Genomic DNA, 50101 nt, shown 5'->3' on the forward strand with positions numbered 1-50101 from the left:
ATCTCCCTCGGAGACAGCCATCGCGGATTTCGCGTCATGGGTACAACGCCCAAATATTTTGACCGCTACAAGTTTGGCCGCAATCAGGACCTGGTGATCGCGCAGGGCGAACCGTTTGACGATCTGTTCGATGCGGTCATCGGCGCCGATGTGGCTCGCGAACTGGGGTATTCGATCAATAGCCCCATGGTCCTGTCGCATGGGCTGGGCCAAGCCGACTTTGGCTCAAGTCATGAAAACCGCCCGTTCCGGGTTGTTGGCATTCTTGCCCCGACTGGTACGCCGGTGGACCAGACGGTACATGTCTCACTGGAAGCCATCACCGCCATCCATGTCGGCTGGGAAACCGGCGCAAAGAATCCTCTCGCCGACAGTATTTCCGAAGAGACCGTGCGGTCCTTCGATCTCACACCCAAGACTGTCACGGCGATCTATCTCGGCCTGAAACGTAAAGGCACCATCTTGACCACACGCCGCGAGATCAACATCAACAAGGGCGAGCCATTGATGGCGATCATTCCATCACAGGCGCTCGCGGAACTATGGAGTGTGACCGCAATTGCCGAACGGGCATTGCTGGCCGTCTCGATATTCGTCATCGCGGTGGGCGTGGTTTCGATTTTGACCTCCATCCTCACCAGCCTCAACGAGCGGCGACGCGAAATGTCGATCCTTCGTGCGGTCGGTGCTCGACCCGGTCACATCTTCACGCTGTTGGTGCTTGAAGCAGGGTTGGTGGGCCTCCTCGGCGCGTTGCTAGGCATTCTTCTCATCCATGGGCTGCTGGCAGTGGTCGGTCCGCTTGTTTCAGCGCATTACGGCATATCCCTAATTGGCACCGGGCCCAGCCTGATCGACCTGTATACACTGCTGGCGGTCACGGGCGCCGCCCTGGTCGCCGGGGCGATACCCGCCTGGATGGCGTTCCGCAGGTCGCTGGCCGATGGATTATCCCTTCGGCTCTAACCGCTCACATCCACTGGCGGGGCCACCCCGCGCATCCTAGATTGGCATCATGAAAAAACTCTCTCCCCTCCTGACCGCCGCCCTCATGACGGGCTTACTGGCAGCCTGCAGTGAAGCAGATACGCCAGCCGAACCCGCACCTGCTGAAGCCAGACCAGATGCCACGGCCCCACAAGTTGGCGACAAGATTGGCGAAAGCGAAGCTGAGCGCAAAGCCAAACGCGAAGCAACGATTGCCGCGCGCGCCGCAGATCAGGCCCGCAAAAAATCCGAGGCCGAAGCGCGCGGCGTGACCGAGATCGGCTGGGAAGACTTGATGCCGGAAGGCGAAGAAGAACGTCTCGCCCAGATGTACCAGAGTCAGATGTCGATGCTCTATGGTGGCGGAGGCGTAGCAGAAGGGTCGGCTGCGGACGCCATGGTGCAGATCGGCACGTTCAACACCGTCAAGGAACTCAACGGCAAATCGATCAGGTTGCCGGGCTATACCGTGCCGTTTGAATATGGCTCAAAAGCCGAAGTGACCGAATTCCTTATGGTCCCCTATTTCGGCGCCTGTATCCACGCCCCACCCCCGCCACCAAATCAAACCGTATTCGTAACGACGGACGAGCCCATCCTGTTGAAAGATCTGGCGCAGGCCGTCTGGGTTGAAGGCATCCTAACCGCCGAGACGCAGGAGAGCGAACTGGCGGACGCCGCCTATACGCTCAAGCTGACTCACATCGAGAAATACGAGTACTAGGACTTACTATTCAACGCGTTCACGAAATATAGGTGGTTTCACGGTTTCTGGGGATGAAACCCTCTCAACAGGCACAAATGGATGTTCTGGAACAAACGCGTCGCAGTCCTGATTTCTGCCCTGATAATTGCGGCGATCACCATAAGCATCCTCACATATGTGCGGCGCCCATCGCTTGAGGGACTTGCAGGTCTGAATGGTCCCACCGCAGATAGCATCATTGCGGATGGTCAATCGTCCAGTTGGTCAGTTCACGCCGATGGATCGGAATCGCGACTCGCCATCCTGCTGACCGATGAAGATTCCTCCTGGCTCGGACTGGCTGAAGGGTTGAAAAGCATCGGTGTCCCCTTCTTGATCACGCGAAACACCAAAGCGGCTGTCCAACACAAGGTCGTGCTCGCGTATCCAGCAATTTCAGGTCGTCTGCTGGATGCCGAAGACTTGGAGACCCTCGCCCAGCACGTGGAATCCGGCGGCACATTGATCGCGACGCAAATCCTTGGCGGAGGATTGCAAGGCGTGTTTGGCTTCGACCGCATCGAAGAATCCCGTGACCATTCGGAGATTCGCTTTTCCGGATCTCACCCCACCTTGTCCTTTATCGACCGGCCAGAAGAAAGGACCGTCAGGATTGGAAACCCTGATAAGGACCTACACCGCATCGGCACCCAAGCGTTCGTTGGCGCGACAAATATTCTGGCCACCTACGATGATGGATCCGCAGCTATGGTGGCGCACGCCTCCAAACAGGGTGGACAAGCTTATGCTATCGGCTTTGATCTCGGCTTCTTCATCCTGAAGTCCGCAAACGGGCGCAATGGTGGCGTGTCGAGAAATTACGCGAACGCCTATGAGCCATCTGTCGACACATGGTTGCGATGGATAAAATCCGTCTACACTCAAAGTGAACCGGCCGCGATCACGCTTCACTCCGCGCCGGAAGGGCGAGATCTCGCCGTCGTCATATCCTTCGACATCGATTATTCGAACTCCATGACCAATACGAGGGCATTCAGCGACCTCCTGTCAGAGCTCGGAATTCCGGGAACCTTCTTCATTCAGACAAAGTATTTCGACGACTACAACGACAAGGCGTTCTTCAATGATTTTACGCTGCCCATTGTACAGCATCTAAACGAGTCCGGAATGGAGGTCGCCAGCCATTCGGTGACGCATGCAAAGACTTTTTCGGACATGCCGCTTGGCGAGGGATCCGAGCGTTTTCCTGACTACCAGCCCCGCGTATTGAATGAAGGCAGAACCTGGAATGCTTCAATTCTGGGCGAACTGCGCGTGAGCAAGTATCTGCTGGAACAGGTCACGGAAACAGAAGTGGTATCGTTTCGTCCAGGCTACCTCGCCACACCGGCGCGCCTTCCTGAAGCCTTGGACGCGAGCGGGTACAAATACGCCTCCAGTGCCACATCGGGAAATGTTCTGACGCATTTGCCCTACCGCATGACTTTCAGCAGGGGCTACGACAGTGCAACAGGCGTTTTCCAGTTCCCCATCGCCATCGAAGACGAAATTCCACCGCACATGAACTTGCGGGAGGAACCGGCCGTGGACCTCGCCAAGCGGCTCGCCGAATATGGGGGCTGCTATGTCGTGCTGATCCATCCCAACGTCACGAAAGAAAAAATCGAATTCCTCAACGCCGTGGTTCCTGAACTGAAGCGTTTCGCCTGGTTCGGGACACTGCAGCAATTTGGCGATTGGTGGACCATGCGCGATGGCGTATCGGTCGACGCCCGCATCTTTGAAGACGAGATGGTTATCACGGTGGACAGCGAATTGCCCATACAGGGTCTTCGCCTGGATCTGGATACGGACTGGATACCCCAATCCCCGCTCCCCGATGGCGTCAGCTTTTCACCGGGGTCCGTCTACATTGCTGCAGCTGGCACAGAACTCTCAATTACAATGAACATGCCTTCAATGGACCGGTAAGCGTTCGCTCGGGACGGTTCGTCGGACCTACGCGAAGCGTTCGGTCGGAACTTCCTGCTGGAGATCAGACACGTCCAAACGGGCGCGCTCGTCCTTGATACGCTTGCGGATACGCAGAACCAGTTCGTCCGGAATGAAAGGCTTGGTCAGGTACTCAGCGGCACCCCGCTCCAGTGCATCCAGAACATCATGCTCGCCGCGACGAGCTGTTAGCATCACCACCGGCAAGCTGGCCGTATCGGGATCATTCTTCAGTCGACGCAGGACTTCAAACCCGTCCATCACGGGCATCATCGCATCAAGCACCATCAGGTCATACTTCATGGTGCGCGCGAGTTCGAGGGCTGCACCGCCGTCTTCCGCGATATCGACTTCAAATCCGGCAACCGCGAGCTTGTGCTCGAGCAGTCCGCGCAACAAGCGATCATCGTCTGCGACTAGAATTTTATTGGACATTTGCAAGAGTCCTTCTGCAAGCGAGGTTTTTACTCAGCTCACTGTGCCAAATTACGATAAACATCCGTCAAACGAACTATATTTAATTTGATCTATCTCGGGTCATTTTGCAGCTCTTGCAGGTGCGACCTCCCCCAAGCGATCAACTTGCCGTGAACCCCTTCCGGGTCATCACGCCCCAAGAGCCGCTTCTCTTGAGATACTGAACCCACCCCTGAACGCGCCACAAGCTGTTCAGCTGGCGGTATCCAAGATTTTCCAACACACAAATTGCCGTCAAGAGCGCTAGGTCAGATGCCTTGGGCACACGGCGCAGCTGCGCTTCTTCCAATGCAAGAGAACCCACAGAAATGGCCAATCCAAAGCCTGACGTCACTGCGATATAGGCGAGGAAGTAGTCGAGTGGAAGCGAGCCCGTAAATGCCAATATCGGAAACAGGATGAACCCGATAGCATCCACGACTGGTCCAATTACGTCTGTGATCAGCACATTTCCGAAACCCAGGACACCCACCAATCCGTAGCGTGGATTGAGCGCCATCATGCCGTGACGCTCGAATGTTTCCAGCGTGCCGCGTTGCCAACGGGCCCGTTGATTGCGGAGCACGCTCAGCGTCTCGGGCGCTTCGGTCCAGCAGACCGGCTCCGGGATGAACCGGATACGATAATCCTGTTTTTGCTCTATGAGGGTTCTGTGCAGTTTGACCACCAACTCCATGTCTTCACCGACCGTCCCGAGACTATAACCGCCAACCTTCAGGACGGCGTCGCGCCGGAACAAGCCAAAGGCCCCTGAAATGATGAGCACGGTATTCAGTCGGCTCCAAGCGATTCGGGTCATCAGAAAGGCGCGCAGGTATTCGACCGTCTGCAGGAGCGGGAGCATCTTCTTGGGCAACTGCACCTTCAGTATCTGACCGTTCCGGATGACACTGCCATTGGCGATCCGGACAGTCCCCCCCACCGCAATCGTCCGCTCTGGGTCTTCCATGAACGGCTTCACAGTGCGCAACAACGCATCCGGCTCCAAAACGGAATCTGCATCAACGCAGCAAAACAAAGGTGCCCGGGACACGTTGATACCTGCGTTCAGCGCATCGGCTTTTCCACCATTTGCCTTGTCGATCACGACAAGACGCTTTTGATGTTGCGACCGGTAAATCGTCTTGATGGGTTGGTGCGGCGCCAAAGGGGAGTAAAGGCGCGAAGTTTCTACAAGATTGAACGCATCTTTCAGCACCTCCAGCGTGGCATCCGAACTTCCGTCATTGATGATGATGACCTCATAATTCGGATACTGAATAGCCATCAGCGATGAAAGGCTTTCGACAATAGTTTTCTCTTCGTTATAAGCTGGCACGAGAATCGCGATGGGCGGCGCCGAATCCGAGTAGCGGCGCCAAAGGGCGTCAACCTTCGCGGCACGCCCCGATTTGGCCAGCTGGAACGCCGCTAACAGCAATTGGATGAAATAATTTGTGTACTGGACGAGACCGGCAAAGATAACCACCAGCCCCACATACTTCGCTACGATGAAAACGGATTCCATCATTGGACGGCCTCCATCGCACTCAGCTCCGCAAGCGCCAGGGCTGCGGTACGGTTCGCACTTTCATTGCCCTTTGATATTGCCGACACTTCCAGTAGCTCTCGACCCGACGCCCCCATGTCGGCCAGAGCTTGCGCCGCTTCAAACTGGACCAGCCACACGGGATCGGAAAGCAAGTCTGCGACCTGGGCCGCGTAGGTATCGTGGGATATCTCACAAAGCGCCTTCACCGCGCCTGCGCGCACACTCCAGTCGGTATCCTTCAGGCAACTGGCAATGGCCGGAGCAGCGTCCGGGTGTTCCAGACTTGCAAGTCCGTCGAGTGCCGCGACACGGATCAGGGGCACATCGCTGGAGAGCGCTGCTTCGAGAATACCAAGTACTGAATAATCCGCACTCCCGCCCAGGGCGGACAGCAAGGCCGCGCGTTCGAGGTCCGGAACTCCGGGCCGTCCGAGGTATTCCAGGATGTCCCTTGAACGGTGCAGCGCCAGTTTCGACAGAACCGATTGCAGGCTACGCGTGCTACCGTTCAGTTTCGAGAATTCACGCATGACATCCGGCACTGTTGGATAGGCACCAACGGCGACCAGCGTTCGTATTCCAGCGATGCGAAGGTCACGGTTTGCTGACCGCTCCACCAGCGAATCAACGGCTTTGGCCGTTGGCAGGCCGGGAAAATAGGCCAGTGCCTCAACGGCAGCGTGCCGGACAAATCTGAACCGATGTCGCAAGAGGCGGCGGAATTCATCGTCCACCCGGTACCTGACCATCCGCGCGACGAGACGGTCGCGCTCTTCGCCTCTAACCAGCGCAACGAATTCAAGAAAGACTTCCGGCACCATGGGGGATTTCCAGAGGGTCTCGTCGGGAATCGCGGCCTCACCCTTTTCATCCCACAGGATTTGCGCCGTTGCCTCCAGAATTTGTTGGCGTTGCTTTGTGTAGAGTGACTGCCTGTGCGTACGGATAATCCGAAGAAGTATCAGCGTGATCATCCACAGTAGGGACGCAAGCACCAATACGCATGCAATCTGCCATATCAGGATGAGATAATTCACCCTCAAAAACTCCGCGCAAGCGAAAGGGAGATATCTGTGCGATCGTAGGTAGTACGAAGTTCCTTGCCGGCCGTCAGGCGTAGCGCGGTGGTTCGACCGAAGCGCATTTCCAGTCCCGCCGCATAGGACTGCACTTCCACTGTTGCGCCATCAGAACTTTCCGGTGCGTCGGCGTAATAGAGATGCACCGCCCAAGGTCCTGTCGGCCTGAAAGTCGAGCGCATACGATAGCCTGAGCGATGCTGGTCGTTCTCGTCTCGCACGTTGATGTACCGCACTTCAATCTCCGCAGCCTCGCCAGCGAAAGTGTACTGGGCGCCCGGAAGAAAGGACGTCACCCGGCCGCTCTGGTATTCTGAAGTTCTGATGTCCGACAGGAGTTCCAAGCCCGGATAGTGCGTGGCAACACCTGCGCCAACGAGAACTGTGGTGTTGGGCAGGAAGGTCGTGTTGGTCCCTCCCCCGATTTCCATTCGGACATGCCCGAACCCCGTACGCTTTGCGGCGCCGATGTGCACATTCGTGTTCGAGCGGTCGAAGCGCTCGGCGTATAGCGCGGAGGCACTGAGTGTAAGCGTATCTGATACTCGGACTGCCACTGCCGGGGACAGGCTGGTCCAGTCCGGCAAGTCCTTCGTCAAACTGCTGCGGCTTGCTGTCAAATTCGTCGTAATACGATTGCGATCCTGCCGGGATGCCTGTTCGCGCATGGCAGCGTAGTCGGCATGATCGGACGACAAGGTTTCTGCAGCGTCGATAAACTCATGGGAACCTTGTGCGTCTCCCTTGATTCTGCGCACGCGCGCCAGCGCGGTATAGGCATCCACATAGTCGGGAGCTTGATCAATGACGTGTTCGAGTTCGCTTTCGGCCTCATCAAGGCGTTCCAGTGCGATCAGGCAGAGTGCCGCGTTCAAACGGGAGTCTACGTCTTCAGGATTTGTGGCGAGCAACGCTTCGAACATTCCAAGAGCCTCGTCGAAACGTCCGGCGAACCTCGCTTCCACGCCCTGCGCATACAGGCTGCGAAGGTCCGTCTGAACAGGCGACGGCATGGCAGGAATCGTTTGGTCGAGAAGCACCAGTTCGATCATGAAAGTATCACAACTCTCAGGCCGGCTTGCTCGCACGTGGCGGCGCACGCGCGACGCTCCAGTGTGAGCCGCAAGAATAGCGTTCCAAGTTTCATGATCGCATGTCCTCCACGCTGGATTCAGGTTTAATCCAGCGTCTGCAATTGATTGCAAAAACAGATGATCGTCAGGTTAATCAGGCGGTCTGGCGAGAGATCGGTATTCGCGCGGGACGAGGTTGCTCATGTTTTGATTGCCCCAGAATCCGATCGTTTCAGCAAAGCGCCGAACACCGGATCAGGACCGCATGCTGTAGAATTTACTACGGTTTGCGATGGACCGCCCTCAGTCGAGTAAGCACCCGTCATCTTGCGTTGGAACCAAGCGAATTTCGTTCACAGAGAAATTTTAGGGTCGCTGTCAAAATGTGATGTTCGCAAGCCAGACCAGTTACCCATGAAAGGATCAGCGCGCGTCCTATGCAATTGGTACCTCTGGCCGGACTCGAACCGGCACTCTGTCACCAGAAACGGATTTTGAATCCGTCGCGTCTACCAGTTCCGCCACAGAGGCCCTTTGCAGGGAGCGCTTCTCCTGCCGCATAGCTGGGCCTCCTGTCAATCTACTCGACGTAGCGATCAAAGACATCTAACAGCTTAGGCATGTCTTCCACCGAGATTCCGACCGAAAAAACCCTGTTGCAGACCATCGAAGCGCTTGCCGCAGGTGCGCCCGAGAACGGGTTCTCGCTGCGGGAAATCTTTGATCAGCTGGATGAAAGTGCATTTGGCGCTGGCCTGTTCCTGCTTGCCCTTCCTTGTTGCATTCCGTTTCTTTATGGGGTGCCGCAGGTCGTATCTTTGCCCATGATGGCCCTGGCGGCCCAAATGGCGATGGGCCGCGAGCAGCCTTGGATGCCGGACAAGCTCGCCAATCGCCACATTGATCGCAAGGGCCTTACCCAGATGGCGTCCGGCGGCCGCAAATGGCTCGGCTGGATCGAGCACATTGTACGCCCGCGCCTGACCGTCATTACCGGCAAGCGGTCGGAACGCGTCATTGGCCTGTTTCTATGCATATTCTGCGCGTCAATCCTCGTGCCGTTGCCGATGACCAACACGGTGCCGGGCTTTGCCGTGGCCATAGCGTCTTTTGGTCTCATGCAGAAAGACGGCTTGATGGTGATTGGCGGCCTGATCATAGGAACAGCCTGGGTCAGCGGTCTGATAGGCGCCGTGATGCTCGGTGCGGTCAGCCTGTTTGGATGATAAATAACGGCAAAGTGACCTTGCGCCGCATTGTGGTCATGACGCAGTCCGGTTTTAGCTGAAGCATGGATTTCATGCGATCTCTCCTGAAAGACTGGAAGTGGCCCGCGGTGGCCGTGGCGGTGTCCGCCTTCATGTTGGCAGCCGCCCACGCGTTTGAGACTTTTGGCGGCCTGCCTCCCTGCCCACTCTGCCTGCGGCAGCGGGAAGTCTATTGGGCGCTGATCGCGATGACGCTGACGGGCCTTGTGCTCTGGCGATGGATCCCGAAACGCCGGTTCCTGGTCGCACTCAACATGATGATCGGACTCGTCTTTGTCGTCGGTGTTGTGGTTGCCTTCTACCATTCCGGTGTCGAGTGGGGCCTGCTGCCGCCACCAGATGGTTGTTCCGGTGAAGGGGTGATCGATCCAATGGCGATTCAGGACTTCAGCAAGCCGATGCATGTGCCGTCCTGCACGGATGCGCCTTTCTACATTCTCGGCCTTTCCATGGCGGGCTGGAATGGCGTGGTCTCTGCCATCATGGCGCTGTTCAGCTTCATCGCGGCAGGCGCGACGTTCCGCGGCGCCGTTCATTCACCCGAAGCCGCCTGACCTAGAGCGGCGGCGCGGACAGCCGGCGCAGGCGCTGTTCCCGGATTGTGATGTACAGGGTGGCTCCAATGATGATTGCAGTGCCCACCCAGGTCCAGAAACCCGGCAGCATGTGGAACAGACCCCAATCGACCAGTGCTGCCATCGGCAGACGCATATAGTCGATCGGCGACAGGAAAGATGCATCGCCAACGCTCATGCCGCGAATGTAGAAGTACTGGCCGGTCACACCGCATACGCCCATCAGGCCGATCCAGGACCAGTCGATGACAGAGGGCGCCACGTCCGGCCACGTCAGGATGGCGAGCGGCAATAACAGGATCGACGACAGAAGGTTTGCCCAGATTAACAGGGTCACCGGCCTGTGCAGGCGCGTCAAAGATTTCACGAGTGTGATCGCCCCAGCCAGGCAGAACGCCGCCGATACGGCGAGGACCATGCCCAGACTAATACCGAGTTGGGGCTGCATCATGATCATGACCCCGACACATCCGGCGATTGTGGCGCCCCAACGATGCACACCGACCCGTTCCTTCAGGATGAAGGCCGCGAGAAAGGTGACGAACATGGCCCGGGAAAAACTGATCGCATTGAATTCGGAGAGCGGCAGGCCAACCGCGTCCGACACGGCATAGAAGCCGAGGGCAAAGCCAAGCGTCCCGAACAGGCTGCGCAGCAAGATAAGACCCGGCTGGTGAATTTTCATCACACTCCAGCCCTGTTGCAGGATAACCGGAATGACGACGATCAACGCAACGCCAGAGCGCCAGAAGGCAAGGAAGCCTGGATCGAAGGTTGCAGACTGGACCTTGGAAAGCGTGAGGAACACGGTGAAGGTGGCCCCGGAGGCCAGCATCCAGAGCGCGCCTTCAATATTGCGCGGTGCGGGCCCCACCTCTAGGTCTGTCTGCTGAGACTGATCGGGGCGAGAATCCATGGGCTGTTTTACGCCTTCCGAAATTGACGAGATCGACCGTCTTTGGCGGGAATTGCCAGCCGATCACATGTGGACCGGCTGGGCCGCTTCAGGGAGCGAACCTGACCAAGTCTGGATATTCAGGACTCGCGCACATTGGCGCCGGTTCCCGCTCACTAAGTCAAAAACCGGCTTTGTCATAGCCGACGAGCGAGGTCGTCCGGTCGCTCGTGCAAAAACACTCCCCGCCCTACTGAAAAAAGTGGAGCTGATTCCAGGCCTTGAGGCGCTGACGGAAGACCCGTAGCGCCTCACCAACGACCTAGCTGTTCATCTGTTCCCGCATCTGTTCGGCTTGTTCCGGCGTGATGCCAAGCGCATCCAGGAGTGGACCGCCGGCGGTCTCGTCCCAAGAATGACGTGGACCGACCGTCATGCCGCCATCCACGAGGAATTCGCCGCCCGTAATGAAGCTCGCTGCGTCGGAGGCGAGGAAGGCTGCCATTTCGGCAATGTCTTCACCTTTGCCAACCCGGCCAGCTGGCTGCATGCTGCCACCTGCTTCGATCAGCATGGCCGCCATCTGGTCTGCCTGCTCGCGCGGCAAGCCGAGCGACGCGCCGAAGATCGAGGTCGCGATAAAGCCCGGCAGGACCGCATTCACGCGAATGCCATACTTGGAGAGCTCTGCAGCCGCCAATTTGGAGAAATGTGCCACCCCCTTCTTGGCAACAGAGTAGGTGATTGGCGCATATCCGGCGCATACGGCGCTGATTGAAGACGTGTTGATAATAGCGCCGCCATTTTCCTTCATGTGTGGAACAGCAAACTTGGTTCCGGCAAAGACCTGTTTCAGAAGGAGAGACATGGTTTGGTCATAGGCATCAAGATCCAGTTCCTCCACCGAATCCGGCGTGCCACCATGCCCCGCATTATTCCAGAGAATGTCCAACCGTCCGAAATGGTCGACGGCCTTGCCCATGATACCTTCCAGTTCGGCCATGTCCGTCACGTCGCAATGGACAAACAGGACCTTGTCGTCGCCAAAGCGCGTCTGAAGCGCCATGCCCTTTTCGTCCTGAATGTCTCCAGCAACAACTTTCGCGCCAGCCGCAACAAACGTCTCGACTCCCGCAAGACCGATGCCGCTCGCCCCTCCCGTGATGATGGCGACTTTGCCGTCAAGATTGGCCATGTGCGTATTCCTCCCGTTTTCGTTTTTCAGGAGAATGCGCGCCCCTTCCCCGCGGTTCGTCAATGCCCGCAGGAAAATTTACTTGCCGGGCTTCGTCATGCCGAATCGCTTGCGGAAGACCCCATCCAGAACACGCTTGGGCAGCAGCGTCGGAATGTACCAATTCGTCAGCTTGTTCGGCACAGGGGAATAGCGCGCCCTGGGAGTGGCGTCCTCCAACGCAATTTCGATGACTTTCGCAATTTGTTCAGGCGGCAAGCCGTCGCGCCCCCCCTTCAGCATCACCTGCTCAAATTGCTTCAACGCGTCCGACCAGGCACTTCCAGAATAGGGGCCATCTGAATTGGCTTCCTCTGCCTTATCCCATATCGGCGTTTTCACTGATCCTGGCCCTACGGCAATGGCATCAATGCCGAAGATCACCAGTTCCCGGCGCAACGTGTCTGTCATCGCTTCAACGGCATGCTTAGTGGCCGTGTAGGCCCCAAGGAAGGGTGCCGAAATGCGACCACCCACGCTGGTGATGTTGACAATCCGACCGGGAGCACCGGTGCGAGTCTTGTCCATCCCAAGAAGTGGCGCGAAGGCTTGAGATGCGCGCAACAGGCCGAAAACATTGACCTCGAAATGGGCCTTGAAATCATCAAGCGGTTGAATCGCGAGCGGCCCCATATTTGCGATACCCGCATTGTTGACCAAACCCGTGAGCGTCTCGCCCTTCAGGGTTTCGGACACAGTCCGCACAGCGGTCTCCAAATGCTCCTGCCTCGTCACATCCAGAATAAGCGGGCGAATATCCCCTTCGGAGCTCGCGGATAGCGCATCGGCATCGGACTGCTTTCTGACCCCGGCATAGACGCGCCACCCATGCTTTGCGAGGTAGAGCGCGGTCGCTTCGCCAATACCGGTCGATGCACCTGTGATTACAACAGTCTTCATGCGGGTCGTCCTTCCAATTCGGGGAATATGGAAACTATACGCATCAAACTCGTGTTCGGGTTTACTCGGTCTGCTTTCCACCTTCAATGACCCGGAAGGCGGGACGTTTCTTCGGCGGTTCATCTTCGGGAGATCCCGGGACAGGAGAGGTGGGCTCCACAGGCGTCAACTCCGACGCACGGACCAATTTCGGCAAGCTCCGGGTGGGCGGCTCAGAATGTCGAGCGGCCGGGTCTTCCATCAGATCATCATCCAACTGGCGCACTCGCGGCGTCGGCCGCTTGTTGAAGCCACCGGGCTTCTTCTTTGCGCCGAAGCCAGTCTTGGCCTTTCCACGAGCTTTCTTGTCAATTTCCTTCAGCTTCATCTGCTGCAGGCTGGAAAGGGCTTCGCCGTCGCTCCCTTTCAAAGGATCTGCAAACGCAGACCCATAGGTCTCGATGCGCTCCTCGACCTCTTCAAGGAATTGCTTTTCCCAGTCAGACAGGGGCGGACCAAGCCCCTGCTCAGCCAATGCCGCTGCCTTCCGTAGTTTACGGAGCGCGGCGCGTTTCTTGCGTTCGTCAACATCTCGGCCCATTGGCAGAGAATATGGTGATTATTGTGCCGGAGGCAAACCGGGTCAGGCTTCGCCAAGTGCCAGCAGGTAGGTGTCGAGCACCATTTCCTGCTCTTCGCGCTCGGCCCGGTCGACCTTGCGCAGCTTGATCACCTGACGCAGTGCCTTGGTATCAAAACCGAAAGCCTTCGCCTCAGCGTAGATTTCCTTGATCTGCTCGGCAACTTCCTTCTTCTCCTCTTCCAGACGCTCGATCTTGGCGACGGTCTGGCGGAGTTTCTCGCGGGTCGCTTCGGTGAGATGGGTGATCGAGGCTTCGTCGTCCATGAGAGGCTCCTTGGGAATCGGGATCGGAAAAGAAGGCGCGTCTTAGCGGGAGTTTCACTCGCTGGCCAGACGGCGAATGGCATCAGCAACAGCTGCACCTTCGCCATGGTGTGGCATGTGCCCCTCATGCGGCAGGATCACGAGATCCACTGGCACCTGTTTCTTCAATTCACCTACATGAAGTCTTGGGGAAATCACGGTATCGCCGCTGCCAGAGAACACCGTGATTGGCACTTCCAGTTCACCATAGCGTCTGGACTGCGCGGCCAGCTGATCTTCCAGCGCCTTCACATCACGGGCATTGGCCCGGAAGTTTGGCGGGCGAAACAGAAGTCCGATGGCAGAATTTTCAGAGTAATTGTCCGGCACAGGTGCTGGCTCGAAGACGCCGTCAATCCCACGGGCAAGTTGGCCAGGGCCAACCAATGGCAAGAGCTGGCTGAACACAGGACCAACGACTGGCCGAGCAGCGAACGAGTTGTACCATGCCTGCCCGCCTCCGCCCCAATCATGGGTCACCGGCGCGAGCAGGACGAGCCCTTTTACAAGATCAGGCCGGTCCAGCGCCACGCGCAGGGCAACGGCTCCACCAAAGGAATGGCCGACCAAAATGGCTTTTTCGTCCGGTGCGAGTTGGTCCAACACGCCCGCCATTTGTGTCGCTTGCACGCCAAGATCCTGCGCGTCTTCCGGGCGGCTGGAATAACCGTGCCCGGGCCGATCTGCCATCAGAACGCGGTAAGCGCCCTCCAGCCGAGGCGCGAGCGTCCATGTGAACTCACGAGCATTGGCACTGGCACCATGAATCATCAGGACAGGTGGACCTGCCTCTCCACGCTGAATGACATGCACAGTCTCAGTTCCTACCGATACGGGCCGGCCAATTGGTGGGTGGGTGGCTTCCACCTTGTTCTTGTAGGCTGCACTGGTCACGCAAGCCCCCGTACCGAGCACGCATATGCCGAGGGCTGTTGCCGTAATCACGCCCCTCAAAGACCCTGGCCCTCAGCAAGCTTGGACAACCGCTTTTCTGCGGCCAGTGCCTGCTGCATGCGCGGATAGATTTCAATGGCCTCGCGATAGGCTTCGAGCGCATGCTTGGGAGATCCCATGCTTTCGAACATCATGCCCAACCCGGACCACGCGCCGAAATGGCGCGGCTCGAGTTGCAAGGTCTCGTTCAGGTCGCGCAATGCCTCGGTGTAATTTTCATCCATCAGGAACAGGGCAGCTCGCCGGTTCCACGCCTCGGGATAGTCTGGCTTGATCAGGATGGCCCGATCAAAGAAGGCGCGCGCCGTCTCGAAATCTCCTGCGGTCTGCGCATCGACGCCCCGCTCCATGATGACATCCACCGTCGGTGAGCCGGATTCCATCCAGGAGGCCCAGATATCCATGGCCACGTCATTGGCTTCGCTGTCACTGGGCGCAGTCCGCAGCTTCTCGAACATCTCATCGGATGGTTCCGCATGCGCCGCGCCCACGAGGAACAGGACGGCCAGAAGGAGCGCTCTTATCATCAGTCCGATATTATGCCGCGCGCCGGGCGGGGCAACCACAACTTGCTGTCACAGCAGGCCTTCACACAACAAAGCGGTCTCCAGGCCCTCTGCATGCTTGAAATGATGTGTCCGGAAGCCAAGCGCGTCAGCCGCTTCAACATTGGGCAGGCTGTTGTCAATAAACAGCACGTTTGCTGGCTCCGGATGGTCCATGACCTCCAGGGCGACATGATAGATTTCGGTGCCGGGCTTGATCAGGCCGATCCGGCCAGACACGATCACATCGCGGAACCGTCGCAGGATCTCGAACTCCTGGAGCATTTCGTCCCAAGGATCGGCTGGCATGTTCGTCAGGGCATAGAGCGGCACCTGGCGGGCATCCAGGCGCCGGATCAGTTCGGCGGTACCTTCCACATAGCCGTCGAACATTTCCATCCATCGCCGACCCCAGGCAAGGATTTCAGTTTCGTACTGAGGATATTGCCGGATCAGATCAACGGCATTCTCGGCAAAGCTTGCACCAGCATCATGCCGTGTATGCCACGCCATGTTACAGATATCCGCCAGGAACATTTGACGTTCCTGCGGCGTATCGATGATCTTCGCGTAAAGTCGTGCAGGGTCCCAGTCGAGGACCACATGCCCAAGGTCGAACAGGGCAATTTCAGCAGCCATAGTGCCGCCTTATTGCCTGTTCATGTTCACGTCAGCCCTGCTTTGCTTTGAAGCGGGGGTCAGTTTTATTGATGACGTAAACGCGGCCCTTGCGGCGCACGATCTTACAGTCGCGGTGGCGCGACTTGAGCGATTTGAGAGACGAGCGGACTTTCATGGGCCTAGCCTGTGGATCATAAGGAATTGGAAAGCGGAGCGGGTAATGAATCCGGTAAGAAGAGTCAAGGTTGCACGCTGTCATGAACGTGCGGTTTCAGGAGCTGGAAGAATGGCACAGATTGCGCTGCGGCGCTCACATATCATCGCGGCTGCGGCGATGACCGCGCTGGTTGCCTCCTGTGCCCATAGTCCGGGCCAGGCTGCGCCTCCACCGATCGCCGCGCCAGTACCCGCTCCCGAGACAGGCGCGATCACCTACGCCTCCTCCGGCCATGCCGGAATGGACATTTGGCGCGTAGCGTTCTCTGAAAAAGCACTCGCCGCTGGTCATGATCGCGAGGTCGTCAAATCTGTCCTTACCGGCATATCTCCGCTAGAACTCTGGATTGGATCGTCTTTCCAACCCGCTAAGACAGGGATCGAAGACCAAGCCGAATTCGCCAAGCCGATCTGGGATTATCTGCGCGTGCCGATGAGCAATAGCCGCATAAGCACAGGTGCTTCGCGCCTTGCTGAAAACCCGGCACTTTTCGACTCTCTTGAAGCCGCCTATGGCGTAGACCGCGAAGCCATCGTCGCGATCTGGGGCATGGAAACGAGCTTTGGTGCCGTGAAAGGCAGTTTCGACGCGCCAAACGTCCTGGCCAACATGGCTGTGGAAGGTCGACGCAAGAGCCTCGCTGAGCGTGAACTGCTCTCCCTGATCAAAATTCTCGAACAAGGCGATGCAGAGCGCGACGACCTGATCGCCGGGTGGGCCGGCGCGATGGGCCATACCCAATTCATGCCATCGACCTTCATCGCCTATGCCGAAGATTTTGACGGCGACGGCAAGAAGGATGTCTGGGAGAGTGAGGCTGATGCCCTCGCCTCGACCGCCAATTATCTGGCAAATTCCGGCTACACACTGAATCAGCCTTGGGGCATTGAAGTGCTGGCCCGCACCGGGTTCGATTTCGGACTGGCAGATGGCAATGAACGCCGGATCGAAACATGGGCAACTGAAGGCCTGGTACCTGCACGCGGCGGCACCTTCGAAACAGGCGGAGCCAATTATGCTGAACTCTGGCTGCCAGCCGGTGCGGAAGGCCCGAAATACTTGCTGTTCAACAATTTCAAGGCGTTCAAGACCTACAACAATGCCGATTCCTACGCGTTCGCCGTGGGCCTGTCCGGCGATGCGATGGGAGGCCAGAATGGGCCCATCGCGTCTTGGCCAACACATCTGTCACCTCTCACCGTTAGCGAGATCAAGATCCTTCAGGCCGCCCTCAACGCCCAGGGCTTTGACGCAGGCGGCGTGGACGGCATTCCCGGTCGCAAGACCAAGGGCGCGTTGCAAGCATTCCAAAAATCCAGGGGCCTCGTTGCGGACGGCTACCCGACAAAGCAGGCCCTGGCATTGGTCACTGGCGAAGCGAATGTTGGTGTCGCATCCAGCCCGTCCGGCACAAATTGATCAAACTGCGTCGGCTTCCTCATCCGGTTCGCCGACGCCATCCTTCAACCCGAACCGGGCATACAGGATCATGAAACTCAGCAGGCCCGCGCAGAATATGAACGGAAGATGCGGGTTCACATACTCATAGATGAACAAGCCGAAGAAGGGCGTGATGATGAAACCCATTCCATTCGCCGAGATTACGAGACCTGCGACGTTGCCTTGAAGCTGAGGTGAGACGGCCAGTGATGCCCCGCTTGAAAATCCCGGCCGCGCGAGCCCCTGCCCGAGGCCAATGCAGAACTGCGCCAGGATCAAATTTGCATAGTCATTTGCGAAGACCATCAGCAACGCCCCAGCCAGCAAAGGCAGGCAGCCTCCCCACATGAGTGTCTTGTTCTTGAGCTTGAGGCGAGGGATCAACACAAGCTGGGCCAGCAGTACGGCGAGTGCGCCAACGGTAAAGGCCGGCCCGGTAAATTGCGCCGCTTCCTTTCCGGAAACGCCCAGTTTGTCCATTACTGAAAAGACAAAAACCTGCGTCAATACACCGGTCGTCAGCGACAGGCACACGGCGAACACAAGGAAGGGCAATACCGGCCCGGATCGCCAAAGACCCCGCGCACCGGGAATTTCTTCAAACTGGGTCGCATCCGTTACCGGCTCGCGCTCTTCCGGGAGGCGGAACCAGATCAAGGCCGACATGGTAAAGGCAATAACCGCCGTCAGTAGCAAGGGGCTCAGCAGGCCAAGCGTTGCCACCAGCGCCGCGGCAAAAGCGGGGCCAATCACCGTGCCAACGCTGAAACCCGATGTGATGAACGCGATTTCGGACTGTCGCTCGGCCTGACTGGTGCGATCAGCAACATAAGCTTGCGCAGCCGGGTTCGTGCCAGAGCCCAGCAACCCAAAAATCGAACGCGACATGGCAAGGCAGGCAAACATCATGAACGTGCCGGTCAGTACGCCAGTCATGGTAAGCCAGCCGGTCAGGAACAGCAGGAGCATGGAGATGCCATATCCCACAAGTCCCAAGGCGGCGACAGGCCGCCTTCCCCAGCGGTTGGACCGACCACCCCAAAACGGCGACATCAACGACCAGCACAGCGCCGACAATCCAAAGATAGCCCCGGCCATCCAGTCCGGAAGACCAATCTCTCGCGTCAGTGGCGGCAATACGGCGGCAATCAGCATCGTATTGCCAGCCCCGATCGCCATCAATGAGAAGAACAACAGGAAGAAAGCGTTGCGCCGGTCCGGTCTGGACACGTCTGGTGGAATCGTCTGCCCCTCGCTCATTCTCATGTCATCGGCCGGTCTTCTGGAAATGTCCAGCAACAAGAAAATGGTGCCGTAAGGAAAGCCGGGCTTCCGATTTCACGTCAACAAGTGTCAGGTTGAAAAGCGTTTGCATTGGACAATGCCCCACCCTCGTCATAATCTTGCTAAAGGGTTAATCTAAGGAGCTGGGAGTATCTTGGGAAACACACGGGGATATCTCACATGCTGCGGAAACTGATATCGACGCCGGGCCGCCTCGCGCTCGGAACTGCTTTGGCCAGCCTGCTCGTGCTGTCCTCATGCGACCAGCAAGACACAAGGCTCGAACGCGCTCGTGATCTCGCCGAGGCGACTATGGACCAGTTGAGCGGTCGGACCATTGTTGAACCGGACGCTCCCAAACCGCTGGAAGCAGCTGACGTCATGGACCGAGCCATTGCCGGTACGCTGCGCAATGACATGAATTTCGAAACGGCAAGCGCGAGCCCGATGTTTGCGGTCGGATCGATCATTGCCAAGCCACGGGACATCCCCCCTGCTGAAGCCATGGCGGTCGTGGAAGACGATGAAGTCTTCCTGGAAGATCCGGAAGCCTTTGACGAATTTTCCGACGATCCGGTCGAGGCTGAAAGCGCCCCTGCTGCAGAGTCCGATGCCACCGCACCGATCACTTCTGCGCCTGCCCCGTCACGCAGCCTGTCGGTTCAGCCTGCACGCGTCATGCCCAAGGTGAAGCTCGACCCAAAAGCACGAGAAAAAACTCTGCAGGAAATTGACAAGGCATCCAGGCAACTGGAACAGACCGCCGCGAAAGAACCATCGCCAACGGCGCGCACCCGGTCCCTCAATCCCCGTTCCCTGGAATCTGCACCGGTTCAGGAAAAAGTCGCAGCGCGCAAGCTTGCGCGTCGTTCTGTTATCAGTCGTGATGCCATTACAGCGCAACGCGATGCCAATTCCGTAATGCTGGACACATTGTCGAAGTATGGAATGGGCGGCGAAGTGGCCCTGTCTCGCGAGGGGCAGATGGTCATACAGATCGGCGAGGATGGTGGCAGCCCCACTCGGTTCACGCCAGCCGGATCCCCTCGCAACACGATGCAGAATTTCCTCGCCGTCGATGCGAAACTCGAATGCCCAGACAATCCTGATATGGTCACCGTTCAGTCGAGCCCGGTGCTCGCGACAGAATGTATCGTGAAAGACCTGAAAGCGTCTGGTCAGTTCGAATATGTCGAGAAAGACTATATTTTCGAAAACCAGTTCGCTCGTAAACCACGCCCCGACACACCGGCCACCGGAACCGATGTGACCCCGGACGTCATCACCGACACAACCATCACCCCGAATGACCCGCTTTGGGAACTTCAATGGCATTTCCAGAACAATGGTACAGGCGAAGGCGAGTCCGTAGGGGGCTCAAGCTTCCAGGAATTCTGGACCCGTCAGGGCACAGATGGATCAGCAGATGTTGTCGTGGCTGTTGTAGACACCGGCCTGCAACTGGAACACCCCGACATCAAGGATTCCCCCAACATCGCACCGGGTTGGGATATGGTCTCCGATCCACGTATGGGAAATGATGGTGACGGCCGTGACGGCGATCCGAACGATCCGGGCGATCTCTGTGATCCGTCAGTCCCATTTGCAGAAGACACATTTCACGGCACACATGTGGCGGGAACGATTGGCGCAGCCGCGACCAACAATGCCTCAGGTGTCGCGGGCGGGGCGTGGAACGTCAAAATCGTTCCAGTGCGCGCGCTCGGCAAATGTGGTGGGCGTCTCTCCGACATCAATGATGCCATCCGGTGGGCAGGCGGCCTGATCCCGGCCGAGGATGAGGAAGGCAACGAGATCTGGAACGACAATCCGGCTGACGTAATCAACCTCTCCATCGGGCTGTTCGAATACTGTCCTGCATCGCTGCAGGATGCGATTGATTCGGTCACTGAGCGTGGTGTGCTGGTCGTCTCGGCAGCCGGCAATGCCCGCGTTGCGACGCAGTATTATGCGCCGGGTGGCTGCGCGAATGTGATCACAGTCGCCGCCGGCGATGCCCGGGGACATATAGCCCCCTATTCCAATTTCGGACCGGAAGTAGATCTCCTCGCCCCTGGTGGAGACCTGACACGGGACGACAATGGGGACGGTCGTCCAGATGGCGTCCTGTCCACCAAGGCTGCAACGAATTGCTATGACCCGGTCACGGGTGAAGCCGTCGAAGACTGCTTCTACGCTTTTGAACAGGGCACATCGATGGCAGCGCCGCATGTCTCAGCAGCACTTGCCCTCCTCAAGGCACGCGATCCTGACGCCACGCCGGAAGAGCTGAAAGCCACCCTGCTCGCTGCATCCAGCCCGCGATCTGCGATGCAATGCTCTGGCTCATGTGCACTCTACCCGGGCACCACTCCGATTGAGGGAAGCTCCGACATGTGCACACGTCCATGCGGTCAAGGCTTGCTCGACCTCGCCATGGTACCGGAACGGCCGACCGGCGGTGGCGGAGACTGATGCCAAAACGGCGCCCTTCTCCCGTCCATCTCGGCGGGCCGCTTGGCCTTGCAGGGGTCACCCTGCTGGCCAGCGCGGTGGGGTTGGTTATCGTGGGGAGTGATGACCGCAATAGCTCCCACTCACGGCCTGAACAGGACAGCCCCGCCACACAGGCGGCGACCGACCCACGTCCGCCAATCGGCACCGTGGGTGTAGAACAGGTCAAGCCTGCTGCCGTCAGTGGCAGCAGCTCGTCCAGTTCGAGCGGTGCGGAAGTCACCTTTATCGTCCGCCTCAAGGGGCGGTCTGAAGTTGATACGATTGCGCGCAATTTCAAACGCGATCGCGAGACCGCTGATGCCGCATATTCGGATCTCGTAGAAGACATCCCCATCCTGAAGGATTTCCGTCTCGTGGGCGCCAGCTATTCCGGCGAAATCAATCTGGTGTACCAACTGCCCGCCGGTGTCGAGGCGACACGCGGGCGAATTGAAGAAATCCGCCAACAGATATTGTCAATTGATGGCGTCGCCTATGCAGACCCTGACTTCGTAGCTCATCCCGGAGAGGACAAACGCAAATGACATCTATCCGTACCATCCTGATTGTCGGTGGGTGCGCGCTCTCGCTTACCGCATGCGACTTCTTGATTGCGAGAGACCGCGACGAACCAGCACCGATTGAAACCCAAGAGCCGGAAATTGCTCCTGTAGAAGAAGCTACGCTCGTTCCAGATCAACCTGACGGTCCGGTGATGGTCGCCAGCACTGCAACAATCGACTGGGACGCTGCACGAGCAGATCTTGCTGCCACACCCAGCGAGCAGCGCGAGACGAGTTTCCAGGTGGAATCCGGCGGCACCGCGCCGCCCGTACCGGTCTTGCTTCCAACCGGCATCGTCGTGCCACAGGGCGCCGAGAGTGGCATCCGCTTTCAACCCATGTCGGACGGCTATTTCGCTGCCTATCCCGGCATAGACTATGACATTGTCGTCAATGGCACGAATGAAGTCATTGGAGTTGATACCACCAATGCCCAAGACGATACGCCCGTCCTGACCTACACGCCAACGATGAGTGGTGCACAAGTCTCGTTCTCTCGTTATGGCGCAGACTACCTCGTGGAATTTGAATGCAAATCCATCAAGGGAGGTGAAGCCGACTGCATCACGGAGCAAGAAGCTCTCGATGTGACCAACAAGCTAGTAATTGCGGGGACGCGTTGATGAAACCAACACGATTGCTGCTGCTGGCGAGCGCAGCCCTCATGCTGTCCGCCTGCGACTTTGTCAGATTTCCGGGAGATGGCGGACCAAGTCCGACTACGCCGGATGCGGGGCCTGCTGTACCGCCCGGAGCGCCCGGACCTCCGCCGCCGTCTGCGCCGGTCGACAATCCCTATGGGGCAGACGGTGAGGACACGCCAACGGACACTGCGGGTGATGCGGAAGATACAGCCAACTCGCCCGATACGGATGATCTCGGGGACGGACCTGATCCAGTAGACGCCGACAACCCCGCTACCGATCCGATTGATGTCGACACCCCCACCGACGACATTCCCGACGTCGACACACCAGATACTGATCCCGCGACAACTCCTGAAGATGATGACGCTTCGGACCAGGACACCAACCCTGAAACGGATGCTAACACCGATACGGACACGGATACCGAAACACCGGGCGACACGCTTGATGACACAGATATTCCGGCTGAAGATATCAGTGATGATGGCGACGAGGCTGCCAGCCTGCCCGACCCTGTTGAGCCGGTCGAACCAACCTTCAGCTATTTTGAAGCCGGAGCGCTTCTGCCTGGCTCAGGCCAAGGTGCACCGGAGCAGATTGCATACGCACCTGATCTTGTATTTCCTATCGCGGATGCACCAACTTACCTACAGTCCCAAGTGTTCAGCTTTGGCGGGGGTGTCGCGGGGGGCGACCAGTGCGATTCCCGCAACTACGCCTATCCATGGCGGGACAATTTCTGCGAAGTACGCAGCGCCAATCGGACCTCTCCTTACTGCCCCCAACCCAAAGTCCACCAGGGGCAGGACATTCGGGTCGGCACACCACAGGAATGCAATACACTGCGCAGGACAGCTGCCAGTGACCGCACCCTGCACAAGGTTGTCGCGGTGTCTGATGGTGTCATCTCACACGTTGGCACTTACAGCGTGAATCTGCGCGCAGGCGGACGTATCTTCAAATACATGCACATGAACATGGACAAGCTGCAGGTAAAGGCGGGGGACCCAGTCGAGGCCGGCCAGCATATTGGGTATGTCTCGAATGATTTCGGCGGCACGCCCACAACGTTTCACCTTCATTTCGAAATCACACAAAATGATGGTGGTGCGGGCTGGGTTCACGTCCCGCCATATCTCTCGCTGGCTCAGGCTTATGAGCGTCGGGAAGGCGGTCCTGGTGAGGTAGTTGAAGCCGGAAATGTCGGTGTCGCTACCACGCCATTCGTAATCCCCGAGGGCATGGAAATCATCGAGTGATCCGGAATCAGGCCGGCTTGAAGGTCAGCGCAACGCCATTGTTGCAATACCGCAAGCCGGTGGGTTCCGGCCCATCCTCGAATACATGCCCCTGATGGCCCAGGCATTGGGCGCAGTGGTATTCCGTGCGCACATAAATCAGCTTGCGATCAGGTTTGGTTCCCATGGCGCCCGGCAAGACATCATAGAAGCTCGGCCAGCCCGTGCCGGAATCGAATTTGGTGTCCGATGAAAACAGGGCGAGGTCACACCCGGCGCAATGATAGGTACCTGTGCGGGCCTCCTTGTTCAGGTCCGATGTAAAGGGACGCTCGGTACCCTCTTCCCGCATAACGCCGTAGGCGGCCGCGCTCAAGCGCGCACGCCAGTCATCATTGGTAAGTCGGCGCCATTCGGAATCAGCATATTGCTCCTCATTATCGGCGTTTTCAGCGTCTGCTGCTTCCGATGTAGAATTGATGGAACAGGCGGCAAGGCCCAGTGAAGCGGCGCCGGACAGGAGCAGCGAGCGTCGGGAAATCGTGTGGGTCATGCGGTTCATACGCGGGACCATACCGAAAGGTTCAGTCCCGCACGACACACAAGCGCGTGAGCATCATGTCAGCCAGCTTCCTCGACCCAGACTTCACCGTCGAGATCCTCCAGCTTGCCCTGCAGGTGAGCGCGGACATCTGCGACAGCCTGATTGTAGACGGCCGGACCGAGCGTCTTCAGCATCAGGTCGACGATGTCATCTGCCCGAAAATCGCTGAGGCGCTCGTCAAATTCGGTTGCAAACAGAGTTTGCAAATGGCCACGCAACGTCGCGCGACGCTCCTCGGTCAGTTCAAGCGCCTTCATCCTCATCTCCCTTGGGCAGGTTCCGCCCGAAGTTAACTGCCCCAGAATCCTGGCCCGCATCAATGATGGCCTTGCGGATTGAACGGGCGCGATTGAACTCGTTGAAAAGCGTTTCTCCGTCGCCCCAACGGATCGCGCGTTGCAGCGCGGCAAGATCCTCGGAAAACCGGCCAAGGCACTCAAGTACGGCGTCCTTGTTGTTCAGGAAAACATCGCGCCACATGACAGGGTCGGAGGCGGCGATACGGGTGAAATCCCTGAAACCACCAGCAGAATACTTCACGACTTCGCCCTGCTCGACGGTCTCCATATCGAACGCGGTTGCAACGATGTTGAACGCAATCAGGTGTGGCAGGTGCGAAGTGATCGCGAGGACCCGGTCGTGCCGCGCTGCATCCATCGTTTCAACCGTTGCGCCAAGTTGCGTCCAGAACGCCTCCAGCGTCGATACAGCAGCGTCGTAATTGTCGTCCCCGTCTGCCAGGGGTGTCAGAATGTGCCAGGCATTCTGGAACAGGGTTGGAAAGCCCGCCTCCGGACCGGATTGCTCCGTACCGGCAATGGGGTGGCCCGGGATAATGTGCACGCGGCCATCGGCGGCGGCCGCAAGCGCTTCGGTGGCTTGGCCTTTCACTGAGCCCACATCGGTCAGGACGGCTCCTGCCTTCATCAGCGGCACAGCGTCCGCAGCAACGGCCTGCAAGGCACCGACGGGGACACAGAGGAACACGCAATCTGCCTCTGCCACAGCAGTGGCAAGATTGTCCGCGACATCCCCCAACGCAATTCCAGCGGCGCGCAGGCGCACATCTTCGCTGGAATCATAAAGGCTCACAGTCCCAGCCGCGCCGTACTGCACAGCCGCCCTCGCGATGGACGCGCCGATGAGGCCGGCGCCAATGATGGCGATCTTGTTGAAGACGGGTTCGGTCATGGTGTTCCTGCAGTCAGATTTCGCCCGTTCTGGTGCGGAATACGGCGACCAACGTCAAGGCCTTCATGCCCCTGCAACCATCTACCGCAGATGACACCAACCAAGCGGTCCTTACATAGGTATGGAAAGTGCCGGTAAAGGTCTGACCAAGCATCCGGCTCAAAGAGGTCCAGAATCATGAGCCACCCCTCCCCCATCATTTCCGGTATCCGTCAGCGATGCGGCCAGTGCGGCGAAGGCAAATTGTACAGCTCCTATCTGAAGCTCAACGAATCCTGCCCCGTTTGCGGACGTGACATGACGGCGGCCGATACTGCAGACGGCCCGGCCTTTTTCGTAGGTTTCGGTGTGCTGCTATTGCTGGCGCCGTTTCTGTTCCTGTTGCCGATGAGTCCGCTGCCCCTGGTGCCGATGGTCATTGCCTTCATCGCGCTATGTGCGGCCGTGATTGGACTATGCTTGTGGTTGTTACCGGTTGCAAAAGGCGTGTTGCTGAACCTTCAGCTCCACCATGGCGCTGAACAGGCAAGCTTCAAGTCGGAAGACCAGAACTAGCCGGACACAGCCTGTTCGTCGCGCTCACCAGTGCGAATCCGGATAATGCTGTCGAGATCGTAGATGAAGATCTTGCCGTCACCGATTGTGCCCGTATTGGCGGCCTGCGTGATGGCCTCGGCGTAGCGCTCGGCCGAAGCGTCAGGGCAGGCGACTTCCACTTTGACCTTGGGCAGGAGGCGCACTTCGTATTCCGCGCCGCGATAAACTTCGGTTTTGCCAAGCTGGCGACCATAGCCGCGCACTTCCGATACGGTCAGTCCTGTCGCGCCAGCTTCGGACAGCGCGTCAATCACCGCATCCAATCGGCTCGGTTTGAAGATGGCTGTTACGAGTTTCATGGCACGCAATCCTTTGATCTGTAATGCGAATTAGGAGTTTCTAAACTACCGAGGCGCGCGTAGCGGCGTCAATGGCTTTCGCGACCATTGCTTGTCGCAGGCCGCGCCAGACGCACTTTTTCGGTCACTGGTGCTGTAGCGCCGCCTCCAGGAGAGGCATAAAGGCGTTTCACTGCCTCCACCAACACCACGCCACCGAGCCCCGGCGCGAGCATTCGGCCCATCACTTCCCAGCCTTCGGCCGCCGAACTCACCAAAGGTGTCGCCATTGGCGGCATGTAAAGCGCACTACTGGACGCTGTGACTTGAAACAGCCCGATCGAAAGCAGATTCATGAGCTGCGCGCGTGTCCAGGGGCGGCCTTGGCCAAACGGCGTCTTGGTCGCGCGCGACCACAAGCCGGACCGGTTGGACGCCGCCAATACAATACGACCCTCTGGAGCCGTTATCCGCCAGATTTCCCGCAAATAGGCTCGCGGATTACCCGATTCCTCGATCCCATGCAGCACGATCACACGATCAAACATGCCGTCCGGAAAGGGCAGTCGAACATCGCCTATGGCGACCGCCGCATTGCCGCGACCGAACGGGTCCCATGAGACAGGTCCATGATCGAGCGGGATACCTGCCACGCTGCGCCCCGGCGCAGCACCAAAGGCCTCGAGCACCGGAATGGCGTATCCCAGACCCAGCAGAGAGAGGCCGCGCGCATCTCCCCAGAGATCCGTCAGCTTGCCGGACAGGATGCGCGTCGCTGCCTGCCCCAAAGGCGAGGCATAGAAACGTTGCAAGGTGACGGCATCCTGACGCATGAAGTGGCCTGTGCTAGTCTGGTCTGCAGGAGACGCTAATGACGAAAATCACCCTCGACATACACAAATTTCCCTGCCTGAACGATAATTACGGCTATCTGGTTCATGAACCGGTCTCAGGAAAGACTGCGGCAATCGATACGCCGGATGCCGAAAAATACCTTGCCGAGGCCGATCGTAAAGGCTGGACGGTTACGCACATCCTGAACACGCACTGGCACCCCGACCATGCGGGCGGGAACTTGCGGATCAAGGAAGTCACGGGATGCACCATTTACGGACCAGCCGGTGAAGCGGAAAAAATTCCCGGCATTGATGTGAAACTATCCGAAGGCGATATCGTCGAATTTGGGCGTACGAACGCGCGCGTGATGGATGTGCCCGGGCATACGCTAGGCCACATCGCCTATCATTTCTCAGATCAAGACGTCGCATTTGTCGGAGACGCTGTCTTTGCACTTGGTTGCGGCCGTGTTTTTGAAGGCACGATGGAGATGATGTGGAACAGCCTGTCCAAGCTGAAAGCTCTGCCGTCAGAAACCCAGCTCTACTGCGCGCATGAATACACACAGGCCAACGCAAGGTTTGCCGTCACGGTCGACCCGCAGAATAAAGCACTGACGGATTACGCGCTCTGGATTGACGAGCGTCGTGCAGAGGGCCTTCCAACTGTTCCAACGCGGTTGGACAAAGAACTTGCCACGAACCCATTCTTGCGTGCCGACGATCCTGTACTCCAGGCGGCGATGGGTCATCCCGGCAACACCGTCGAAACCTTCGCCGAAATACGTGGACGCAAGGACCGCTTCTGATGCGGGGTATTTCCGGAGATCTCGGCGCCCGAGAGATCATCCGCATGCTGGATCTGACCCCTCACCCAGAGGGAGGACACTTCCGGGAAACGTATCGCGCGCCGACATCGGACGGCAGCCGCGCCAGTTCCACGATGATCTACTATCTGCTGCAAGCTGACGAAGTCTCGGCATGGCATAGAGTAGATGCTGACGAATTCTGGCTATGGCATGCGGGCGGCCCTCTTTCCCTCACGCTATCGCCACCCGACGGCCAAGGGGCAAGTGCGGTGACGCTCGGTCCTGACCTGCGGGCTGGGCATCGCCCGCAACTTGTCGTCCCTTCGCAACACTGGCAGACAGCGGAAACGCTGGGCGCATGGACACTGGTCAGTTGTATTGTTGCCCCCGGCTTCGAATTTAGCGGGTTTGAAATGGCCCCCCATGATTGGCGTCCAACCGTCTAGCGACGAGCCTTGAGGGCGCGCACCATGACTGGTGAAATCAGCGTCACAATCAGACGCTCCAACGGGCCGTTCGCAAATTTCCTGAAATACTTCACAAGGCTGCGCGCCTTGTGCTCGACCACAGCCTCAGAGGGAACGTCCGACGTCGACCCATAATGCAACGCGCCCGCATGAGGTTGATAGACTACGCTACCGCCAGACTTCAGGACACGGCGACAAAGGTCGACATCTTCGACGTGCAGAAAATAGCCCTCGTCGAACCCTCCCATCTTGCGAAAGGCCTGACGATCCATCATGAAAAAGGCACCTGACACTGCACCAACTTCGATGGAGTTTCGGGGCGGCGGGTCATTTTCCAACGTCCACTTCCCCAACCCCATCGCACGCAAGAGCGTCAGCGTGTTGCGTCGTGCGCCTCGCTCCTCACGACCGTGGATATCAAAAATCTTGCCGCCGACCAGGACGGGTTCAGCACGCTTCTCCATTGCCGCCACAAGTCTTGCAAGCGAACCGCGGCGCAGAACCGCATCCGGATTGATGACGAGAAGCAGATTGCCGAGCGCCCCCGCCGCACCCTTGTTCACCCCGCCCCCAAAACCGGGATTCGTGCCATCACGGACGATGTGGACTTTATCTGAATTTGCCTCGAACTCATCGATCCAGGACTGTTCCTCTGGCCGATTTCCGTTGTCGACAATGATAATTTCAGAAATGTCCGGATCGGACTTCAGGGCATAGAGACATTCATGCAAGCGAGGGCCGGTATGATAGGTCACAACGATCGCCGTAATTGTCGGGAGAGTCATCCAAGCGATCCTCTCACACGGCGAGACAGAACAATCAGCGCAACGACAGCGAGCGCCAAGGTAGACCAGAAAGCTTCATTCCAGACACTATAGGAAAAACTGAACAGGCAGAACGCCGCCGCCAGCATGCCGCCAATCGCGTAGCGAATATCCGTGCGTAAATTGTGCCCAATTGGCAGTCGCCATCCGATCAGCAGAACGGCGAGTGCCGCAACAAATGCACCAACTGCGCCCGTCTCGGCCCATATCTGCAAGGCCATATTGTGCGGATGCCCCGGAACGACCGGATACCGCGCCCAGAAATCCGGCAACTGCGCCATCCATTCCGGATAGGCTGCATACGTGTCCTGCCAGGATTTTGATGCTTCGATACCATGCCCCATCAGCGGTGTCTCCTGAATCTTCCCGATCACGACTTCCCACGACCAGGCGCGAGACTGGAAAGACCCCGGCAAGTTCACACCACTTCGCTCCAGCATGTAGAGCAGCCCACTCATCAAGATCGGCGCTAGCGCAATATAGGCAGCGACAGCCGTGAACAGGCCGCGCAGGCCATACTTTGGGAAGACCCGAACAATAACGAAAGCGACGAGCATCAAAGCCGCGCCAAACATGGCGGCTGACGATCCGAGAACGCCGAAGCTGACAAGGCTGGCCAGCGCAATCATCAGTGCGAGCCCCTTCCATGCCAAGCCTGGCCGGGCCCCGACATATGCTACAAGTATAGGCAGTACGAGCGCAAAAGCGTTCGCACCCCGATCAAGGTTCTGAAAGCCTGAGGAATGATTGAGCGGATCATCCCCGTACAAGACGGGCATCACTGAAGTCGCGAAGACCGGGCTGAGCAGGATCAGCAGACCATGTATGGAGAGGCTTCCCAATATCAGGCGGGACGAGATCTGTGCGCGCCCGGGCGCAGTTCGCAATGCACCGGCTATCAAGAGCGTGGTGAAGAAAAGCGTCAATATGATGCGCAGGCCGGCGGACCGAATGGCAAAGTCGCCGCCCATCAATGTCCCACTGATGATTCCTCGCGAGACCGGAGACCAGGACTCACTCGCAACGGCCCAGACCAGAAAGGCCATGCCCGCCAGCAGGTAGTGGGCCGGACGGATACCGGGTCGTGCAACAAATAATGCAGGAATCGCAGCCAGCGCGAGCAGCAGAACGTTACCCTGCGTCCCTGCCATGGAGGTCAAAGGCCACAACAGGAAGGCCGCGGCGAGAAAAGGTGCGTAGCTCATGCCGCGCATCTTTTCGTGTTCCGCAGTACCTGTCACCTGTTGATCCGGACTAGTCGGACTTCAGGTCTGGTGCGAGGGCTTCTTGGGCGAGATCGCGGCAGGCATCCTCCAGCGAGATCATGTGCTGACCATTGCTGCCAAGCCGACGCAACGCCAGTGTACGGTCCTCAGCCTCACGACCACCAACCACCGCAATGATTGGCACTTTCTGAACCGAATGCTCGCGAACCTTGTAGTTAATCTTCTCATTGCGAAGATCGGTCTCGACGCGCAGTCCGGCCTTGCGCAGAGCAGCCGCTGCTTCCTCAGCGTACTCGTTCGCTGCGTCTGTGATCGCCGCAACGACAACTTGCACCGGTGACAGCCACATAGGGAAAGCGCCGGAAAACTCCTCGATCAAGATACCGATAAAGCGCTCCATCGAGCCTAGGATGGCGCGGTGCAACATGACCGGGCGCTGCTTTGAACCGTCCGACGCCGTATATTCAGCGCCGAGACGCTCTGGCAGAACATAGTCCAGCTGCAACGTACCACATTGCCAAACCCGGCCGATCGCGTCCGTGAGTTGGAATTCAAGCTTGGGTCCGTAGAAGGCCCCTTCCCCGGGCATGATCTCACAGGGCAGGCCCGCTGCATCAACGGCGTCCTGCAGGCCTTTCTCGGCCCGGTCCCAGGTTGCGTCATCCCCGGCCCGGACATCCGGACGTGTGGAGAGTTTCACGGCGATATTCTCAAAGCCGAAATCCCGGTACACGTTTTCGAGCAGGCGACAGAAGCGGATAGACTCCTCGACGATCTGGTCTTCACGGCAGAAGATGTGCGCATCGTCCTGCGTGAATTGACGGACCCGCATGATGCCATGCAGCGCGCCATGCGGCTCGTTGCGGTGGCAACACCCGAATTCCGCCAAGCGCAGCGGCAGGTCGCGATAGGATTTCTGGCCCTGTTTGAAGACTTCGACATGCGCCGGACAGTTCATGGGTTTCAACGCCATAAGTTTGGCATCGTCAGGCACCGAAATGTCCACGCCTTCATCACCTTCAGGAATGAAGTCCGGCACGATGAACATGTTCTCGCGATACTTGCCCCAGTGACCGGATTTCTCCCACTGAACCGAATCCATCAATTGCGGCGTCTTGATCTCTTCATAGCCGGCCGCATCGAGACGCCGGCGCATATAGGATTCGATCTGCAACCAGATCTGGTAGCCTTTCGGGTGCCAGAAGATGGACCCGGCCGCCGCCAGGCCGTCGAGATGGAACAGGTCGAGCTGCGTCGCGAGTTTGCGATGGTCACGCTTTTCGGCCTCTTCGAGGCGTAGCAGATGCGCCTTGAGGTCTTTCTCATTGGCCCAAGCCGTGCCGTACATGCGCTGAAGCATTTCGTTCTTGGAGTCGCCACGCCAATAGGCGCCCGCCAGCTTCATCAGCTTGAAGGCCTTCGGCAACTTGCCCGTGCTTGGCAGGTGCGGGCCGCGGCAAAGGTCGAACCAGTCGCCTTGCTTGTAGACTGTGATTGCTTCGCCCGGCGGAATGATGTCGTCGATGATCTGCGCCTTGTAGTCTTCGCCGATCTTCTTGAACGTCTCGATGGCCTGGTCCTTGTCCCAGACCTGGCGGACAATCGGATAGTCCGCGTCGACAATCTCGCGCATTTTCTTTTCGATCTTCTCGAAATCTTCCGTCGAGAACGGCTCTTCGCGGGCAAAGTCGTAATAGAAGCCATCATCAATGACTGGGCCAATCGTGACCTGCGCGTCGGGATAGAGTTCCTGCACTGCCTGCGCCAGCACGTGGGCCGCATCATGGCGGATCAGTTCGAGGCCTTCGGCATCATTCGCCGTGACGAGTTCCACCTTTGCGTCGCCATCGAGCGGGCGCATTAAATCTCTCAGCTCGCCGTCAACCCGGGCGGCGAGCGCCTTCTTGGCGAGGGAATTGGAAATCGATTTGGCGACGTCAAAGGGCGACGCGCCCTCTTCATATTCGCGGACGGAGCCGTCTGGCAGGGATACTTTGATCATGGTCTAATCTTTTCGTGCATTCTTGCGCTCTGTACAGCGCGGCAAATTCGGTTCCGGTCAGGCCCTTTATCCGGCGTCTGCTTAACGCGACTTCACCAGATTTCCCACCCCATACGCATTTCTCGCGCAGTGGCGGGGTTTTCGGACCCTATCCGGGCTTCTTTTGGGCTGTTTATGGGTACATGAAGCGGGCGCGCACAAAGGCGCAGCCAAGGGGCGCGTCAGGCACCCCGGCGAGTTCGTGTGGTCAGGCCAACAGGGCCAAGAAGGCAACGATTTTCACTCATCAGGTTTCATATGGCATGACGACGGGCGGTTTTCAATTCGTTCCATGGCCTTGCGCGCCGACCATTCGCCATACCGCCAAGGCTGCCAGACCGGCACATCTGGCAGGGTTTCCGGCACCGGGTCCTTGCCGAGACTGCCGCCCGGTCGGCACCGGATGAAACGCGCCAGCGCCATCCATATGCCCGGCCACCATCCAAACCGCGCAACACATTCGGCGCCATACTCACTGCAGGTTGGCGTGTGCTGACAGCGCGCGCCGAACGCGTAGAACACCTGGCTTGGGCCATGCTTGTAGACCCAAAGCAGACCATTCGCTGATCGACGCCGCAAACCGGCCATCTCAGCCTGCCGTCTGGCGGGCGAGACCGCGGCTTGCCAATGCCTCCTCGATGGCAGCAACCGCCGCCTCAAAAGCCAGCAGCGTGGACGTATGGCGAGGGGGATAATCGGCCACGGGTTCCAGATGGCGCAGCTCCCAGAAGCGGCCTTCCGGCGGAGGTCCATTGTCTTTCAGCATGTCTTTCAAAGCGTCTCGCGCCGCGATCACCTCTTCGATCGTTGCACCGATAGCGTGTTCTGTAAGGATCGAGGTAGCCGCCTGCCCGAGAGCGCAAGCCTTTGGATCCACTGCGATGGCCATGATGCGTGCGCCCGCTTCGTCCAATTTCAGATCAACCTTCACGGTCGAACCGCACACACGCGATACCTTCAGGACAGACCCGTCAGGATCTGTCAGATCACCCACATGCTGGATGTCTGCTGCGAGTTCGAGAACACGATTATGGTACAGTTCGCTCATCGCCTGAAACATGGCCTTCGCAGGCGCACGGCGCAAGGCTGAGGCACGGTGACAAAAAATGCCGCCTGACTCAGGCGCGAACGCGAGGCAGGCGGCAAAGGCGTGTCGTGCATTGAAAACGGGGCGCTCAGGCCATGGCCCGAACACACAGGAGCGGCCTGTTAAGGTCAATTAAAGCTTCCGTCATCGGGGCAATTGCAGTCGGCCTGAAAAATCAAATACGTCGCCAAGTCGAGCCACCGGCCCCATCCATGATCTCAATACCTTCGGCAGCAAGTTGATCACGAATTCGGTCAGCTTCAGCCCAGTCCTTGGCTGCGCGCGCATCGATACGCGCCTGAACAAGTCCATTGATGCGGTCATTGCCATCATCATCCCCGCCCTGTTCCCAGGCTTTGGGAGTCAGGGTCAAAAGCCCAAGCATTTCGCCGGCATCGAGCAAATTTGCGCGGGCCGTCGCCATAGCATCCGTATCTCCCTTGTCCGCCGCCATGTTTGCTTCGCCGGCAATGCGCGAGAGCGAAGCGAGCGCTTCGGGTGTGTTCAGATCATCACAAAGTGCGTCGAAGACGCCCCGGTCATCGACTTCACCGCCTTCAGCGTCCCACACACGGCGCAACGCGCCATAAATCCGGTCGAGCGTTGTCTTGGCCTGTTTCAGCAAGTCTTCCGTCCAGTCGAGCGGCGCGCGGTAATGCCCGCTCAGCATGGCAAAGCGCAGCACTTCACCGTGCCATTGCTTCAATAGCTCGTGCACCAGAACGACATTGCCGAGCGATTTCGACATCTTCTCGCCGCCCATATCCAGGAAGCCATTGTGCATCCAATAGTTCGCCATGATCTCGCCATGCGCGCATTCGGACTGGGCAATTTCGTTTTCATGATGCGGAAACTGAAGATCAATCCCGCCACCATGAATGTCGATCGTCTTGCCGAGATGCTTTGCGGCCATGGCCGAGCATTCGATATGCCAGCCGGGACGTCCCCTGCCCCACGGGCTGTCCCAGATCGCATCTTCTGGTTCACCTTCCTTGGCGAATTTCCAGAGCGCGAAGTCGGCGGGGTCGCGTTTGTCTTCGTCGACAGCAACGCGTGCGCCGGCTTCATTGTCTTCGAGCTTGCGACCAGACAGCTTTCCATAATCCGGCATGGAATTGACCGAAAACCAGACGCCTTCCTTGCCGACATAGGCATAGCGCTTGCGGACGAGCTTCTCGATCATCTCGATCATTTCGCCGACATGATCGGTCGCCCAAGGCTCAATGCCGGGCGCGAGCACGTTCAGTGCAGCCGTGTCGGCATTGTAGATTTGGGCGAATTTCTTCGTAATCGTCTCAATCGGTTCGCCGGTCTCGACGCTGGCCTTGATGATCTTGTCTTCAATGTCGGTGATGTTGCGCGCGTAGATCACCGCATCCTCACCATACACCCTCATCAGCAGGCGCCGCAGCACATCGAACACAATGGGCGGACGCGCATTGCCGATATGGGCGTAATTGTAGACAGTCGGGCCGCAGACATACATCGTCACGCGCGCCGGATCCTGCGGATGGAAAACGCGCTTTTTGCGCGCGGCGGTGTCGTAGATGCGGATTGTCATGGTTTTTGGGCTCGATTTCGGAAGTCTGGACGTATCGCTGGCGCTACGGGTAGCTGGCCAGCCCTAATGGCGTGTTGATGCGTTAACAGCAACACCGGCAGGCAGGACGACAACAAAATCGAACACGTTCCATGTCGACGGCGATATCATCGGCGCGCAGAAAAGCCAAGAATGGAGTCATCCAGTCGCGCGACGTCAGCGTAGAAAGGGCTGGAAACAAGGCCATCGCACCCTTATGTTCCTCATATCGCCCTGAGGGTATCAACTCCGGGCGGGCGTTAAGTCCGGGCAGGGGAGCATTTTTACGCTTTCCCAGACCAAGCCTCGGCTCGACCCTCGTCCCTCAGTCGAAGGAAACTTCAATCATGGCCATGGATGCCATCACTCCCAATAAAGACAAGGCACGCGCAGAGCCCATCAAGCGCCCTACCGTTCAAGAGGCCGAAGAAGCCGTGCGCACGCTCATCGCGTGGGCTGGCGACGATCCGCGTCGCGAAGGCCTGCTCGACACGCCAAAGCGCGTTGTCAACGCCTACAAGGAATGGTTTTCCGGCTATGAGGAAGATCCCGTCAAATACCTGTCGCGTACCTTTGAGGACGTGCAGGGCTATGATGACATCGTCATGCTGCGCAACATCGACGTGGAGAGCCATTGCGAGCACCACATGGCGCCCTTCCTTGGCAAGGCCTATGTCGCCTACATGCCGTCGGCAGCCGTTGTTGGTATTTCCAAGCTGGCACGCGTCGTAGAGATCTTCTCGAAGCGCCTGCAAACGCAGGAAACCATGACCGCGCAAATCTGTGACGCGATTACCGACAGCCTTGCCCCGATGGGCACGGCGGTCCTGATCGATGCCGTGCATGAATGCATGTCGACACGGGGCGTCCACCACAAGGATGTCAGCACGATCACCACGCAGTTTACTGGCGTGTTCAAATCGGATGCCGATTTGCGCAATCGCTTCCTGCGTATGGCCGGCAAGGGCTGAGCCGACTTTCTCTCAGAATTGATCAACCCCGGCCCTCAATGCCGGGGTTTTTTTATGGACTCCGTCCCCAGCATTGATAGCCTCGAAACCGAGGTAGAGTGCAAAAGAACAATCCCGAAAGACGGAGGAGACTTCCATGAAACTCTTTTTAGCGGCGAGTGCGGCAATTACGCTGTTCGCCCTGCCTGCGATGGCACAATCCACCACGGTCGAATTCGCAAGCAGCGATGGCACGACCGCGCTTGTTGTATTCTATGAAAACGGCACGGCCTCCATGGATGGAGGCGATCCCATTCCGTACACGATGGATGAAGAATCCAAGACAATCTGTGGCCAGACACCCGAAGGTGATATTTGTGCAACCTTCGACGAACTGGGCGAAGACGTCGGCTTCTCGACTGGCTTTACCAATACTGCGGGCCAATCCGGCACGGCAACGATCACAGCTGCCGACTGATCGGCTGGAAGGACTGAACGGGTTTAGAGGCATTCGCCAATCGGCGGGTGCCTCTTTTCATGACCGCCTCAAGCAGCAGGTTTCGTCTTTGCAAGCCAGGCAACAATGTCCGAAACCACCTTGTCAGTGCCCGGCTCATCCACGATCCAATGGGCATTGTTCGGATATTCCAGAAAGTCACCCGCTACTGGGCTTTTTGCGTATTTTTGCCCCACCTTGCGGACGGCCTTGGCAGGCGTCGCACGGTCTGCACCAGCAGCGATCGTCAGTGTTGGAATTGTAAACAAGGTCTCGTCGATCTCGATTCCATCTGCGATGTCGCCGTAAACCTTCCCGGAGTCGTACAGCGCATCAGCGTAGATCTCTGCATGACGACGCGACGGCACCTTGTTGAGCACGCCATAACGAAATCCTGACTCCCAAACTTTGTAAGCTTTCGAACGATTCCGGCTGATAAGGATGTTGAGAAATGTATAGGCGACCGACAGGGTCACCGCGCTGCAATCCTTGGGCTGAGCCGGCGTCAGGAAGACCGCCTGACTCACGAGCCCCTGCTCGACCAGGCATTGGGCAATCAAGCCCCCCATCGAATGGCCAATCACGGCAGGCGGGCTGCCAGTTTCACTCTCAATCCGGCGAACCGTATCCGCCATGGATTTCACATAGTCATCCAGGCCGAGATCAGACAGCGAAGCTGGAGGAGAGTCAGGCACCCGCTGGTCCGGAAACAGTGTTGGAGCGTCGCAGTTCCAGCCTGCCGCCTCGAACCCCACGCGCATCCGATCCCAGACCTCACCGCCACACCCGATCCCATGGATCATCAGCAAGGATTTTGTCATCGGTTTACGCCTCTATTGCTTGGAGGGTTTCAACCCTGAACTTCCTTGTGGCCGGGGACCGGTTCGGCCCAACTGGTGAACCGCTGGGAAACTTCAGAATACACCATGCGCTTGAACGGTACGACCAGCGAAGGAACTTCCTCGAGCCGCGCCCAACGCCAAGCATCGAATTCCGGCGTATGCCGGTCGAGGCGAACATCGCTATCGGCCCCCTTGAACCGGAAAGCGAACCATTTCTGCCGCTGACCAATATAAGGCCCGGGCAAACGCTTCTTCAAATCAGGTGGGAAATCGTAGAACAACCAGTCCGACGTCTCCTCGAGAACATCCACCAGTTTTTCCGGTACGCCGACTTCTTCTTCGAGTTCGCGGAGTGCGCCGACCAAGGGCGTCTCGCCCTTGTCGATCCCACCTTGCGGCATCTGCCATTGGAACGCTCCCCGGCCATTGATGCGCCGCCCAATAAAAACATAACCTGCTTTTGAAAACAGGGCGAGACCGACATTGGGTCTGTAGAGGTCGGGATCGGGCGCGTGTATCGTCACCCTTCCGGGTTTACCGGAGCCTGAGACAAGCTTCCAGTCTGGACGCGCTTCGGTTGGGAAGTTTTTGCAGACACCGAAATCAGGGCAGACGCCGGTGCCAGAACGACCCCACGTTTCTGCATGTCCTTCGTCCAGTCCTTGGCGATCTCGATTGTCAGCGGGAAGGCATACCCAGTTCCCATGGACGCGCCGTTTTCCTTCGCGAGCGTTTCGAGGCCCAGCAACTCGGTCCGGATGTCATCTGCGGTCAGCTTTGCGTCAATTGTGGCTGCGGCGCGTGCAAATTTCATTTGTGTGCGTCCGGCGGCGCGGTCGAAGGCGCCGGTCTGGAAGCTGCCATCCTCGACGAGGGCGATGCCGCGATCATGCAGGGCTTGAAGGACGGGGCCGACAGCGCCGGGATCTTCGGCGAATTTGGCACCCTGATAATTGATGATCCCAAAATATCCGCTTGCCCGGCTGAGCAGCTTTTCGAGACGCGGCAAATTGCGTTCACCGGTGTCGCCGGCCAACAGGGTTTGCGGATGCATCTTCATGCGACCATACTCGAAGGATTCCATTGGCACTTCGATCAGGACTTCGTGTCCTTTTTCGCGCGCCTTGTTGACCCAGTACTGTAGATTGCCCGCGTCTGGCGCGAAGGACAGGGTCACTTCAGGCGGCAACTCTTCGATTGCTGCCTTGGTATGGGTCGCATTGATGCCAAGTCCGCCAATGACGACCGCCACGATCGGCTGGTTGCCGGGATTGGCGAAGGGGCGAGCATACACATCGGACGGTGCCTGGCCGTCAGCAGAAATGCGCGGCAGAGACAGTCCGTTGATCCGCTCCGTCAGGCCCGGAACAGGCGCTGTATCGAGCGACGCTACACGCGTGACCTCGCCATAGGACTCGCCGGGACGCACCAGCTTTCCATTGATCCGAATGCCCTCACCTGAGGACTCTTCATCCCCCTGCCCGGTCGGGACTTCCGACGGACGGGGCGCAGAAGCCTCAGCATATTCCACGCCCAGGCTTGGCTGATCAGAAACCGCATCATCTTGTGCCAAAACAACACGCGCGCCCAAATCCTGGGGCGTCTCCGCCTTCAGCCGGGATTTGAGTGCGGCGGTAGACCCTTGGCTGGTCTCAAACAAGGCCAGCACTTCGCTCGGTCCGGAATCTGCGGGATTGCCGGAATAATGGATCGCGGCACCAAGACTGGCACCCACTCCACCAAATACAAGCAGGCTCATAGCAGCATGGGTCAGACCCGTGCGCAAAGGAGATGGGTCGGCATCCCTGCGGCTAGCCATCGATGGACCTCGTCAAACCAGTTTAAAAGAATTCTGAACAATCAGAATTGCATCCAACTGGTTAACAGGTTGCAAACATCCGGTTAACCTGCGCGCCTCATTGCACTGGCCGTGACAGTGCCTTCCTTGAGCATTTCAATCGCTCTCTTGAGCTGAAAATCCTCACCATCCCAATCTTCAGGCGGCTGCTCATCAGGCAAGGAAACATCTTTGCGCGCTTCACCGTCTTCATTGGCCAACGCATGCGGCAGGTCGGCCTCGGACCAGCGCTTGATCTGGGCAAGCTCTTCTTCAGACAGGCGTGCCTGGGTGATCTCGATGTCCGGGTCGATGCCGAGCGCCTGAATGGAGCGACCCGCTGGCGTGTAATAGCGCGCCGTCGTCAGGCGGACTGCGCCGCGATCTGCGCCAAGCGGAATGACGGTTTGCACTGATCCCTTGCCAAAGCTGGTCGTACCCAAAACGGTGGCCCGATGCCGATCCTGCAAAGCGCCAGCGACAATCTCGGAAGCCGAGGCTGAGCCGCCATTGATCAGCACGATCATCGGGACGCCCTTAAAGACTTCCCCGGAACGGGCGTTATAGCGCTCCATGTCGGAAATGCGTCGGCCCTGCGTCGACACAACCTCACCGCCAGAAAGAAACATGTCGGAGACCGAAACAGCCTGATCCAGCAAACCGCCGCCATTGTTGCGCAAGTCCACAATCAAGCCGCGTGGACGCGAGCCGGTTTCTTTAGCGATGCCTTCGACTGCCTCTTCAAGCAGCAGAGTCGTGCGCTCGTTGAAGGTTGAAATACGGATATATCCAATATCGCTTTCCTGCATTTTCCAGGTAACGGATTTCTGCTGAATTACTTCCCGGGTCAAAGTGACGTCAAAGGGATCCTCGCCTTCGCGCAGGATCGTGACATCGATATCGGTGCCCTTTTCGCCGCGCATTTCCTTGACAGCTTCGTTCAGTGTCTGGCCGATGATCGGCTTCCCATTGATGGATGTGATCAGGTCACCCGGCTGGATACCTGCACGGCTCGCAGGTGTATCATCCATCGGAGAGATGACTTTGACGAAACCATCTTCCATTGTGACTTCAATCCCGAGACCACCATATTCTCCGCTGGTCTGAACCTGCATCGAACGAAAATCATCCGGATCGAGATAGCTGGAATGCGGGTCGAGTGAGGTAAGCATGCCGTTGATGGCGGCTTTCATGGCGGCCTTTTCGTCGACTTCCGTTACATAATCCTGGCGGGCGCGGGCGAGGATTTCTGCGAACAGGTCCAACTGCTGGTAGGTGACCATGCGCGGATCTTCAGCCCGGTCCTCAGGAGAGGCGAAGGCGGAAAATCCGACAGCCGCGCCACCCAGAACGACACCAAGGGCAGCCCCTGTCAGTAGTGAACGCATATTCCAGTCCTCCATAATCCTTTTGACCTTAGCTCCGGCCTGGCAGCCAGTCTGCCGGATTCATAACCTTGTCGCCAAGCCTTAATTCCATATTCAGCTCGGGAACCGGCTCGGCTCGATCAGGCATGCGTCCAACAGGCTCGCCCACAGAAACGCCTTGGCCTTCAGTGACATAGATCCGGCTCATGCCTGTAAGAATAACATGGTAACCGTCACTCGTCCGCAAAATTAACATTGATCCATACGTTCGAAATGGCCGCGCATACTCAACCGTACCGCCAACCGGTGCGACCACTTGGGCATTGGCCCGCGTGGCAAAGGCGACCCATTCCGACTTGCCACCAGTGGGCAACTTTTCGCCAAAGGCCCGCGCAAGCGAACCTGCAACGGGGGGCTTCAGCGCCCCGATGACAGCACGCCCCAGTGGTCGCGAAGCTGGTGTACGCGCAACAGCGGACGTGGCTGACGGTTTCGACGAAGGCGAATTGGACACAAGGCGCGGTCTGAGGTCCGGTTTGGCGCCGGGCGCAGACGGCGCCTGAGCCTCGAGCGATGCCAGCAATGATCTCAAATCTTCTTCCCTGGCACCAATCTCTGCCGCGTGTGCCTTCAACAACGCGATATCGCCGGACAAATCCTCGAAATTCCCACGCTTGGCAGCGGCGAGCCGCTCAATCTCGACCTGTTTCAAAGCTAGTGTCGCTTCGGCAGCGTCGAGTTTGGCTTTTTCGCCGCGGATACGGCGCTCAAGCTCGTTCAGCGTATCGATTTCCCGCGACAATTCTTCCGATTCCGTCGCAAGGCGCGGAGTTGTCTCGCTCATCAGGATGGCCCGGCGCACAGCCGTGTTCGCTTTGCTCGGGGACACGATCAAGGCAGGCGGCTTCCGGCGATTGGATGCGGCAAGCGCTGCAAGCAGGTCTTCCAGAGCCTGGCGGTTCTCGAGCAGGCTCATCTGCGCCGATACTCGACGCGCACCAAGATCGATCAGGGATTTCTCGGCGTTCGAAGCCTGTTCTTCACGGCGCTGGGACTCCATAGCCGCCGAAATCAACTGGCTGTCGATGTTCTTTAAATCGCTCAGCGTATTTTCGCCGGCGGCCTGCAGCGCTTCAAGCTTTTGCTCGGCGGCCTGCCGCTCAGCTTCGAGTGCCTGCAACTCTTCCCGGGAAAACGTATCCGGCGCTGCCGCCGTCAAGACAAACGCCGCAATCGATACTGTCAGGGGTCGCCAGAATGCGCTCATCTCTACCTTATTGCAGTCGGTCATGACTTCAATATTAACCAAGCACGGCAAGTCGCTCTCTGATCGCAGAAACCTGATCGAAAATCAGTGCGCAATAGACGGCATGATTCGACCGATCAAAGGCCGGAGCAAGGCAAACCAGATGCGTGACCATCTCCACGACGATCTGCCCGTCTCGAATAATCGTGCTCGGCCGCCCGGCAAGAACGCCGTGCACGACCTCGTTCCGGTATTCAGCAAGCCGAAGGACGGCGTCGACCTGCCCCGACGTTGCGGGAAGCTGCTCCGGAGGCAAGAGATATCGATCTGACCGCGCGCGTCGCAGCAACAATTTCAGAGGTGCAACTCTTCCAGGCATTTTCAGATCAGCTGTATCTTCCTCCAAAGCGGTCTCATATCCGGAGAGGGCAGCAATGATCGCGCAATTAATCGCCGTGACGAGACCAACTGCAACCCAGCGCCAACGTTCGGGATCCTGATCCACATGATCCAGTTCCCGGTGGGCCAGTTTCAGCCCCTCGAGCGCGGCCGCGAGGGCTGGCCCCACTTTTTCAGACGCCGACATACGAGGACGTCAGTCCGAACCCATCGATGTCGGCTCCGACTTCCGGAAATCCCATCCTGTCTGGGCCGCAATGTATGTGAACGCCGCGTACACCGCAACATTCTGACGGAATGCCTCCGGATCAATCTTGTCGAATGTATCGTCTGGGGTGTGATGGTAGTCAAAATAGTCCCGGCCATCCTGCGCGGGCGTTACGACAGGCACCCCTGCCCTGCGGAGGACGCCGATATCAGGCCCACCGCCGGCTGCATTGTCGCCTTCTGACACACCCAGTGGGGTCAATACCTGCTTCATGACATCCGCATAGGATATTGCAGCCTCACCAAAATTGGTCTGGAAACGCCAGATGCGGCCGGCGCCAAAATCGCTCTCAGCCGCAAGCATATGCTTGTCGAGATCATCCCCATGTTGCCGAGCGTAAGCATTCGCTCCAAACAGGCCGACTTCCTCAGAGCCGTAGAGAACGACACGGATCGTTCTGCGAGGTTTTCCCGGCAAGTCCGCAATCAGCTTGGCGGCCCCGACGACGATTCCGCAGCCCGCGCCATCATCCAGTGCGCCGGTACCAAGATCCCAACTGTCGAGATGGCATCCGATCAGGATGATTTCGTCTTCCAGATCAGATCCTTCGACTTCAGCGATCACATTTCCGGACGGCGCAGCATCGGCATACTCAACGCCAATATCGAGATTCACGCGGACCGGGCCCCTATCCAACAATCGTGTCAGCTGATCAGCGTCAGGGCCAGACAAGGCCGCTGCGGGGAGCGCGCCGAGCGCCCCTTCCCGGAACATGCCACCTGTGTGCGGCATGCGGTGTGGCTGTGTACCGACAGAACGGATCAGGCAGGCAACTGCCCCCTTCTCTGCGGCTGCATTGGCACACCCGCCCCGCTTGCGCACGGCAAGCCCGTAGCCCGAGCCATCTTGGGTCTTGTACATGCGCTCATCAATAAACGCGATTTTTCCCGCAAGGCTGTCAGCATCAGCCGCCTTCAGATCGGAAAGGGTTTCAAACCGGACGATATCAGCCTCCAGTCCACCTTCAGGCGTCGCACGACTGCCGCCGAGCGCCGTGATCACGAGATCTTGCGCATTCGCGCCAATCACGCGGGCCGATTCACGGGTCCGCGCCCAATACGGGATCGTGAAATCCTCAACGCGCGTGCGGTCAAAATTCAGCTCCTTGAGCGCGTTCATCGCCCAAACACGCGCCCGCGCCTCATCCGGCGAGCCGCCAAGGCGGGCCCCGACTTCTGTCGTCAGGTCTTCGACAAATTGCAGGCCAACCTCATCCAGCAGAGCATCCGCGATCAGTTGATCCGTCGTTGCCGCGATTTCCGGCGACAGATCGGCATCCTGCGCGAAGGACGGCGCACCGACCAATATGGCCATGCCAGCCAATATTCCCGCAATATGCCTGATCTGTCTCATCCGCTGTGCCTCTCAATGATCTATGCAGCGCAAGACTACATGTCCTTCGAGCAGAGTGAATAGCCCCGTTGCCTAAAGTTGTTCAGCAATCTGCAGGATAAGGTCGAGCGATGGGCGGTCCTTGTAACCTTCCTCGCGCAATACTGCCCGGACCGTCTCATCCGTGCCGATAAACATGATTGCAGGGTGGGGAATGCCGAAATAGCGCGAGCCAGGCTTCATCTCTTCATTCAGCAAATTAAACGCCGAAATAGCTTCCGAACCGGGATCGGACAGGAGTTCAAATCCAAGACTGTTCTTGCGGACAAACTTCGACAGAATCTCGGGATCGTCATACGAAATTGCGACAAGGGGCCAGCCCAAGTCGTTGAGGTTGGCCGAGATATCATCAATCTGCTTAAGCTGTTTTTGGCAGTAAGGGCACCAGTCCGCTGAACGCACGAAGGCGACCGCAATCCCCTTCTCTCCCATGAGTTCAGACAGGCTCGTCGCCTCTCCAGTGTGTCTCACCAGATTGACCGAAGGCGCAGATTGACCAAGCGCCAGACCAATCTGAGGTGTTTGCATCTCGGTGGCCGTATCCGGGGAGGCTGTGATTGTATCGGCCGCATCCTGAGCGTTCGCCGCCGCTGGCAGCATGGCAAGCACGGAGGCAAGAGTAAGCGTACGGATCATGGGGCGTCTCCTCTGAAGTCTGTGCACCAGCCTTACCCGCATGCCGGATCAGTGGCGAGGCGTAAACGGCACACCTCACACAGGCTTGATCGGTCGTTATCAGTTGCGGCGGGCCCGCCATTCATCGGCCGTCTGGCCGTAGACATCCCACATCATGCCCTCAAACGGCGGCGGCGTTTCCCGTTTTCTCATGAAGCGGCTACCCAGACGCTCGGCTACGCGAACAGAGGCTGCGTTCTCTGGCAGGATCGTATGGATCACCTCACTCCAGCCCAGAATATCCACCGCATAGTCCATTGCCGCCGTCGCGCCTTCGGTCGCGTATCCCCTGCCCCAGGACGACCGCACGAGTCCCCAGCCGATCTCCGTACCCGGCCAGCCGTTTGGTCTCCAAGGGCCGAGCCGGCCCACCCATTCTCCAGTAGATTTCTCGATCACAGAAAACATGGAGAAGCCCTCAATCGTCCACGCACCGGTCATTGTGCATATTGATCGCCAAGTCAGCTCCGGCCCCTGAACGCCGCCGAGATGGCGCATCACGTCTTCATCGGCATGAAAGGCGTTCCACGCGGGGATGTCTTCTGCGCGAGGCGGACGCAGGAGCAATCGTTCGGTCTCGATTGTCGGACCTATGGCCATGATGACATCCCCCGCCTACCGCACATAAAAAAGCCCCGCCTTGCGAGCGGGGCTTTGTCTACTCTTATCAAACCAGCGACGCTAGTCGCGACCCGACATGATGGCCAGCAGGAACTGGAACATGTTCACGAAGTCCAGGTAAAGACTGAGCGCACCAAAGGTTGTGGCAACCGCCATGGCCCGGGCATTGCCGGCAATCTGGAAATACATGTTCTTCAGGCGCTGGGTGTCATATGCGGTCAGGCCAGCAAACACCAAAAGGCCGACCACCGAGATCACCATGTGCATCATGCTCGACTGGAAGATCAGCATGTTCAGGATTGACGCGACGATGATGCCAACGACGCCCATGATCAGGAAAACGCCCCAACCGGACATGTCGCGCTTTGTGGTATACCCGTAGAGCGACAGGCCACCGAACGCGATGGCCGTTGTCAGGAAGGCCTTCGACACGATCAGCATGCCGTCCGGCTGGCGGGCATAGACATACACGATGGCGCCCATGCCGACACCGATCAGGGAGACGACCGACCAATAAACAAGGTTCGCCGCTGTGGGCGACGGGTTCTTCATGACGAAGCCTGACAGAAGCAGGATCGCCAATGGAGCAAACATGATGACAAGACCGATTGGTCCGGTCAGGAGGGTCAGTGTGACGCTTTCCGGCACCAGCGCGCCAAAGGCATAAGCCAATGCTGCGGTCAGCAGCAGGCCAAGCGCCATCTTGTTGTAGACGCCCAGCATGAAGCTGCGCAGACCTTCATTGACCGACATGTCCATCGTCTGGCCCGATGGCCCCGGCGAATAGGCACGATTGAAGTCATTCATAGGTGCAATACCCTTTCTGGTTGAAAGGCGGGGATTTATCACCCGCCAAACTGATCTCGAATATGGTGCTGACAGTTAAGTTTAGCAAGTTAAACCAGCGGTAAATGCGACCGCCTCCGTTCGCAATGCCCGCAGGCGATCAGGCATCTGAGCCTATGTCGAATTAGTAGAACCTGCCATGAATCCTGACCTCCGGCGCGATGTGTTGTCCTGAAAGCTCATTTGGGAGAAGGATCAGGCCCTTTCCTGCTGCAATCAGACAGGTCTTATGGATTGACTTGAAATTACCCAAGGTTAATTTTCGTGTTCTGGCGTAATTCCAACAGTGGGGACGCCAAGAATGAAGGGGACAAAAATGGCAGACGCATCTGAATATGCCGAAAACATCAAGAAATATGCGAAAGGCTACAATCAGGCCGCAGCAGAAAAGATCGTGGGACGACTGGGGATTGCCTTGCGCAATCGGGACAGTTCCATTGTCGCCTGCAGCGATTCTGTTGAACTTGATCGCATTCGCGAGAAGTGGTGCCGCGGCAAGCTGGGTCTGCCGCACACTCAAGGCGAGCTGGACGCAGCCATCAAGGCAGTTTGCGACCAGATGAGCGCCGAAGGTGGCTCAAAGTCACGCGTGACGTTCTACTATTTGTTGGCAGAACACTTCGGTAAGCTGGACGCACTCGCCAGCTGAACTGGGCGAAAAGCAAAAGTTTCTGAAAACCCGGTCGCTGTACCGGGTTTTCTTTTGCTTCGGAAACCTGTTCAACCGGTCCATGTATCGCTTGTTTGCCGCCCTCCCTGTTCCGGAAGAAATTCATCCGGGCCTGATCCAGACGCAAACCGGCCTGTCCGGTGCCCGTTGGCGACCGCCCCGGAATTTTCATATTACATTACGTTTCTTTGGAGACGTCTCACACGCCGACGCTCGCGACCTCGACGAATTGCTTGCCGAGATATCCTGTGCGCCGTTCGAGGTGTCATTGGAAGGCATGGGATGGTTCGGCCGGCGGGAACCTTCCGCCGTCTGGGCACGAGTGCGCGAGAGCGATGCCTTGCGTGCGCTGTCCGCGCAATGCGAACGAGCCGCCCGTCGCCTGGGCCTTGCGCCGGACCGGCGCCCGTTCACGCCGCACGTTACCCTCGCCTACCTGCACGGCACTCTGCTCGACGAAGCCGCGGCATGGGTCGAACGCCATCATGCCTATCGCAGCACTGTGTTCTGGGCCGAGGGCTTCCATCTGTACTCGAGCCATTTGGGCGATGGACCCAGCCGCTATGTGGCTGAGGCCGACTATGTGCTGGGTTGACCGGCAGCTGGCCTAATAGGTCACCGACATCTGGAAGAACTGCTGCCAGTCGCGGTTGTCTTCATCATACGGCGTACGGGTGAGAGGCTTGGCAAGTTCGATTCCTGCCGACAGTCGGTCAAGAATGTTGATCCGCAATCCTAGCGCAGCTGACTCCATGTCCTTCTGTCGGACCCCGGTCGGCGTGTCATTCCAGACCATCGCAGCGTCGTATGAAACATAGCCTTGCGCAAACGAGATCAGATCGCTCTCAGGCGAAAAGCCTGCGCGCAATTCCAACAGGCCAGCGATGCCCTCATCACCGGATATTTCACCATAGCCGTACCCGCGTCCCATTACCGGTCCGCCCACAGAGAATTCCTCTGCGGACAACAATGGCCCATCGGAAACCTGCCCCCACAGCAAAGCGTAGATGCCAAAATACTTCCCAATGTCGTGATAGTAGGATGTCTTTGCGTAGAGCTTGGTAAAACTCGCATCTGCATCGTAGCGGGATCGGAACTCAACGGACTCGCCAGACGCGCCGAGAATGTCCAACCCGGATGAGAGTTCGACGAAAAAGTAGGTTTTTGATCCATCATCCGTCTGGAGACCGCGAAGCGCCACACGTGCAACTCGCAATTCGTCTCGATACCCGCCCCCTGACGTCCAGTCATTCTCCAAATGTGCCGCGTCGAATTGCACGCTCGCATACAAACGGTGCGTCCGCCGCTGAATGAGGGGACGCTCATACTTCATCCAGAGTGACAGGGACTCTCCGCCAATTTCGGGACTGTTCGGATTGTGCCCGTCCTGCGACAAAGCCGTTGCGGCCCCAAAAATCAGGCTGTCGCCCGGCTGGAACGAGTAGCGATAATTGGCGCTCACCCTGGCATACTCGCCCGGGTCAACGGGCGTTGTGAACACGTTCAGCCGGAATTGGTCGCGATCTGCGAGGACGGAGTTGAACGCCACTCCTCCATATGCCTGCAATGGGCCAACGCGTTCAGACCCCCGATTGCTCAGCCCTGCATAACCTTCCACCGGATCGAAATCTGTCGTCAGCACCAATTCGTGGCGGGAAGGATCCTCCGGGTCGGGCCGGATACGCGAGGTGACAGACATGCCTCGGATCGCCTTGATCCGGGCCAGTCGACGGTCAAGGTCTGGGAGATGCGCAATCGGTGCGTCGGTGAAGCCCTTCATGATGGGCGACGCCAGGTCAGTACGTGTGCCATCGAACTCAACCTGTGAGATGTGACCTTCAATGACCGTGATCGTGGCGATGCCCGACTCGAGCGCCTGCCGGTCAACCACCGCTTGCGACAGGAAGTAGCCTTCGTCCCGGTAGGCCTGGGTAATACGATCCGCGATGATCACCAGATCTGACATTTGAGTCGGCTTGGCCAACTGCTTGTCGTAAGAAAATGACAGTTGCTCAGGCGAAATCGTTACTGCACCGACGACCGATACACCCAGAAGAGTGAAGCATCCTTCGTCGCCAAGTTGACATGATGGCGCAACGTTTTCCGGACTTTCGAGACGCCCCCGCAGCAAGCTCGACAACGCGTGTGCTGGAATGGCCAATACAGATGATACCGTTATCATCGACGCAACTGCGAGCAGGCGAAAGCGAAGATTTTTCGTGCGCGCAGCTCGCAAGACCGTGTTCCATTTATTAGAGTATGAGACTCGTTCCTATTCGGAATTTGTGAATGCCATCTTAAATACCTGCGTTTCATATTAACTCGGTATTTAGAGCCGTGATGTCTAATAATACCCTGATATATATGGGGTTTATATAAGATGTTTCGATTTCTGGTTGCCAGTATTCTCAGCGCGTGCCTAGCGGCAAGTTTTCAGTTCGCGTGTGCGGATTCAGACTCCTGGCAACTCGCGGAAAGTCATGGTGTCGTTCGCGTCATGGTGCCTGGAACGGCTATCGCCAAGGCGCGGTCGGGCATGGAGCTTCCCACCGGAACATTGGTCACGACCGGCAAGACAGGCACGGCCACACTCGTACGAAATGACCAGCGCATCAATATCGCCTCCGAGAGCCGGCTGGTCCTGTCGGAAAACTCCGACGCAATGACCCGTATCCGTCAGGATGCTGGTTCAGCTGCATATGAAGTCGATCGCCGCAAGTCGAAACACTTTCGCGTTGACACTGCGCTCATCGCAGCTGTGGTGAAGGGTACGGTCTTCACGGTCTCAGCCAGCCCGGAAGCCGGTAGGGTACACGTGTCAAATGGCTTGGTAGAAGTGCGCTCGCAAGGCGCAGATAACTCTGTAGACGTACACCCCGGCGAAACGGCGTCCATCGTTCGCAGTGCGCCTGACGAAATCACCGTGCGTGGTCCGAAGGACGCATCCAACGGTGTTGAAGGCTTGAATGTACCTCCAATCGATTACGCAGAAGCCTCGGAAAACCTGCTTGAGCCTGTCGAAGCTGGCGTCGAAGCCGCGCAAGACCGGTCGAATGGCAATCAGGGGCTCGGAAACTCTGTGGCGAACACCGCTTCTGAGGGGAGTTCAGACGAGCACGCTGGCGGACCGAATGCCAACGCGGCAGCCGCAGCCTTCGCCGCCGCAACCAATGCTCGGAATGCCAGCCTGAATGGAAATGGCGCTGATAAAGGGAACGGGAATGGCAATGGAAACGGTGCCGAGAATGGAAACGGCAATGGTAACGGAAACGGTGCCGAGAATGGAAACGGCAATGGTAACGGAAA

General features: G+C 58.0%; 55 protein-coding genes and 1 tRNA gene. 19 read left to right on the plus strand and 37 right to left on the minus strand.

Annotated elements, in window-relative coordinates; all coding sequences use genetic code 11:
• The 3 genes from B3527_RS12295 to B3527_RS12305 all read left to right on the plus strand — a co-directional run.
• Positions 1 to 966: ABC transporter permease (locus B3527_RS12295; protein ID WP_290489780.1), on the plus strand; the 966-nt coding region annotated here is incomplete at its 5' end.
• A gap of 49 nt (positions 967 to 1015) precedes the next feature.
• Entirely contained in the window at positions 1016 to 1711 is a 696-nt protein-coding gene (locus B3527_RS12300; RefSeq protein WP_290480059.1) for a DUF3299 domain-containing protein, read from the plus strand.
• A gap of 81 nt (positions 1712 to 1792) precedes the next feature.
• Entirely contained in the window at positions 1793 to 3664 is a 1872-nt protein-coding gene (locus B3527_RS12305; protein WP_290480060.1) for a polysaccharide deacetylase family protein, read from the plus strand.
• A 27-nt stretch (positions 3665 to 3691) separates the two neighbouring features.
• On the opposite strand, the gene B3527_RS12310 is transcribed toward B3527_RS12305, so the two are convergent.
• The 5 genes from B3527_RS12310 to B3527_RS12330 form a co-directional block, all read right to left on the minus strand.
• Positions 3692 to 4120, minus strand: coding sequence for a response regulator (locus B3527_RS12310; RefSeq protein WP_206991474.1), 429 nt, complete (start codon positions 4118 to 4120; stop codon positions 3692 to 3694).
• A gap of 142 nt (positions 4121 to 4262) precedes the next feature.
• Positions 4263 to 5672 (minus strand): glycosyltransferase family 2 protein, encoded by a 1410-nt coding sequence (locus tag B3527_RS12315; protein WP_290480061.1) that lies wholly within the window; start codon positions 5670 to 5672, stop codon positions 4263 to 4265.
• Complete coding sequence (locus B3527_RS12320; RefSeq protein WP_290482049.1) at positions 5669 to 6730, minus strand: HEAT repeat domain-containing protein; 1062 nt, start codon at positions 6728 to 6730, stop codon at positions 5669 to 5671. The genes B3527_RS12315 and B3527_RS12320 overlap by 4 nt, the downstream gene beginning before the upstream one ends.
• A 2-nt stretch (positions 6731 to 6732) precedes the next feature.
• Complete coding sequence (locus tag B3527_RS12325; protein ID WP_290480063.1) at positions 6733 to 7824, minus strand: YaiO family outer membrane beta-barrel protein; 1092 nt, start codon at positions 7822 to 7824, stop codon at positions 6733 to 6735.
• A gap of 465 nt (positions 7825 to 8289) precedes the next feature.
• Positions 8290 to 8376 (minus strand) — tRNA-Leu (locus B3527_RS12330).
• Between the two features lie 89 nt (positions 8377 to 8465).
• Between B3527_RS12330 and B3527_RS12335 the strand changes: the two genes are divergently transcribed.
• Positions 8466 to 9071 (plus strand): exopolysaccharide biosynthesis protein, encoded by a 606-nt coding sequence (locus B3527_RS12335; protein WP_206991478.1) that lies wholly within the window; start codon positions 8466 to 8468, stop codon positions 9069 to 9071.
• Positions 9072 to 9145: 74 nt separating this feature from the next.
• Positions 9146 to 9667 (plus strand): disulfide bond formation protein B, encoded by a 522-nt coding sequence (locus B3527_RS12340; protein WP_242517413.1) that lies wholly within the window; start codon positions 9146 to 9148, stop codon positions 9665 to 9667.
• A 1-nt stretch (position 9668) separates the two neighbouring features.
• Here B3527_RS12340 and B3527_RS12345 read toward each other — a convergent pair whose 3' ends face one another.
• Positions 9669 to 10604, minus strand: a complete 936-nt coding sequence (locus B3527_RS12345; RefSeq protein ID WP_206991480.1) for a DMT family transporter — start codon at positions 10602 to 10604, stop codon at positions 9669 to 9671.
• Here B3527_RS12345 and B3527_RS12350 point away from each other — a divergent pair.
• Entirely contained in the window at positions 10603 to 10890 is a 288-nt protein-coding gene (locus B3527_RS12350; protein WP_290480064.1) for a hypothetical protein, read from the plus strand. The two genes, B3527_RS12345 and B3527_RS12350, sit on opposite strands and share 2 nt — an antisense overlap.
• A gap of 15 nt (positions 10891 to 10905) precedes the next feature.
• Here the strand turns inward: B3527_RS12350 and B3527_RS12355 are convergent, their stop codons facing one another.
• The 8 genes from B3527_RS12355 to ykgO all read right to left on the minus strand — a co-directional run bounded on the left by B3527_RS12355 (position 10906) and on the right by ykgO (position 15937).
• Positions 10906 to 11778 carry an SDR family NAD(P)-dependent oxidoreductase gene (locus B3527_RS12355; protein WP_290480065.1) on the minus strand — a complete coding sequence of 291 codons (873 nt, stop codon included), beginning with the start codon at positions 11776 to 11778 and terminating at the stop codon, positions 10906 to 10908.
• Between the two features lie 78 nt (positions 11779 to 11856).
• Positions 11857 to 12717 (minus strand): SDR family oxidoreductase, encoded by an 861-nt coding sequence (locus B3527_RS12360; protein ID WP_290480066.1) that lies wholly within the window; start codon positions 12715 to 12717, stop codon positions 11857 to 11859.
• Between the two features lie 61 nt (positions 12718 to 12778).
• Complete coding sequence (locus B3527_RS12365; protein WP_290480067.1) at positions 12779 to 13297, minus strand: hypothetical protein; 519 nt, start codon at positions 13295 to 13297, stop codon at positions 12779 to 12781.
• Positions 13298 to 13339: 42 nt separating this feature from the next.
• Positions 13340 to 13603 (minus strand): DUF2312 domain-containing protein, encoded by a 264-nt coding sequence (locus B3527_RS12370; RefSeq protein ID WP_034814889.1) that lies wholly within the window; start codon positions 13601 to 13603, stop codon positions 13340 to 13342.
• Positions 13604 to 13657: 54 nt separating this feature from the next.
• Complete coding sequence (locus B3527_RS12375; protein WP_290480068.1) at positions 13658 to 14587, minus strand: alpha/beta fold hydrolase; 930 nt, start codon at positions 14585 to 14587, stop codon at positions 13658 to 13660.
• A gap of 5 nt (positions 14588 to 14592) precedes the next feature.
• A complete protein-coding gene (locus B3527_RS12380; protein ID WP_206991485.1) occupies positions 14593 to 15123 on the minus strand; it encodes a tetratricopeptide repeat protein in 531 nt (176 codons plus the stop codon).
• Positions 15124 to 15171: 48 nt separating this feature from the next.
• Positions 15172 to 15780 carry an HAD family hydrolase gene (locus B3527_RS12385; RefSeq protein WP_206991486.1) on the minus strand — a complete coding sequence of 203 codons (609 nt, stop codon included), beginning with the start codon at positions 15778 to 15780 and terminating at the stop codon, positions 15172 to 15174.
• Positions 15781 to 15811: 31 nt separating this feature from the next.
• Complete coding sequence (gene ykgO / locus B3527_RS12390; protein ID WP_011648318.1) at positions 15812 to 15937, minus strand: type B 50S ribosomal protein L36; 126 nt, start codon at positions 15935 to 15937, stop codon at positions 15812 to 15814.
• Between the two features lie 111 nt (positions 15938 to 16048).
• Between ykgO and B3527_RS12395 the strand changes: the two genes are divergently transcribed.
• Positions 16049 to 17398: a lytic murein transglycosylase gene (locus B3527_RS12395; RefSeq protein WP_290480069.1), complete on the plus strand. Its 1350-nt coding sequence runs from the start codon at positions 16049 to 16051 to the stop codon at positions 17396 to 17398.
• On the opposite strand, the gene B3527_RS12400 is transcribed toward B3527_RS12395, so the two are convergent.
• Complete coding sequence (locus B3527_RS12400; protein ID WP_290480070.1) at positions 17399 to 18679, minus strand: MFS transporter; 1281 nt, start codon at positions 18677 to 18679, stop codon at positions 17399 to 17401.
• Positions 18680 to 18883: 204 nt separating this feature from the next.
• Between B3527_RS12400 and B3527_RS12405 the strand changes: the two genes are divergently transcribed.
• The 4 genes from B3527_RS12405 to B3527_RS12420 are packed head-to-tail and all read left to right on the plus strand — an operon-like array spanning position 18884 to position 23668.
• Positions 18884 to 21178 (plus strand): S8 family peptidase, encoded by a 2295-nt coding sequence (locus tag B3527_RS12405; RefSeq protein WP_290480071.1) that lies wholly within the window; start codon positions 18884 to 18886, stop codon positions 21176 to 21178.
• Positions 21178 to 21744, plus strand: a complete 567-nt coding sequence (locus B3527_RS12410; RefSeq protein ID WP_290480072.1) for a hypothetical protein — start codon at positions 21178 to 21180, stop codon at positions 21742 to 21744. Before B3527_RS12405 ends, B3527_RS12410 begins: the two co-directional genes overlap by 1 nt.
• Positions 21741 to 22385, plus strand: coding sequence for a hypothetical protein (locus tag B3527_RS12415; protein ID WP_290480073.1), 645 nt, complete (start codon positions 21741 to 21743; stop codon positions 22383 to 22385). The genes B3527_RS12410 and B3527_RS12415 overlap by 4 nt, the downstream gene beginning before the upstream one ends.
• Positions 22385 to 23668, plus strand: coding sequence for a M23 family metallopeptidase (locus B3527_RS12420; RefSeq protein ID WP_290480074.1), 1284 nt, complete (start codon positions 22385 to 22387; stop codon positions 23666 to 23668). The genes B3527_RS12415 and B3527_RS12420 overlap by 1 nt, the downstream gene beginning before the upstream one ends.
• 7 nt (positions 23669 to 23675) lie before the next feature.
• On the opposite strand, the gene msrB is transcribed toward B3527_RS12420, so the two are convergent.
• The 3 genes from msrB to B3527_RS12435 are packed head-to-tail and all read right to left on the minus strand — an operon-like array spanning position 23676 to position 25442.
• Positions 23676 to 24209 (minus strand): peptide-methionine (R)-S-oxide reductase MsrB, encoded by a 534-nt coding sequence (gene msrB, locus B3527_RS12425; RefSeq protein WP_290482050.1) that lies wholly within the window; start codon positions 24207 to 24209, stop codon positions 23676 to 23678.
• Positions 24210 to 24268: 59 nt separating this feature from the next.
• Positions 24269 to 24508, minus strand: coding sequence for a DUF2164 domain-containing protein (locus B3527_RS12430; protein ID WP_290480075.1), 240 nt, complete (start codon positions 24506 to 24508; stop codon positions 24269 to 24271).
• Positions 24495 to 25442, minus strand: a complete 948-nt coding sequence (locus B3527_RS12435) for a prephenate/arogenate dehydrogenase family protein (RefSeq protein WP_206991493.1) — start codon at positions 25440 to 25442, stop codon at positions 24495 to 24497. Before B3527_RS12435 ends, B3527_RS12430 begins: the two co-directional genes overlap by 14 nt.
• A 177-nt stretch (positions 25443 to 25619) precedes the next feature.
• Here B3527_RS12435 and B3527_RS12440 point away from each other — a divergent pair, with 177 nt between their 5' ends.
• Positions 25620 to 25997 (plus strand): DUF983 domain-containing protein, encoded by a 378-nt coding sequence (locus B3527_RS12440; protein WP_206991494.1) that lies wholly within the window; start codon positions 25620 to 25622, stop codon positions 25995 to 25997.
• Here B3527_RS12440 and B3527_RS12445 read toward each other — a convergent pair.
• Positions 25994 to 26338 carry a P-II family nitrogen regulator gene (locus B3527_RS12445; RefSeq protein ID WP_034814880.1) on the minus strand — a complete coding sequence of 115 codons (345 nt, stop codon included), beginning with the start codon at positions 26336 to 26338 and terminating at the stop codon, positions 25994 to 25996. The two genes, B3527_RS12440 and B3527_RS12445, sit on opposite strands and share 4 nt — an antisense overlap.
• A gap of 68 nt (positions 26339 to 26406) precedes the next feature.
• Complete coding sequence (locus B3527_RS12450) at positions 26407 to 27150, minus strand: class I SAM-dependent methyltransferase (protein WP_290480076.1); 744 nt, start codon at positions 27148 to 27150, stop codon at positions 26407 to 26409.
• Positions 27151 to 27188: 38 nt separating this feature from the next.
• On the opposite strand from B3527_RS12450, the gene gloB reads away from it, so the two are divergent.
• Positions 27189 to 27962, plus strand: a complete 774-nt coding sequence (gloB, locus tag B3527_RS12455) for a hydroxyacylglutathione hydrolase (protein ID WP_290480077.1) — start codon at positions 27189 to 27191, stop codon at positions 27960 to 27962.
• The gene (locus B3527_RS12460; protein WP_290480078.1) at positions 27962 to 28408 is read left to right on the plus strand and encodes a cupin domain-containing protein; all 447 of its coding nucleotides are present in this window, start codon (positions 27962 to 27964) and stop codon (positions 28406 to 28408) included. Before gloB ends, B3527_RS12460 begins: the two co-directional genes overlap by 1 nt.
• Here the strand turns inward: B3527_RS12460 and B3527_RS12465 are convergent.
• The 6 genes from B3527_RS12465 to cysS form a co-directional block, all read right to left on the minus strand.
• The gene (locus B3527_RS12465) at positions 28405 to 29214 is read right to left on the minus strand and encodes a glycosyltransferase family 2 protein (RefSeq protein ID WP_290480079.1); all 810 of its coding nucleotides are present in this window, start codon (positions 29212 to 29214) and stop codon (positions 28405 to 28407) included. The two genes, B3527_RS12460 and B3527_RS12465, sit on opposite strands and share 4 nt — an antisense overlap.
• Entirely contained in the window at positions 29211 to 30458 is a 1248-nt protein-coding gene (locus B3527_RS12470; protein WP_290480080.1) for an O-antigen ligase family protein, read from the minus strand. The genes B3527_RS12465 and B3527_RS12470 overlap by 4 nt, the downstream gene beginning before the upstream one ends.
• 49 nt (positions 30459 to 30507) lie before the next feature.
• Entirely contained in the window at positions 30508 to 32481 is a 1974-nt protein-coding gene (gene thrS / locus B3527_RS12475; protein WP_290480081.1) for a threonine--tRNA ligase, read from the minus strand.
• 279 nt (positions 32482 to 32760) lie between these two features.
• Positions 32761 to 33108, minus strand: coding sequence for a membrane protein insertion efficiency factor YidD (gene yidD / locus B3527_RS12480; protein ID WP_206991501.1), 348 nt, complete (start codon positions 33106 to 33108; stop codon positions 32761 to 32763).
• Between the two features lies 1 nt (position 33109).
• The gene (locus tag B3527_RS12485; RefSeq protein ID WP_290480082.1) at positions 33110 to 33568 is read right to left on the minus strand and encodes an iron-sulfur cluster assembly scaffold protein; all 459 of its coding nucleotides are present in this window, start codon (positions 33566 to 33568) and stop codon (positions 33110 to 33112) included.
• Positions 33569 to 33782: 214 nt separating this feature from the next.
• Positions 33783 to 35168 (minus strand): cysteine--tRNA ligase, encoded by a 1386-nt coding sequence (gene cysS / locus B3527_RS12490; protein WP_290480083.1) that lies wholly within the window; start codon positions 35166 to 35168, stop codon positions 33783 to 33785.
• Between the two features lie 371 nt (positions 35169 to 35539).
• Between cysS and folE the strand changes: the two genes are divergently transcribed.
• Positions 35540 to 36157, plus strand: coding sequence for a GTP cyclohydrolase I FolE (gene folE, locus B3527_RS12495; protein WP_034815219.1), 618 nt, complete (start codon positions 35540 to 35542; stop codon positions 36155 to 36157).
• Between the two features lie 136 nt (positions 36158 to 36293).
• Positions 36294 to 36614, plus strand: coding sequence for a hypothetical protein (locus B3527_RS12500; protein WP_206991504.1), 321 nt, complete (start codon positions 36294 to 36296; stop codon positions 36612 to 36614).
• Positions 36615 to 36682: 68 nt separating this feature from the next.
• On the opposite strand, the gene B3527_RS12505 is transcribed toward B3527_RS12500, so the two are convergent.
• The 10 genes from B3527_RS12505 to B3527_RS12550 form a co-directional block, all read right to left on the minus strand.
• Positions 36683 to 37453, minus strand: a complete 771-nt coding sequence (locus B3527_RS12505; protein WP_206991505.1) for an alpha/beta hydrolase — start codon at positions 37451 to 37453, stop codon at positions 36683 to 36685.
• Positions 37454 to 37482: 29 nt separating this feature from the next.
• Complete coding sequence (locus tag B3527_RS12510; RefSeq protein WP_206993284.1) at positions 37483 to 37992, minus strand: RNA pyrophosphohydrolase; 510 nt, start codon at positions 37990 to 37992, stop codon at positions 37483 to 37485.
• A 2-nt stretch (positions 37993 to 37994) separates the two neighbouring features.
• The gene (locus B3527_RS12515) at positions 37995 to 39293 is read right to left on the minus strand and encodes a divergent polysaccharide deacetylase family protein (RefSeq protein WP_290480084.1); all 1299 of its coding nucleotides are present in this window, start codon (positions 39291 to 39293) and stop codon (positions 37995 to 37997) included.
• Between the two features lie 83 nt (positions 39294 to 39376).
• Positions 39377 to 40699, minus strand: a complete 1323-nt coding sequence (locus B3527_RS12520; protein ID WP_206991507.1) for a S41 family peptidase — start codon at positions 40697 to 40699, stop codon at positions 39377 to 39379.
• Positions 40700 to 40727: 28 nt separating this feature from the next.
• Positions 40728 to 41969 carry a murein hydrolase activator EnvC family protein gene (locus B3527_RS12525; protein ID WP_290480085.1) on the minus strand — a complete coding sequence of 414 codons (1242 nt, stop codon included), beginning with the start codon at positions 41967 to 41969 and terminating at the stop codon, positions 40728 to 40730.
• Between the two features lie 10 nt (positions 41970 to 41979).
• Positions 41980 to 42510 carry a hypothetical protein gene (locus tag B3527_RS12530; protein WP_290480086.1) on the minus strand — a complete coding sequence of 177 codons (531 nt, stop codon included), beginning with the start codon at positions 42508 to 42510 and terminating at the stop codon, positions 41980 to 41982.
• A 9-nt stretch (positions 42511 to 42519) separates the two neighbouring features.
• Entirely contained in the window at positions 42520 to 43944 is a 1425-nt protein-coding gene (locus B3527_RS12535) for a M28 family peptidase (RefSeq protein WP_290480087.1), read from the minus strand.
• A 72-nt stretch (positions 43945 to 44016) separates the two neighbouring features.
• A complete protein-coding gene (locus B3527_RS12540) occupies positions 44017 to 44619 on the minus strand; it encodes a peroxiredoxin family protein (protein ID WP_290480088.1) in 603 nt (200 codons plus the stop codon).
• A 99-nt stretch (positions 44620 to 44718) separates the two neighbouring features.
• Entirely contained in the window at positions 44719 to 45258 is a 540-nt protein-coding gene (locus tag B3527_RS12545; RefSeq protein WP_290480089.1) for a GNAT family N-acetyltransferase, read from the minus strand.
• Positions 45259 to 45339: 81 nt separating this feature from the next.
• Complete coding sequence (locus tag B3527_RS12550) at positions 45340 to 46086, minus strand: Bax inhibitor-1/YccA family protein (RefSeq protein WP_206991513.1); 747 nt, start codon at positions 46084 to 46086, stop codon at positions 45340 to 45342.
• 355 nt (positions 46087 to 46441) lie between these two features.
• Between B3527_RS12550 and B3527_RS12555 the strand changes: the two genes are divergently transcribed.
• Both B3527_RS12555 and thpR read left to right on the plus strand, forming a co-directional pair.
• Positions 46442 to 46774 carry a DUF2853 family protein gene (locus B3527_RS12555; RefSeq protein WP_206991514.1) on the plus strand — a complete coding sequence of 111 codons (333 nt, stop codon included), beginning with the start codon at positions 46442 to 46444 and terminating at the stop codon, positions 46772 to 46774.
• A gap of 82 nt (positions 46775 to 46856) precedes the next feature.
• Positions 46857 to 47390: an RNA 2',3'-cyclic phosphodiesterase gene (gene thpR, locus B3527_RS12560; RefSeq protein WP_290480090.1), complete on the plus strand. Its 534-nt coding sequence runs from the start codon at positions 46857 to 46859 to the stop codon at positions 47388 to 47390.
• Positions 47391 to 47402: 12 nt separating this feature from the next.
• On the opposite strand, the gene B3527_RS12565 is transcribed toward thpR, so the two are convergent.
• Positions 47403 to 48977 carry a ShlB/FhaC/HecB family hemolysin secretion/activation protein gene (locus B3527_RS12565; protein WP_290480091.1) on the minus strand — a complete coding sequence of 525 codons (1575 nt, stop codon included), beginning with the start codon at positions 48975 to 48977 and terminating at the stop codon, positions 47403 to 47405.
• 198 nt (positions 48978 to 49175) lie between these two features.
• Between B3527_RS12565 and B3527_RS12570 the strand changes: the two genes are divergently transcribed.
• Positions 49176 to 50101: FecR family protein (locus B3527_RS12570; RefSeq protein ID WP_290484151.1), on the plus strand; the 926-nt coding region annotated here is incomplete at its 3' end.

This window comes from Hyphomonas sp. UBA4505 (assembly GCF_002388685.1).
In the GTDB taxonomy this organism is placed as follows: Bacteria; Pseudomonadota; Alphaproteobacteria; order Caulobacterales; family Hyphomonadaceae; genus Hyphomonas.

What these genes read in the sequence shown, in the direction of transcription:
- B3527_RS12500 (WP_206991504.1), top strand. Translation starts at nt 36,294, where the DNA reads ATGAAACTCTTTTTAGCGGCGAGTGCGGCAATTACGCTGTTCGCCCTG.
- B3527_RS12545 (WP_290480089.1), bottom strand. Translation starts at nt 45,258, where the DNA reads ATGGCCATAGGTCCGACAATCGAGACCGAACGATTGCTCCTGCGTCCG.
- msrB (WP_290482050.1), bottom strand. Translation starts at nt 24,209, where the DNA reads ATGAACCGCATGACCCACACGATTTCCCGACGCTCGCTGCTCCTGTCC.
- B3527_RS12450 (WP_290480076.1), bottom strand. Translation starts at nt 27,150, where the DNA reads ATGCGTCAGGATGCCGTCACCTTGCAACGTTTCTATGCCTCGCCTTTG.
- B3527_RS12515 (WP_290480084.1), bottom strand. Translation starts at nt 39,293, where the DNA reads ATGGCTAGCCGCAGGGATGCCGACCCATCTCCTTTGCGCACGGGTCTG.
- B3527_RS12315 (WP_290480061.1), bottom strand. Translation starts at nt 5,672, where the DNA reads ATGATGGAATCCGTTTTCATCGTAGCGAAGTATGTGGGGCTGGTGGTT.
- B3527_RS12435 (WP_206991493.1), bottom strand. Translation starts at nt 25,442, where the DNA reads ATGACCGAACCCGTCTTCAACAAGATCGCCATCATTGGCGCCGGCCTC.
- B3527_RS12525 (WP_290480085.1), bottom strand. Translation starts at nt 41,969, where the DNA reads ATGACCGACTGCAATAAGGTAGAGATGAGCGCATTCTGGCGACCCCTG.
- B3527_RS12345 (WP_206991480.1), bottom strand. Translation starts at nt 10,604, where the DNA reads ATGGATTCTCGCCCCGATCAGTCTCAGCAGACAGACCTAGAGGTGGGG.
- B3527_RS12370 (WP_034814889.1), bottom strand. Translation starts at nt 13,603, where the DNA reads ATGGACGACGAAGCCTCGATCACCCATCTCACCGAAGCGACCCGCGAG.
- B3527_RS12445 (WP_034814880.1), bottom strand. Translation starts at nt 26,338, where the DNA reads ATGAAACTCGTAACAGCCATCTTCAAACCGAGCCGATTGGATGCGGTG.
- B3527_RS12405 (WP_290480071.1), top strand. Translation starts at nt 18,884, where the DNA reads ATGCTGCGGAAACTGATATCGACGCCGGGCCGCCTCGCGCTCGGAACT.
- B3527_RS12485 (WP_290480082.1), bottom strand. Translation starts at nt 33,568, where the DNA reads ATGAGCGAACTGTACCATAATCGTGTTCTCGAACTCGCAGCAGACATC.
- B3527_RS12410 (WP_290480072.1), top strand. Translation starts at nt 21,178, where the DNA reads ATGCCAAAACGGCGCCCTTCTCCCGTCCATCTCGGCGGGCCGCTTGGC.
- B3527_RS12430 (WP_290480075.1), bottom strand. Translation starts at nt 24,508, where the DNA reads ATGAAGGCGCTTGAACTGACCGAGGAGCGTCGCGCGACGTTGCGTGGC.
- B3527_RS12300 (WP_290480059.1), top strand. Translation starts at nt 1,016, where the DNA reads ATGAAAAAACTCTCTCCCCTCCTGACCGCCGCCCTCATGACGGGCTTA.
- B3527_RS12400 (WP_290480070.1), bottom strand. Translation starts at nt 18,679, where the DNA reads ATGAGCGAGGGGCAGACGATTCCACCAGACGTGTCCAGACCGGACCGG.
- B3527_RS12415 (WP_290480073.1), top strand. Translation starts at nt 21,741, where the DNA reads ATGACATCTATCCGTACCATCCTGATTGTCGGTGGGTGCGCGCTCTCG.
- B3527_RS12530 (WP_290480086.1), bottom strand. Translation starts at nt 42,510, where the DNA reads ATGTCGGCGTCTGAAAAAGTGGGGCCAGCCCTCGCGGCCGCGCTCGAG.
- B3527_RS12520 (WP_206991507.1), bottom strand. Translation starts at nt 40,699, where the DNA reads ATGCGTTCACTACTGACAGGGGCTGCCCTTGGTGTCGTTCTGGGTGGC.
- B3527_RS12325 (WP_290480063.1), bottom strand. Translation starts at nt 7,824, where the DNA reads ATGATCGAACTGGTGCTTCTCGACCAAACGATTCCTGCCATGCCGTCG.
- ykgO (WP_011648318.1), bottom strand. Translation starts at nt 15,937, where the DNA reads ATGAAAGTCCGCTCGTCTCTCAAATCGCTCAAGTCGCGCCACCGCGAC.
- B3527_RS12380 (WP_206991485.1), bottom strand. Translation starts at nt 15,123, where the DNA reads ATGATAAGAGCGCTCCTTCTGGCCGTCCTGTTCCTCGTGGGCGCGGCG.
- B3527_RS12550 (WP_206991513.1), bottom strand. Translation starts at nt 46,086, where the DNA reads ATGAATGACTTCAATCGTGCCTATTCGCCGGGGCCATCGGGCCAGACG.
- B3527_RS12440 (WP_206991494.1), top strand. Translation starts at nt 25,620, where the DNA reads ATGAGCCACCCCTCCCCCATCATTTCCGGTATCCGTCAGCGATGCGGC.
- cysS (WP_290480083.1), bottom strand. Translation starts at nt 35,168, where the DNA reads ATGACAATCCGCATCTACGACACCGCCGCGCGCAAAAAGCGCGTTTTC.
- yidD (WP_206991501.1), bottom strand. Translation starts at nt 33,108, where the DNA reads ATGGCCGGTTTGCGGCGTCGATCAGCGAATGGTCTGCTTTGGGTCTAC.
- B3527_RS12335 (WP_206991478.1), top strand. Translation starts at nt 8,466, where the DNA reads ATGTCTTCCACCGAGATTCCGACCGAAAAAACCCTGTTGCAGACCATC.
- B3527_RS12310 (WP_206991474.1), bottom strand. Translation starts at nt 4,120, where the DNA reads ATGTCCAATAAAATTCTAGTCGCAGACGATGATCGCTTGTTGCGCGGA.
- B3527_RS12305 (WP_290480060.1), top strand. Translation starts at nt 1,793, where the DNA reads ATGTTCTGGAACAAACGCGTCGCAGTCCTGATTTCTGCCCTGATAATT.
- B3527_RS12385 (WP_206991486.1), bottom strand. Translation starts at nt 15,780, where the DNA reads ATGGCTGCTGAAATTGCCCTGTTCGACCTTGGGCATGTGGTCCTCGAC.
- B3527_RS12505 (WP_206991505.1), bottom strand. Translation starts at nt 37,453, where the DNA reads ATGACAAAATCCTTGCTGATGATCCATGGGATCGGGTGTGGCGGTGAG.
- folE (WP_034815219.1), top strand. Translation starts at nt 35,540, where the DNA reads ATGGATGCCATCACTCCCAATAAAGACAAGGCACGCGCAGAGCCCATC.
- B3527_RS12460 (WP_290480078.1), top strand. Translation starts at nt 27,962, where the DNA reads ATGCGGGGTATTTCCGGAGATCTCGGCGCCCGAGAGATCATCCGCATG.
- B3527_RS12395 (WP_290480069.1), top strand. Translation starts at nt 16,049, where the DNA reads ATGGCACAGATTGCGCTGCGGCGCTCACATATCATCGCGGCTGCGGCG.
- thrS (WP_290480081.1), bottom strand. Translation starts at nt 32,481, where the DNA reads ATGATCAAAGTATCCCTGCCAGACGGCTCCGTCCGCGAATATGAAGAG.
- gloB (WP_290480077.1), top strand. Translation starts at nt 27,189, where the DNA reads ATGACGAAAATCACCCTCGACATACACAAATTTCCCTGCCTGAACGAT.
- thpR (WP_290480090.1), top strand. Translation starts at nt 46,857, where the DNA reads ATGTATCGCTTGTTTGCCGCCCTCCCTGTTCCGGAAGAAATTCATCCG.
- B3527_RS12420 (WP_290480074.1), top strand. Translation starts at nt 22,385, where the DNA reads ATGAAACCAACACGATTGCTGCTGCTGGCGAGCGCAGCCCTCATGCTG.
- B3527_RS12340 (WP_242517413.1), top strand. Translation starts at nt 9,146, where the DNA reads ATGCGATCTCTCCTGAAAGACTGGAAGTGGCCCGCGGTGGCCGTGGCG.
- B3527_RS12355 (WP_290480065.1), bottom strand. Translation starts at nt 11,778, where the DNA reads ATGGCCAATCTTGACGGCAAAGTCGCCATCATCACGGGAGGGGCGAGC.
- B3527_RS12555 (WP_206991514.1), top strand. Translation starts at nt 46,442, where the DNA reads ATGGCAGACGCATCTGAATATGCCGAAAACATCAAGAAATATGCGAAA.
- B3527_RS12350 (WP_290480064.1), top strand. Translation starts at nt 10,603, where the DNA reads ATGGGCTGTTTTACGCCTTCCGAAATTGACGAGATCGACCGTCTTTGG.
- B3527_RS12365 (WP_290480067.1), bottom strand. Translation starts at nt 13,297, where the DNA reads ATGGGCCGAGATGTTGACGAACGCAAGAAACGCGCCGCGCTCCGTAAA.
- B3527_RS12565 (WP_290480091.1), bottom strand. Translation starts at nt 48,977, where the DNA reads ATGATAACGGTATCATCTGTATTGGCCATTCCAGCACACGCGTTGTCG.
- B3527_RS12470 (WP_290480080.1), bottom strand. Translation starts at nt 30,458, where the DNA reads ATGAGCTACGCACCTTTTCTCGCCGCGGCCTTCCTGTTGTGGCCTTTG.
- B3527_RS12540 (WP_290480088.1), bottom strand. Translation starts at nt 44,619, where the DNA reads ATGATCCGTACGCTTACTCTTGCCTCCGTGCTTGCCATGCTGCCAGCG.
- B3527_RS12535 (WP_290480087.1), bottom strand. Translation starts at nt 43,944, where the DNA reads ATGAGACAGATCAGGCATATTGCGGGAATATTGGCTGGCATGGCCATA.
- B3527_RS12360 (WP_290480066.1), bottom strand. Translation starts at nt 12,717, where the DNA reads ATGAAGACTGTTGTAATCACAGGTGCATCGACCGGTATTGGCGAAGCG.
- B3527_RS12465 (WP_290480079.1), bottom strand. Translation starts at nt 29,214, where the DNA reads ATGACTCTCCCGACAATTACGGCGATCGTTGTGACCTATCATACCGGC.